This is a genomic window from Micromonospora sp. DT231, from assembly GCF_049847025.1.
In the GTDB taxonomy this organism is placed as follows: domain Bacteria; phylum Actinomycetota; class Actinomycetes; order Mycobacteriales; family Micromonosporaceae; genus Micromonospora.
Map to the genome: position 1 here is coordinate 297 of NZ_JBNCNO010000012.1, position 57018 is coordinate 57314.

Annotated in this window: 51 protein-coding genes and 2 pseudogenes (1 of these 53 cut by a window edge); 17 read left to right on the forward strand and 36 right to left on the reverse strand. The window is 71.8% G+C overall.

Annotated features, from left to right (window positions below; translation table 11 throughout):
* Window positions 1-239, forward strand: a pseudogene (locus ACPXBU_RS25950) (hypothetical protein); the annotation flags it as partial.
* Here the strand turns inward: ACPXBU_RS25950 and ACPXBU_RS25955 are convergent.
* The 10 genes from ACPXBU_RS25955 to ftsY form a co-directional block, all read right to left on the reverse strand.
* Complete coding sequence (locus ACPXBU_RS25955; RefSeq protein WP_425760049.1) at window positions 229-1308, reverse strand: amidohydrolase family protein; 1080 nt, start codon at window positions 1306-1308, stop codon at window positions 229-231. The pseudogene ACPXBU_RS25950 and the gene ACPXBU_RS25955 overlap by 11 nt on opposite strands.
* Before the next feature lie 18 nt (window positions 1309-1326).
* Window positions 1327-1905, reverse strand: a complete 579-nt coding sequence (locus ACPXBU_RS25960; RefSeq protein WP_425760050.1) for a Uma2 family endonuclease — start codon at window positions 1903-1905, stop codon at window positions 1327-1329.
* Window positions 1906-1973: 68 nt separating this feature from the next.
* Window positions 1974-3533: a signal recognition particle protein gene (gene ffh, locus ACPXBU_RS25965; RefSeq protein ID WP_393372927.1), complete on the reverse strand. Its 1560-nt coding sequence runs from the start codon at window positions 3531-3533 to the stop codon at window positions 1974-1976.
* A 114-nt stretch (window positions 3534-3647) separates the two neighbouring features.
* The gene (locus ACPXBU_RS25970; protein WP_393372925.1) at window positions 3648-4304 is read right to left on the reverse strand and encodes a response regulator transcription factor; all 657 of its coding nucleotides are present in this window, start codon (window positions 4302-4304) and stop codon (window positions 3648-3650) included.
* Window positions 4301-5458 carry a sensor histidine kinase gene (locus ACPXBU_RS25975; protein WP_425760053.1) on the reverse strand — a complete coding sequence of 386 codons (1158 nt, stop codon included), beginning with the start codon at window positions 5456-5458 and terminating at the stop codon, window positions 4301-4303. The genes ACPXBU_RS25970 and ACPXBU_RS25975 overlap by 4 nt, the downstream gene beginning before the upstream one ends.
* A gap of 176 nt (window positions 5459-5634) precedes the next feature.
* On the reverse strand, window positions 5635-7911 hold the full coding sequence (locus ACPXBU_RS25980; RefSeq protein ID WP_425760054.1) for a [protein-PII] uridylyltransferase: 2277 nt from the start codon (window positions 7909-7911) through the stop codon (window positions 5635-5637).
* Between the two features lie 19 nt (window positions 7912-7930).
* The gene (locus ACPXBU_RS25985) at window positions 7931-8269 is read right to left on the reverse strand and encodes a P-II family nitrogen regulator (protein WP_172862163.1); all 339 of its coding nucleotides are present in this window, start codon (window positions 8267-8269) and stop codon (window positions 7931-7933) included.
* A gap of 25 nt (window positions 8270-8294) precedes the next feature.
* Window positions 8295-9707: an ammonium transporter gene (locus tag ACPXBU_RS25990; protein ID WP_425760055.1), complete on the reverse strand. Its 1413-nt coding sequence runs from the start codon at window positions 9705-9707 to the stop codon at window positions 8295-8297.
* A 275-nt stretch (window positions 9708-9982) separates the two neighbouring features.
* Window positions 9983-10846 (reverse strand): aminoglycoside phosphotransferase family protein, encoded by an 864-nt coding sequence (locus tag ACPXBU_RS25995; RefSeq protein ID WP_357077819.1) that lies wholly within the window; start codon window positions 10844-10846, stop codon window positions 9983-9985.
* A 6-nt stretch (window positions 10847-10852) separates the two neighbouring features.
* Window positions 10853-12040 carry a signal recognition particle-docking protein FtsY gene (gene ftsY / locus ACPXBU_RS26000; protein ID WP_393372914.1) on the reverse strand — a complete coding sequence of 396 codons (1188 nt, stop codon included), beginning with the start codon at window positions 12038-12040 and terminating at the stop codon, window positions 10853-10855.
* A 216-nt stretch (window positions 12041-12256) separates the two neighbouring features.
* Here ftsY and ACPXBU_RS26005 point away from each other — a divergent pair, with 216 nt between their 5' ends.
* From ACPXBU_RS26005 to ACPXBU_RS26030, 6 genes are all read left to right on the forward strand, one after another.
* Complete coding sequence (locus ACPXBU_RS26005) at window positions 12257-13984, forward strand: alkaline phosphatase D family protein (protein WP_425760056.1); 1728 nt, start codon at window positions 12257-12259, stop codon at window positions 13982-13984.
* 10 nt (window positions 13985-13994) lie between these two features.
* Window positions 13995-14435, forward strand: a complete 441-nt coding sequence (locus ACPXBU_RS26010; RefSeq protein WP_357250448.1) for a MarR family winged helix-turn-helix transcriptional regulator — start codon at window positions 13995-13997, stop codon at window positions 14433-14435.
* Between the two features lie 146 nt (window positions 14436-14581).
* Window positions 14582-16201, forward strand: coding sequence for an MDR family MFS transporter (locus ACPXBU_RS26015; protein ID WP_425760057.1), 1620 nt, complete (start codon window positions 14582-14584; stop codon window positions 16199-16201).
* Between the two features lie 9 nt (window positions 16202-16210).
* Window positions 16211-16705, forward strand: a complete 495-nt coding sequence (locus ACPXBU_RS26020) for a universal stress protein (RefSeq protein ID WP_393372905.1) — start codon at window positions 16211-16213, stop codon at window positions 16703-16705.
* A gap of 42 nt (window positions 16706-16747) precedes the next feature.
* On the forward strand, window positions 16748-17284 hold the full coding sequence (locus ACPXBU_RS26025; protein WP_425760058.1) for a DinB family protein: 537 nt from the start codon (window positions 16748-16750) through the stop codon (window positions 17282-17284).
* A gap of 75 nt (window positions 17285-17359) precedes the next feature.
* The gene (locus tag ACPXBU_RS26030; RefSeq protein ID WP_425760059.1) at window positions 17360-17881 is read left to right on the forward strand and encodes a DinB family protein; all 522 of its coding nucleotides are present in this window, start codon (window positions 17360-17362) and stop codon (window positions 17879-17881) included.
* 7 nt (window positions 17882-17888) lie between these two features.
* Here ACPXBU_RS26030 and ACPXBU_RS26035 read toward each other — a convergent pair whose 3' ends face one another.
* The 3 genes from ACPXBU_RS26035 to ACPXBU_RS26045 form a co-directional block, all read right to left on the reverse strand.
* Entirely contained in the window at window positions 17889-18509 is a 621-nt protein-coding gene (locus ACPXBU_RS26035) for an HAD family hydrolase (protein WP_393372897.1), read from the reverse strand.
* Entirely contained in the window at window positions 18509-22123 is a 3615-nt protein-coding gene (gene smc, locus ACPXBU_RS26040) for a chromosome segregation protein SMC (RefSeq protein WP_425760060.1), read from the reverse strand. The genes ACPXBU_RS26035 and smc overlap by 1 nt, the downstream gene beginning before the upstream one ends.
* A gap of 522 nt (window positions 22124-22645) precedes the next feature.
* Complete coding sequence (locus ACPXBU_RS26045; protein ID WP_030487463.1) at window positions 22646-22840, reverse strand: hypothetical protein; 195 nt, start codon at window positions 22838-22840, stop codon at window positions 22646-22648.
* Window positions 22841-23213: 373 nt separating this feature from the next.
* Here ACPXBU_RS26045 and ACPXBU_RS26050 point away from each other — a divergent pair, with 373 nt between their 5' ends.
* Both ACPXBU_RS26050 and ACPXBU_RS26055 read left to right on the forward strand, forming a co-directional pair.
* Complete coding sequence (locus ACPXBU_RS26050) at window positions 23214-24554, forward strand: CAP domain-containing protein (protein ID WP_425760061.1); 1341 nt, start codon at window positions 23214-23216, stop codon at window positions 24552-24554.
* Window positions 24555-24671: 117 nt separating this feature from the next.
* Window positions 24672-25514: an endo alpha-1,4 polygalactosaminidase gene (locus tag ACPXBU_RS26055; RefSeq protein WP_425760062.1), complete on the forward strand. Its 843-nt coding sequence runs from the start codon at window positions 24672-24674 to the stop codon at window positions 25512-25514.
* Between the two features lie 208 nt (window positions 25515-25722).
* Here ACPXBU_RS26055 and ACPXBU_RS26060 read toward each other — a convergent pair whose 3' ends face one another.
* The 9 genes and pseudogenes from ACPXBU_RS26060 to rsmD form a co-directional block, all read right to left on the reverse strand.
* Entirely contained in the window at window positions 25723-27942 is a 2220-nt protein-coding gene (locus ACPXBU_RS26060) for an MMPL family transporter (RefSeq protein WP_425760063.1), read from the reverse strand.
* A 221-nt stretch (window positions 27943-28163) separates the two neighbouring features.
* The gene (mutM, locus tag ACPXBU_RS26065; RefSeq protein WP_393372884.1) at window positions 28164-29021 is read right to left on the reverse strand and encodes a bifunctional DNA-formamidopyrimidine glycosylase/DNA-(apurinic or apyrimidinic site) lyase; all 858 of its coding nucleotides are present in this window, start codon (window positions 29019-29021) and stop codon (window positions 28164-28166) included.
* Between the two features lie 238 nt (window positions 29022-29259).
* Window positions 29260-30009, reverse strand: a pseudogene (gene rnc / locus ACPXBU_RS26070) (ribonuclease III); the annotation flags it as partial.
* Window positions 30006-30992 (reverse strand): phosphate acyltransferase, encoded by a 987-nt coding sequence (locus ACPXBU_RS26075; protein WP_393372881.1) that lies wholly within the window; start codon window positions 30990-30992, stop codon window positions 30006-30008. The gene ACPXBU_RS26075 and the pseudogene rnc, both read right to left, overlap by 4 nt.
* Window positions 30993-31106: 114 nt before the next feature.
* Window positions 31107-31280, reverse strand: coding sequence for a 50S ribosomal protein L32 (gene rpmF, locus ACPXBU_RS26080; RefSeq protein ID WP_252416735.1), 174 nt, complete (start codon window positions 31278-31280; stop codon window positions 31107-31109).
* Between the two features lie 5 nt (window positions 31281-31285).
* A complete protein-coding gene (locus ACPXBU_RS26085) occupies window positions 31286-31849 on the reverse strand; it encodes a YceD family protein (protein WP_357411722.1) in 564 nt (187 codons plus the stop codon).
* Between the two features lie 110 nt (window positions 31850-31959).
* Window positions 31960-32457, reverse strand: a complete 498-nt coding sequence (locus ACPXBU_RS26090; RefSeq protein ID WP_281899866.1) for a hypothetical protein — start codon at window positions 32455-32457, stop codon at window positions 31960-31962.
* Window positions 32458-32707: 250 nt separating this feature from the next.
* Window positions 32708-33190, reverse strand: a complete 483-nt coding sequence (coaD, locus tag ACPXBU_RS26095; protein WP_393372877.1) for a pantetheine-phosphate adenylyltransferase — start codon at window positions 33188-33190, stop codon at window positions 32708-32710.
* Window positions 33187-33750 (reverse strand): 16S rRNA (guanine(966)-N(2))-methyltransferase RsmD, encoded by a 564-nt coding sequence (gene rsmD, locus ACPXBU_RS26100; protein ID WP_425760064.1) that lies wholly within the window; start codon window positions 33748-33750, stop codon window positions 33187-33189. The genes coaD and rsmD overlap by 4 nt, the downstream gene beginning before the upstream one ends.
* Window positions 33751-34183: 433 nt before the next feature.
* Here rsmD and ACPXBU_RS26105 point away from each other — a divergent pair, with 433 nt between their 5' ends.
* Window positions 34184-35209 carry an LPXTG cell wall anchor domain-containing protein gene (locus ACPXBU_RS26105; RefSeq protein ID WP_425760065.1) on the forward strand — a complete coding sequence of 342 codons (1026 nt, stop codon included), beginning with the start codon at window positions 34184-34186 and terminating at the stop codon, window positions 35207-35209.
* Window positions 35210-35480: 271 nt separating this feature from the next.
* On the opposite strand, the gene recG is transcribed toward ACPXBU_RS26105, so the two are convergent.
* Complete coding sequence (recG, locus tag ACPXBU_RS26110; protein ID WP_425760066.1) at window positions 35481-37679, reverse strand: ATP-dependent DNA helicase RecG; 2199 nt, start codon at window positions 37677-37679, stop codon at window positions 35481-35483.
* Complete coding sequence (locus ACPXBU_RS26115) at window positions 37676-39289, reverse strand: DAK2 domain-containing protein (RefSeq protein WP_425760067.1); 1614 nt, start codon at window positions 39287-39289, stop codon at window positions 37676-37678. Before ACPXBU_RS26115 ends, recG begins: the two co-directional genes overlap by 4 nt.
* A 304-nt stretch (window positions 39290-39593) precedes the next feature.
* Here ACPXBU_RS26115 and rpmB point away from each other — a divergent pair, with 304 nt between their 5' ends.
* Window positions 39594-39785: a 50S ribosomal protein L28 gene (gene rpmB, locus ACPXBU_RS26120; protein ID WP_091671657.1), complete on the forward strand. Its 192-nt coding sequence runs from the start codon at window positions 39594-39596 to the stop codon at window positions 39783-39785.
* A gap of 69 nt (window positions 39786-39854) precedes the next feature.
* Here the strand turns inward: rpmB and ACPXBU_RS26125 are convergent, their stop codons facing one another.
* Genes ACPXBU_RS26125 through ACPXBU_RS26145 form a run of 5 tightly spaced genes read right to left on the reverse strand, consistent with a single transcriptional unit; the run spans window position 39855 to window position 45037 of the window.
* Window positions 39855-41093: an ATP-grasp domain-containing protein gene (locus tag ACPXBU_RS26125; RefSeq protein ID WP_425760068.1), complete on the reverse strand. Its 1239-nt coding sequence runs from the start codon at window positions 41091-41093 to the stop codon at window positions 39855-39857.
* A complete protein-coding gene (locus tag ACPXBU_RS26130; protein WP_425760069.1) occupies window positions 41090-42190 on the reverse strand; it encodes a 50S ribosomal protein L11 methyltransferase in 1101 nt (366 codons plus the stop codon). Before ACPXBU_RS26130 ends, ACPXBU_RS26125 begins: the two co-directional genes overlap by 4 nt.
* Entirely contained in the window at window positions 42187-42516 is a 330-nt protein-coding gene (locus ACPXBU_RS26135; protein WP_358080479.1) for a Rieske 2Fe-2S domain-containing protein, read from the reverse strand. The genes ACPXBU_RS26130 and ACPXBU_RS26135 overlap by 4 nt, the downstream gene beginning before the upstream one ends.
* Window positions 42513-43913, reverse strand: coding sequence for an iron-containing redox enzyme family protein (locus ACPXBU_RS26140; RefSeq protein WP_425760070.1), 1401 nt, complete (start codon window positions 43911-43913; stop codon window positions 42513-42515). The genes ACPXBU_RS26135 and ACPXBU_RS26140 overlap by 4 nt, the downstream gene beginning before the upstream one ends.
* Complete coding sequence (locus tag ACPXBU_RS26145; RefSeq protein ID WP_425760071.1) at window positions 43913-45037, reverse strand: hypothetical protein; 1125 nt, start codon at window positions 45035-45037, stop codon at window positions 43913-43915. Before ACPXBU_RS26145 ends, ACPXBU_RS26140 begins: the two co-directional genes overlap by 1 nt.
* 752 nt (window positions 45038-45789) lie before the next feature.
* On the opposite strand from ACPXBU_RS26145, the gene ACPXBU_RS26150 reads away from it, so the two are divergent.
* Both ACPXBU_RS26150 and ACPXBU_RS26155 read left to right on the forward strand, forming a co-directional pair.
* A complete protein-coding gene (locus ACPXBU_RS26150; protein ID WP_425760072.1) occupies window positions 45790-47025 on the forward strand; it encodes an ATP-grasp domain-containing protein in 1236 nt (411 codons plus the stop codon).
* Window positions 47022-48335: an MFS transporter gene (locus ACPXBU_RS26155; RefSeq protein WP_425760073.1), complete on the forward strand. Its 1314-nt coding sequence runs from the start codon at window positions 47022-47024 to the stop codon at window positions 48333-48335. Before ACPXBU_RS26150 ends, ACPXBU_RS26155 begins: the two co-directional genes overlap by 4 nt.
* A 21-nt stretch (window positions 48336-48356) precedes the next feature.
* Here the strand turns inward: ACPXBU_RS26155 and ACPXBU_RS26160 are convergent, their stop codons facing one another.
* Together ACPXBU_RS26160 and ACPXBU_RS26165 are read right to left on the reverse strand one after the other, a co-directional pair.
* Window positions 48357-48818: a GNAT family N-acetyltransferase gene (locus tag ACPXBU_RS26160; protein WP_425760074.1), complete on the reverse strand. Its 462-nt coding sequence runs from the start codon at window positions 48816-48818 to the stop codon at window positions 48357-48359.
* 29 nt (window positions 48819-48847) lie between these two features.
* Window positions 48848-49780: a thiamine-phosphate kinase gene (locus ACPXBU_RS26165; protein WP_425760219.1), complete on the reverse strand. Its 933-nt coding sequence runs from the start codon at window positions 49778-49780 to the stop codon at window positions 48848-48850.
* A 153-nt stretch (window positions 49781-49933) separates the two neighbouring features.
* Between ACPXBU_RS26165 and ACPXBU_RS26170 the strand changes: the two genes are divergently transcribed.
* The gene (locus ACPXBU_RS26170) at window positions 49934-50167 is read left to right on the forward strand and encodes an Lrp/AsnC ligand binding domain-containing protein (protein ID WP_013284547.1); all 234 of its coding nucleotides are present in this window, start codon (window positions 49934-49936) and stop codon (window positions 50165-50167) included.
* A 9-nt stretch (window positions 50168-50176) separates the two neighbouring features.
* A complete protein-coding gene (locus ACPXBU_RS26175) occupies window positions 50177-50857 on the forward strand; it encodes a DUF3515 family protein (protein ID WP_425760075.1) in 681 nt (226 codons plus the stop codon).
* 45 nt (window positions 50858-50902) lie between these two features.
* Here the strand turns inward: ACPXBU_RS26175 and ACPXBU_RS26180 are convergent, their stop codons facing one another.
* Together ACPXBU_RS26180 and ACPXBU_RS26185 are read right to left on the reverse strand one after the other, a co-directional pair.
* Complete coding sequence (locus ACPXBU_RS26180; RefSeq protein WP_425760076.1) at window positions 50903-52003, reverse strand: D-alanine--D-alanine ligase family protein; 1101 nt, start codon at window positions 52001-52003, stop codon at window positions 50903-50905.
* A 195-nt stretch (window positions 52004-52198) separates the two neighbouring features.
* Window positions 52199-52417, reverse strand: coding sequence for a hypothetical protein (locus ACPXBU_RS26185; protein ID WP_393372851.1), 219 nt, complete (start codon window positions 52415-52417; stop codon window positions 52199-52201).
* 277 nt (window positions 52418-52694) lie between these two features.
* Between ACPXBU_RS26185 and ACPXBU_RS26190 the strand changes: the two genes are divergently transcribed.
* Window positions 52695-53540: a helix-turn-helix domain-containing protein gene (locus ACPXBU_RS26190; RefSeq protein ID WP_393372848.1), complete on the forward strand. Its 846-nt coding sequence runs from the start codon at window positions 52695-52697 to the stop codon at window positions 53538-53540.
* 5 nt (window positions 53541-53545) lie between these two features.
* The gene (locus ACPXBU_RS26195; protein WP_425760077.1) at window positions 53546-53746 is read left to right on the forward strand and encodes a DUF397 domain-containing protein; all 201 of its coding nucleotides are present in this window, start codon (window positions 53546-53548) and stop codon (window positions 53744-53746) included.
* 182 nt (window positions 53747-53928) lie between these two features.
* Here ACPXBU_RS26195 and ACPXBU_RS26200 read toward each other — a convergent pair whose 3' ends face one another.
* The 3 genes from ACPXBU_RS26200 to ACPXBU_RS26210 form a co-directional block, all read right to left on the reverse strand.
* Window positions 53929-54978: an ROK family protein gene (locus tag ACPXBU_RS26200; protein WP_425760078.1), complete on the reverse strand. Its 1050-nt coding sequence runs from the start codon at window positions 54976-54978 to the stop codon at window positions 53929-53931.
* Window positions 54979-55347: 369 nt separating this feature from the next.
* Complete coding sequence (locus ACPXBU_RS26205) at window positions 55348-56127, reverse strand: putative protein N(5)-glutamine methyltransferase (RefSeq protein WP_425760079.1); 780 nt, start codon at window positions 56125-56127, stop codon at window positions 55348-55350.
* Window positions 56124-57018, reverse strand: the 3' portion of a protein-coding gene (locus ACPXBU_RS26210; protein WP_425760080.1) for a cystathionine gamma-lyase. The gene runs 236 nt beyond the window's last position; the window shows 895 of its 1131 coding nt (coding positions 237-1131); its start codon lies beyond the right edge, outside the window; it ends in the stop codon at window positions 56124-56126. Before ACPXBU_RS26210 ends, ACPXBU_RS26205 begins: the two co-directional genes overlap by 4 nt.

Below are 57018 nucleotides of genomic sequence, written 5' to 3' on the forward strand. Positions count from 1 at the left end.
CGACGCGGCGCAGCCCAGCCGACGCGGCGCAGCCCAGCCGACGCGGCGCAGCCCAGCCGACGCGGCGCAGCCCAGCCGACGCGGCGCAGCCCAGCCCGACGCGACGCGGCCCGACGCGACGCGGCCCACCCCACCCCGGCCCGACCCAACCCACCCCGGCCCAGCCCGACCCAGCCCAGCCCACCCCGGCCCGGCCGGCCCACCCCGGCCCGGCGACGCTTGCGGGGGTCAGCGGATGACGCGGCCGCGGAGGATCGTGCGGGACGGGGCGCGGACCACCCGAAGGTCGCGGCGGGGGTCTTCGGGGTAGACGGTCAGGTCGGCGAGGCCGCCCTCGACCAGGCCGGGGAAGCCGAGCCACTGCCGGGCGCCCCAGGAGGCGGCGGCGAGTACGTCGATGGGTGCCAGGCCGGCCTGTTCGTGCAGCAGCAGCATCTCCTCGGCGGCCAGCCCGTGGTCGATGCCGCCGCCGGCGTCGGTGCCCACGTAGATCGGCACTCCGGCCTCGTGCGCGGCACGCACCACCTCGGGGAAGTTGTCGCGCAGCGCGAGCATGTGGTCGGCGTACCCGGGGAACTTGCCCCGCGCCTGCTCAGCGATGCCCCCGAAGGTGGCGATGTTGATCATCGTGGGGACGAGCGCGGTGCCCTGGCGGGCCATCTCGTCGATCAGGTCGAGGCTCAGGCCGGTGCCGTGCTCCACCGAGTCGACCCCGGCCCGCACCATGATCTCGACGGCCGACTCGGAGAAGGTGTGCACTGCGGCGCGTACCCCGGCGTCGTGTGCGGCCCGCACGGCGGCGGTGAGGGTGTCCGCGTCCCAGGCCGGCGCGAGGTCGCCCACACCCCGGTCGATCCAGTCGCCGACCAGCTTGACCCAGCCGTTGCCGGCCCGCGCCTGGGCGGCGACCGCGGCGGCCACCTCGGTGGCGTCGACCTCCACGCCGATGTCGCGCAGGTAGCGCTTCGGCGGGGCGACGTGCCGGCCGGCGCGGGCCAGTCGCGGCAGGCCCGGCTCGTCGTCCAGTTCGGGGTACGGGTACGGCGAGCCGGCGTCGCGGATCGCCAGCACACCGGCGTCGCGGTCGATGTGGGCCAGCTCGCGGGCCTGGTCGAGCGAGGTGATCGGGGCGCCACCTCGGGCGATGCCGATGTGGCAGTGCGCGTCGACGAGGCCGGGTAGGACGAAGCCGCCGTCGACGACCGTCTGCGCGCCGGCCACCGGGGTGAAGGTCACCCGGTCATCGACCAGCCAGAGATCCCGGACCTCGCCGTCGGGGAGCAGCACACCGCGCACATGAAGAGCCATGCGCACAGTCCTACCCGATCACTCCTGGTCGGGGGCGAGCAGGTCGTTCTTCCGGGAGGTCAGCGCCGGCAGGTCCACGGAGACCTTCCACGGCCGCTCGGTGACGAACAGGTCCTCGGTGTGGACGACCTGCTCATACTCGCGGTTAACACCGAGGGTGTACTCGGTGAGCGTGACGCGTTCCTGGAGCGGGTCCACCACCCAGTAGGACCGGATGCCGGCGTGCGCGTAGACCTTGGCCTTGTCGTACATGTCGCGGAAGGTGGAGGTCGGCGAGACGACCTCCACGGCGAGCAGGGCGTCCTCGACCGGTACGGGTGACTGGCCAGCGTGCTTACGCCGGATCACGACCACGTCGGGGCGTGGCTCGTTGCGCCGGTCGACCCGCATCGACAGGTCGAAGCTGACCAGGTATTCCGGCGGGCAGTTGAGACGAAGCGTGAGCAACAGCTCAACGCACAACTCTTGGTGTACGGCAGTGGGGGACGGCACGATCAACCTTCCGTTGATCAGTTCGTACGGAAGATCCTTCGGCAGTTCGCCGAGGTCGTCGACCGTCCACTCGTGCCGTTCGGGCAGGATCGGGGCCGCGGTCATGACATCTCCTTCCAGGGGGCGACATCACCCTAGGCAAGGGTAATGTCGCCCGCCGTCACCGACACGCGTCAGCGCGGGCCCTTGTCGCCGCCCTTGCCGAGCTTGTTGAAGTCGATCTTCGGGAGCTTGAAGCCGGGCGGAAGGCCCTGGCCGCCGGCGAGATCGTTCGGGTCCATTCCCGGCGGGAGCTGCGGCATGCCACCCGGGAAGCCGGCCGGCATCCCGGCGCCCGCGCCGGTACGCGGACGACCGCCGCCCTTGGTGCCCTTGCGCTTGTTCTTCGGACTCTTGGTCGCCTTGCGCCGGCCGCCGCCGGGCAGGCCCATCATGCCGCCCATCTGCTTCATCATCTTCTGCGCGTCGGCGAAGCGGTTGAGCAGCTGGTTGACGTCCATCACGGTGACCCCGGAGCCGTTGGCGATGCGCGCCCGGCGGGAACCGTTGATGATCTTCGGGTTGGTGCGCTCGCCCGGGGTCATCGACCGGATGATCGCGGTGACCCGGTCGAAGTGGCTGTCGTCCAGCTCGGCGAGCTGGTCCTTCATCTGCCCCATGCCCGGCATCATGGCCAGCACGTTGGCGATCGGGCCCATCCGCCGCACCGCGATGAGCTGGTCGAGGAAGTCGTCGAGCGTGAACTGCTCGCCGCCCATCAGCTTGGCGGTCATCTTCTCCTTCTGATCGGAGTCGAAGGCCTGCTCGGCCTGCTCGATCAGAGTGAGGACGTCGCCCATGCCGAGGATCCGGCTGGCCATCCGGTCGGGGTGGAAGACGTCGAAGTCCTCCAACTTCTCACCGGTGGAGGCGAACAGGATCGGCTGCCCGGTCACCTCGCGCACGGAGAGCGCGGCGCCACCACGGGCGTCGCCGTCGAGCTTGGAGAGCACCACACCGGTGATGCCGACGCCGTCGCGGAACGCCTCGGCGGTGCGGACGGCGTCCTGACCGACCATTGCGTCGATGACGAAGATGACCTCGTCCGGCGAGACGGCGTCGCGGATGTCGGCGGCCTGCTGCATCATCTCGGCGTCGATGCCGAGCCGGCCGGCGGTGTCGACGATGACGATGTCGCGGGCGGCGCGCTTCGCGTGCTCGATCGAGGCGCGGGCCACCTGCACCGGGTCGCCGGTGCCGTTGCCGGGCTCCGGGGCGTACACCTCGACGCCGGCCCGGCCACCGAGCACCTGGAGCTGCCCGACGGCGTTGGGGCGCTGGAGGTCGGCGGCGACGAGCAGCGGCTGGTGGCCTTGGGCCTTGAGCCAGCGGGCCAGCTTGCCGGCCAGGGTCGTCTTACCGGAACCCTGGAGGCCGGCCAGCATGATCACGGTCGGCGGCTGCTTGGCGAACTGGAGCCGCCGACCCTCGCCGCCGAGCACGGTGATCAGCTCTTCGTTGACGATCTTGATGATCTGCTGGGCCGGGTTGAGCGCCTGGGAGACCTCGGAGCTGCGGGCCCGCTCCTTGACGGCCGCGATGAAGCCCTTGACGACCGGCAGCGCGACGTCCGCCTCCAGCAGCGCGAGGCGGATCTCGCGCGCGGTGGCGTCGATGTCGGCGTCGGTGAGCCGTCCCTTGCCGCGGAGCTTGGTGAAGATCCCGGACAGGCGGTCACTCAAGGTGTCAAACACGCGAACATCCCGTTTGTCAGTGTTCCGGCGGGCACAACGCGGCCGGCACTGCGGAGTCCGGCCACCGCTAGGGTAGCCGCCCGGCCGCAAGGCCGCTGTCGCCCGGCCCGGGCCTCACCCCGACACCAAACCCGACTGGTACGCGAACACGACGAGCTGGGCCCGGTCCCGGGCTCCCAGCTTGCCCATCGCCCGGCTGACGTGCGTGCGCGCGGTCGCCGGGCTGAGCACCAGCCGGGCGGCGATCTCCTCGTTGTTCAACCCCTCGCCGACCAGGCCGACCACCTGGCGTTCCCGGTCGGTAAGCGTGTCCAGCCGAGGGTGCGGGCGGGGCACCCGGGACGGTCGGGTGGCGAACTCCCGCACCACCCGACGGGTCACCGACGGCGACAGCAACGCCTCCCCCTCGGCGACCAGCCGGATCGCGCGCAGCAGCTCGGTCGGTCGGGTGTCCTTGGTGAGGAACCCGCTCGCGCCGTGCCGCAGCGCGTCGAAGACGTATTCGTCCAGCTCGAAGGTGGTCAGCACCACCACCCGCGTACCTGTCAGTTCGGGGTCCGCGACGATGCGCCGGGTCGCCTCGATGCCGTCGATGCCGGGCATCCGGATGTCCATCAGCACCACGTCGGGCCGCTCCCGGCGCGCCAGCTCGACCGCCCGCAGCCCGTCGGCCGCCTCGCCGGCCAGCGCCAGGTCGTCCTCGCTCTCCACGAGCGCGCACAGACCGAGGCGGACGAGGTCCTGGTCGTCGGCGATCAGCACCCGGATCACGGTGCCGGCTCCGTGGGCAGCCGGGCGTACACCCGGAAGCCGCCACCGGCGTGCGGCCCGGCGCTCAACCATCCGCCCAGCGCCGCGACCCGCTCCCGCATCCCGGCCAGACCGTGCCCGCGCTGCTCGTCGGGCGGGTCGGTTCCGGCGGCCCCGGCACCCCGGTCGGTGACCTCGACCGTCACCTCGTCGGCGCGGTAGTCCACGGTCACCCGCGCGTTCGCCACGCCAGCATGGCGCAGCACGTTCGTCAACGCCTCCTGCGCCACCCGGTACGCGGCCAGGTCCAGCGCGGCCGGCAGCTCCCGGGGGGCGCCGACCACGCGGACGTCGACGGCGAGCCCGGCTCCGGCGAGCCGGTCCCGTAGTGCCGGTAGGCGGGCCAGCCCGGGTATCGGCTCGCGCTCCGCACCCTGGCGCACCGCGCCCAGCGTGACCCGGAGTTCGTCGAGCGCCTCACGGCTGGTCCGGCTGATCGCGGTCAGCGCGGTCTCCGCCTGCTCGGGTCGTTTCGGCAGCAGGTGCAGGGCGATCTCCGCCTGCATGCTGATCGCGGCCAGCCCGTGTCCCACCACGTCGTGCACCTCCTGTGCGATCCGCAACCGCTCCTCGTCAGCCCGCCGCCGGGCCTCCTCGGCGCGACCGCGGGCCTCCTCGGCCCGGCTGCGCGCCGCCACCTCGCGGTTGACCCGCACCACGACCCCCACCGCGAACGGTACGGCCACCCAGGCCGACGCGGGCAGCACTCCGGTCCAGCCCGGCGCGGGCCCCCGGCTGAAGAAGACGTGCGCCAACAACAGGACGAACGCCCCACCGGTGGCGAGCGCCGCCGGGCGCACCGGCAGTCGCACGGTCACGGTGTACACCGCCACCAGGAATGTGAGCAGGATCGGCCCGTACGGATAGCCGAGCACCAGGTACGTCGCGGTTGCCGCGGTGACCAGGGCGAGGGTGGCGACCGGGGCGCGCCGCCGGGCCAGCAGGGCGAGCGCGGCAACCGCGATCAGCACCCGGCAGACCGCGTCCACGGGCCTCGACCCGGGCTGGTTGTCCCCGGCCAGAGCGGTGGCAAGCAGCCCGAACGCGAGCAACGCCAGAGCGAGCACGACATCCGCCGCCTCGCCTCGCCTCGTCCGCTGCCCGTCCCATCGCATGGCCGTCATTCTGCCCGCGCCGACGCCCCCCGACGTGCGCCCAAGAGCGACACCGCCCCTACGCCCCCGAACGTACCCAGCCCACCCCGCCCCGCGATCTTGCACTTTGTGTTGCCGTATCGCGCTTTTCGCGAGGTATGCGGGGACAGAAAGTGCAAGATCGACGGGAGTGGGGGCTAGACCGCGGCGAGGACCGCTTGCTCCAGGCGCGCTCGGGCCTCGTCGTCCGGCCAACCGCCGACCAGGTAGAAGGCGTCCACCACGTCGGCGCCGAGAGTGGAGATGCGCGCCGCGCGGACCAGGGCGCCCGCCTCGTCGAGCGCGCAGGTGACCCGGTAGAGCAGGCCGGCCGCGTCGGCCGCGCGCAGTTCCAGCAGCACGGCGTCGGTGGCCGCCTCGCGGTGCCAGACAACCCGGGGAGCGGCACCGCTGCCACGGGCGGCCAGCGCCCGGCCGCGCAGTCTCTGGGTGACCGACACGTCGCCGCCGACCGCCCGGCGCAGGTCGGCGCGCAGCGGCACCGGGTCCGGCGGCAGGCCGTAGCGGGGTTGCACCCGGCACTCGACGAGTGCCCGCCCGTCGACCACGGAGGCGTCCGCGGAGATCACTTCCAGCCGGTGCAGGGCCAGGCAGCCGGCAACCGTGGCGAGCAGGCCCCGCCGGTCGGCCGCGGCGACCGACACCCGGTCCCCGGTCAGGTGGACGACCGGCAGAGGCCCGGCCAGCAGTGCCGGGTCCGGTGCCGGCGGCTCGGGCAGCACGCCGGTGTCGAGCGCGGTGCGGACCCGGGCGACCAGCTCGGCGACGAGTCGTCCCTTCCAGTCCGACCAGGCCGCCGGCCCGGTCGCCGCCGCGTCGGCCCGGACCAGCGCGTGCAGCAGGTCGAGGGTGCCGGTGTCACCGACCGCCTCGGCCACCGAGGCGATGGTGACCGGGTCGGACAGGTCCCGGCGGGTGGCCACGTCGGGCAGCAGCAGATGTAGGCGGACAAGCGTGCCGATCAGCTCGACCTCGCCGGGGGGCAGACCGATCCGGGCCGCCGCCGCCTGCGCCACCGGCACCCCGACGGTGCTGTGATCACCGGGGAGGCCCTTGCCGATGTCGTGCAGGAGAGCACCGAGGAGCAGCAGGTCGGGGCGTTCCACCTCGCGGGCGTGCCGGCTGGCCTCGTGCGCGGTCTGCACGAGGTGCCGGTCGAGGGTGTAGCGGTGCACCGGGTTGTGCTGGGGCAGGCTGCGCAGTCGGGTCCACTCGGGCAGCCAGCCGTCGACAAGCCCGTACCTGTCGCAGGTCTCCCAGGCGGGCACCAGGCCGGGCCCGGCGCCGAGCAGTGTGGTCAGCGCGGCCCGGGCCTCGGCCGGCCAGGGAGCGGGCAGCGGCGGGCAGTAGGCCGCCAGCCACTCGCAGGTGGCCCGTGCGATCGGCAGGCGGGTCGTGGCCGCCGCGGCGGCCACCCGCAGCGAGAGGCTCGGGTCGGGTCGTGCCCCGATCGCCGTCCGGGCCAGCACCAACTCACCGTCGTGCTCGACCACGTCACGGGCCACCGGGCGACGCGCCGAGCGGCCGTTGCCGCCTCGGGACCGGCCGGAGCGCAGTCGGTCAGCGGCGCGGAAGGCGTCATCCAGGGCGTGGCTGACCGTGCGGGCGTCACCGGCGACCCGGCGCAGGAGGGCGTCACCGTCCTCCAGACCGAGCAGGGCGGCCACCCCGTCGCGTTCCTGGGCGACCAACCTGTCGACCCGGCGGCCGACCTGCTGGTGCAGGGCGTCGCGGGTGTCCAGCAGGCGAAGGTGGGCGGCGCGTACGGCGGGACGCAGCGCGTCGGTGATGCCGGCGGCGGCGATCGCCCGCAGCAGGCCCACGTCGCGCAGGCCCCCGGCGGCCTCCTTGAGGTCGCCCTCCAGCAGGAACGCCAGCTCACCGTGGGCCTGCCAGCGCGCGGTGGTGACCTCCCGCAGGCCGGGCAGGTGTCGTACGGCGGTACGCCGCCAGTGGTCGGCGGCGGTCCGGCTCAGCGCGTCGGCAAGCGTCTGGTCACCCACCACCAGACGGGCGTCGAGCAGCCCGAGGGCGACCTTGACGTCGTCCTGGGCAACCGAGAGCGCCTCGGCGACGGTGCGTACCGAGTGGTCGAGTCGCAGGCCCGCGTCCCAGATCGGGTACCAGATCGAGGAGGCCAACTCGTTCGTGCCGGGCACCCCGGCGTGCAGCAACACCAGGTCGAGGTCGCTGTACGGAGCACACTGCCGCCGACCCAGCCCCCCGACGGCAAGCAGCGCCACTCCGTCCCGCCCCGGCAGCAACCCGCGCAGAAACGTGTCGTAGGAGGCCGCCCGGGCCAGCCGGGCGGCCTCCCCGATCCCCCCCGGAACGCCGACGACCTCGTTGATCAAGAGGTGCGCGTCACCGTCACCGGTGTTGCCTGACGCGTCCTTCTTGATCAACGAGGTCATGTCGGTCGTGGTCTCCAGATCAGAGAGCGTCGAGGCCGCGTTCGCCGGTACGCACCCGGACGACCTCTTCGACACCGGTGACCCAGACCTTGCCGTCACCGATCTTGCCCGTGCGGGCCGCCCCGACGATGGCGTCCACCACCTTGTCCACGTCGATCTCGTCGGTGAGCACCTCTACCCGGATCTTGGGCAGGAACTCGACCGTGTACTCGGCACCCCGGTAGACCTCGGTGTGCCCCTTCTGCCGCCCGTACCCCTGAACCTCGCTGACGGTCAGCCCGGCCACGCCGAGGGCGTGCAGGGCCTCCTTCACCGCGTCCAGCTGGTACGGCTTGATGACCGCGGTCACCAGCTTCATGTCCAACCCCTCCATCCCTGGAACGTTAACCGGCGACCTTTTCGCTTACCGGCTCGGCGGGCTCCGCCTCCGGCTTGGCGCCACTCGTCGTGCCGCCACCGGGGGTGCCGATGCCGGCCATCGCGAACGCGCTGCCCGTGCCGCCACCGGCCGGGGACAGGTCGTAGCTGCTCTCGGCGTGCTCGCCGATGTCGATGCCCTCGACCTCGGCCTCGGCCTTCACCCGGAACCCGATCGTCTTCTCGATGACGAAGGCGAGCACCCAGGCGATGCCGAACGACCAGGCGGTGACGATCAGGCCGGCGAGGGCCTGCCGTCCGAGCTGGGTGACGCCGCCGCCGTAGAAGAGGCCGTCGGAGGCGCCCACCACGTCGGTGATCGCGGCGTTCACCGAGTTGGTGGCGAAGAGACCGAGCCAGAGCGAGCCGATCCAGCCACCGACGAAGTGCACGCCGACCACGTCGAGCGAGTCGTCGTAGCCGAGCTTGTACTTGAGGCTGACGGCGAGAGCGCACACCACGCCGGCGACGATGCCGAGCAGGACGGACGCCCACGGTGCGACGAAACCACAGGCCGGGGTGATGGCGACCAGACCGGCGACGGCGCCGGACGAGGCACCGACCATCGTCGGCTTGCGGTCCTTGACCCACTCGACCGCGATCCAGCCGAGCACCGCAGCCGCCGTGGCGAGCTGGGTGTTGATGAAGGCGAGGCCGGCGACCGAGTCGACGGTCAACTCCGAACCGGCGTTGAACCCGAACCAACCGAACCACAGCAGACCCGCACCGAGCGCGACGAGCGGGATGTTGTGCGGCTTCATGCCCTCGCGCGGCCAACCGAGCCGCTTTCCGAGCACCAGCGCCACGGCCAGGGCCGCCGCACCGGCGTTGATGTGCACCGCGGTGCCACCGGCGAAGTCCAGCGCGTGGATGTCACCGCCGATGATGCCGCCGCCCCACACCCAGTGCGCGACCGGGAAGTAGACCAGCGTGGCCCAACCGAAGGCGAACAGCAGCCAGCCGGCGAACTTGGCCCGGTCGGCGATGGCGCCACTGATCAGCGCGACGGTGATCACCGCGAAGACCATCTGGAAGGCCATGAACACGTAGAGCGGGACCCCGATGCCGCTGGGGTTCTCCGCCGTGGCGCCCCACAGGTCGGCCTCGGCGAGGAAGGTCTTGGTGCCGAGGTACGCGCCCGGGTCGCCCCAGAAGCCGTTCACGTCGGTCCCGAAGGCGACGCTGAAACCGTAGAACCACCACAGAATAGAGATGAGCCCGATGGCGGAGAAGCTCATCATCATCATGTTGAGTACGCCCTTGGCCCGGTTGAGGCCGCCGTAGAACAGCGCCAATCCGGGGGTCATGAGCAGCACGAGCGCGGTCGAAACCAGCAGCCACGTAGTATTGGCGCCGTCGATCGTCGGTGCTTCAGGCACGCTGGCCTCCTAAAGGTGAAGTCCTCCTTCGCGGCTTTCCGGGGCAGCGTCGCCCGTAGGCCGGTTGCGCGGAAGCTTCGCGGCCGGCTGTTTCACCCACGGTCCCGTGCGGGTTTCCGGTTCGTGACCAGTTGTTTCGTACGTGTCACGAAGTCCGCACAGTCAGCGGCATGGACAATGGTGGATCGTTCGGACGGCGCACGTCGATGGCTGACCGGCCAGGCGCATCGACCGGTCCGCTTGACGGGACCGACCGAGCATCGCCCGTCCCGCGCTCAGCGGAGGGCGTTTTCCAGGGCGTGCCGCTCGTAGTCGAGCAGCCGCAGATCCCGCATCGGCCGGCGCAGGTGGCCCTTGTGCACGATCCGGACGAACGCCGGCTCACCGGCGGCGGCCATCCGGCGGATCCCCTCGACGTGGTCCACGATCCGTTTGCGGATGGTCCGGATCAGCCGGTGCCGGTCACGCGGGATCAACCCGTACGCGTCGGCGAAGAGCCGGAGCCGGCGCGGCCGGTCCGGGTGCTTCCAGCCCAGCGTGATCGAGTCCCGGTCCGCGAAGATCGGCACCCAGGTCCAGGCCGCGTACGCCACGTCGTAGATCCGCGCCCCGGGCGAGGCGAGGTCGAAGTCGATCAGCCCGAGGGTGCCGTCCGGCCGCCAGATCACGTTGTGCGGCGCGGCGTCGTGGTGGCAGATCACCTCGGTGTCCGGCGGTGGGGGCCCGAACGAACGCCAGACCGCCTGCGGCGGCGGGGTGAACCCGTACTGCGCGTCGTGGAACATCCGCAGCATGGTGGCGACGGTGACCAGCGCCTCGTCGGTCACCCAGTGCGGGGCGAGCGGGTATTCGCCGCACTCCCCCTCCAGGTATGACAGCACCTCACGGTTGCGCTCGTCCATCCCGAGGGCCCGGGGCGCGCCGGTGAAGCCCACGTACTCCAGGTGGCGCAGCAGGGCGTGCACGGACGGCGTCCACGGCCCGGCGTTGCGGCGGACCGTGTCACCGACGCGGACGACGGTGCTGACGTTGCCGCCGTGCAGCGGGATCTCCTGCGAAGTCACGTACGGTCTCCCGAGGCGCTGCGAGGGGTGGCCGGGCTCGCGCCAGCCCGCGTACGCGCGATCGTCGGTGGTCACCCGAGACTACGCGTCCCGTCCGGTGGCCTCGGTCCCCAGCAACGCGTCCACGAACTGCGCCGGGTCGAACGGGGCCAGATCGTCCTTGCCTTCGCCGAGGCCGACCAGCTTCACGGGGATGCCGAGCTTGCGCTGCACGGCGATCACGATGCCACCCTTGGCGGTGCCGTCGAGCTTGGTCAGCACCACCCCTGTCACGTTCACCACCTCGGTGAAGACCCGGGCCTGTTCCAGGCCGTTCTGACCGGTCGTGGCGTCCAGGATGAGCAGTGTCTCGTCGATCGGGCCCTGCTTCTCCACCACGCGCTTGACCTTGCCCAGCTCGTCCATCAGGCCGACCTTGTTCTGCAGGCGGCCGGCGGTGTCGATGAGCACGGTGTCCACGCCGGTGTCGATGCCGCGCCTGACCGCGTCGAAGGCGACGCTTGCCGGGTCGGCGGCCTCGGGCCCACGGACGGTCTCCGCGCCGACGCGCGAGCCCCAGGTCTCCAGTTGGTCGGCGGCGGCGGCCCGGAAGGTGTCCGCGGCGCCGAGCAGCACGGTCCGGCCGTCGGCCACCAGCACCCGGGCAATCTTGCCGCAGGTGGTGGTCTTGCCCGCGCCGTTGACGCCGACGACCAGGACCACCGCCGGTACGCCGTCCTTCGGGGCGGTCCGCAGCGACCGGTCCAGGCTCGGGTCGAGCGCGTTCACCAGTTCGGCGGCGAGCAGCGCGCGCAGCTCGGAGGCCGAGCGGGTGCCGAGCACCCGGGTGCGCTCGCGGAGCCGGTCGACGATGTCGCGGGTGGAGTCGACGCCGACGTCGGCGGTGATCAGGCTGTCCTCGATCTCCTCCCAGACGTCCTCGTCGAGGTGGTCGCGGGCGAGCAGGCCGAGCAGGCCCTTGCCGAAGACGTTCTGCGAGCGGGACAGCCGCGAGCGGAGCCGGACCAGCCGTCCGGCGGTCGGCTCGGGCACCTCCACCGGGGCGGGCGCCTCGATGACCGGCGGCGGCTCGACAAGGACGCCGGTGGACAGATCGGACTCCGGTGCCTCCACCGGCGGGCCGGCGAGATCCTCCTCGGCTCTGGTGTCGACCTCGGTGCGGGGAAGCGGGGGCTCGGGCCGCCGCCGCAGTCGCGGCACGACCAGCCCGACCGTGCCGGCGATCAGCACACCGAGCAGGACCAGAGCGAGGACGAGATATTCGGCCATGCCGGAATCCTGTCAGATGGCAGCGGCGGCGTCCCAGCCACCGCACCCCGGGCGGTGCCCGGAGTGTCAGCCACCGCACCCGTGAGCGGTGCCCGGAGTGTCAGCCACCGCACCCGTGAGCGTCGCCGGGAGTCGCCGCCACCGCCCCGCGAGCGGTGCCCGGGGTCTCACCACCGCACGCGGCCGGCGCCCGCAACCGGCGGTAGGCTCGGCCGCATGTCCGCCGCACACCTCCTCATCGGTCCCCTCCTGCGGCGAGTCGTCGACACCCGCGCGACCATCTGGGTGGAGACGGCGGGGCCCGCCGTGGTCACCGTCCGCACCGCCAGTGGCGCCACCGGCACCGCGCCCACCTTCTCGGCGTACGAGCACCACTACGCGTTGGTGGTGGTGGAGGGGCTCACCCCGGACAGCGAGACCAGCTACGAGGTGCTCGTCGACGACGAGGTGGTCTGGCCGGTGCCCAGCAGCGGCTTCCCGCCGAGCGTGATCCGCACCCGGGCCGCCGACGACCGGGACCAGCCGGTCAACCTGATCTTCGGCTCGTGCCGGGAGACCACCCAGCACGCCACCACCCGGAAGCTGCCGCCGGACGCGCTGGACGCGTACGCCCGGCGGTTGATGGCCGACCCGGAGTCGCACCCGCTGCCCGACCTGTTGGTGCTGCTCGGTGACCAGGTCTACGCCGATGTCACCTCGCCCACGGTGCGCCGGCTGCTGCGTCGGCGGCGGCGGCGGCCGAAGGGCGCCCCGGCCGACCAGGTGGTGAGCTTCGACGAGTACACCAAGCTCTACCTGGAGTCCTGGCGCGATCCGGAGATCCGTTGGCTGCTCTCCACCGTGCCGAGCGTGATGATCTTCGACGACCACGAGATCATCGACGACTGGAACACCTCGGCGGCCTGGCGTGCCGAGGTGCGCGAGCAGCCGTGGTGGCAGGAGCGGATCGGCAGCGGGCTCGCCTCGTACTGGGTCTACCAGCACCTGGGCAACCTGTCCCCCGACGAGATCGCCGCCGACCCGGTCTTCGCCAAGGTCGCCGCCGCCGAGGACGCCACGGGCGTGCTGCGCGAGTTCGGGCACCGGGTGGACCAGGAGTCGGACGTGGCGCACGACACCGAGCGCTGGCGCGCGGTGCAGTACCAGTGGAGTTACGCGCTGGACCTGGGCCGGACCCGGCTGGTCATGCTCGACAACAGGTGCAGCCGGGTGCTCGACCCGGGCAGTCGGGCCATGCTGCCGCCGGGCGAGTGGTCCTGGTTCCTCGACCAGGCGCACGGCGTCTACGACCACCTGGTGGTCGGCGCGTCGCTGCCCTGGCTGCTCCCGCAGGGCATCCACCACATCGAGGCGTGGAACGAGAAGCTCGCCGACTCGCATCGCCCCTGGGTGGCACGCGGTGCGGAGAAGCTGCGCCGCGCCCTGGACCTGGAGCACTGGGCGGCGTTCCGGCGCTCGTTCGAGGCGCTCGCGGAGACCTTCGCCCGGATCGGCACCGGCACCCCGAGGCAGTCCGGCGCACGGGTCGGCGCCGGTCCGGCGTACGCGCCACCGGCGTCGATAAGCGTGCTCTCCGGGGACGTGCACCACTCGTACGTGGCTCGGGCCCGGTTCTTCGACCCGGCGGTGGTCACGCCCGTGCACCAGCTCACCTGCTCGCCGATCCACAACCAGGTGCCGGCCGGCATCCGTCCGCTGATGCGGTTGGGCTGGTCGTCGGGCCCGGCCGGGGCCACCCGGGCGTTGGCGCGTTCGGCGGGCGTACGGCGGCCGGGTGTGCGCTGGCGCAAGCTGGCCGGTCCCTACTTCGGCAACGCGGTCGCCACGCTCACCCACCAGGGGCGTGGTGCGGACGTGGTCATCGAGGGCACCACGAAGGACGGGCACCTACGCCCCGTGATGCGGCGTCGACTCTCCGGCGGCGGTGAGTCGACCGCGCCGTAGTCTCTACGCCGTGGATGAGCACCTGCCGGAGCCGATCCGGGCGGTCGAGCACGAGTTGACCGCTCTGCTGCGTCGTGGACGGGCGGTTTCCTGGGAGATCGCCCGGGAGGTGCACCCGAATCTGGAACCGAACACCTACGGGCTGCTGCTCTGGTTGCGGCGCAGTGGGTCGATCCGGTTGACCGAGTTGGCGTCGCGGCTCGGTGTGGGAAAGGGCACGCTGAGCCGGCAGATCAACGCGCTGGAGGCCCTGGGGCTGGTCCATCGCGACCCCGATCCGAGCGACCGGCGGGCGGCGCAGATCCGCCTCACCGAGGAGGGTCAGCGCCGGTTCGACGTGGCCCGTGCGGCCCGGTTGGGTGAGTTCCTGCGCGCGCTGGACGGCTGGCCGAGCCGGGACGTCGAGGAGTTCGCCCGGCTGCTGGGCCGGTTCAACGACTCCTGGCAGTAGCGCCCCTGGGTGGGGAATAGGACGCCGGTCCGCCAAGTTGTTGCTTCAGGCAACCAAGGCATACGGTTGCTTCAGGCAACTCTCAGGCGGCCCGTGCGTACCAGCCCGCCGCCGTTCCACCTCGACTCCACTCGGAGGCACCAACGATGAGCCAGGCGACAGCGCCACCCCAGGCGACCGCCGTGACGATGACCCACCGGCAGATCCTGGAGGCGCTCTCCGGCCTGCTGCTGGGCCTGTTCGTCGCGATCCTCTCCTCCACGGTCATCTCGAACGCGCTGCCGCGGATCATCACCGAGCTGCACGGCGGCCAGTCCGCGTACACCTGGGTGGTCACCTCGGCCCTGCTCGCGACCACCGCGACCACCCCGATCTGGGGCAAGCTCGCCGACCTGACCAGCAAGAAGACCCTCGTGCAACTGGCCCTGGGCATCTACGTGCTGGGTTCGGTGCTCGCCGGCCTCGCGCAGGGCACCGGAGAGCTGATCGCCTGCCGGGTGCTCCAGGGCGTCGGCGCCGGCGGCCTCACCGCGCTGGCCCAGGTGATCATGGCCACGATGATCGCGCCCCGCGAGCGGGGCCGCTACAGCGGCTACCTCGGTGCCGTGATGGCCGTCGGCACCATCGGTGGTCCGCTGATCGGTGGCGTGATCGTCGACACCTCCTGGCTCGGCTGGCGCTGGTGCTTCTACGTCGGCGTGCCGTTCGCCATCGTCGCCCTGATCGTGCTCCAGAAGACCCTGCACCTGCCGGTGGTCAAGCGGAAGGCACAGATCGACTGGTGGGGCGCCACCCTGATCACCGCGGCCGTCTCGGTCCTGCTGATCTGGGTCTCGCTCGCCGGCGACCAGTTCGCCTGGGCCTCCTGGCAGACCGCCGTCATGGTCGTCGGCGCGCTGGCTCTCGGCGCCCTCGCCATCCGGGTGGAGACCCGGGCCGCCGAGCCGATGATCCCGCCGCGGCTGTTCCGCAACCGCACCATCACCCTCGCCGTCGTGGCCAGCATCGCGGTCGGTGTCGGCATGTTCGGCGCGTCGATCTTCCTCGGCCAGTACTTCCAGATCAGTCGTGGGCAGAGCCCCACCATGTCCGGCCTGATGACCCTGCCGATGATCCTCGGCCTGCTCGTCGCCTCCACAGTCATCGGGCGGGTCATCACCAAGACCGGCCGCTGGAAGCGGTACCTGGTGATCGGCTCGGCGCTGCTCACCATCGGCTTCGCGCTGATGGGCACGCTCCGCGCGGACACCAACTTCACGCTGCTCAGCGTCTACATGCTGCTGATCGGCGTCGGCCTGGGCATGACCATGCAGAACCTGGTCCTCGCCGTGCAGAACACCGTCGGACCGCACGAGCTCGGCGCGGCCAGCTCGGTGGTGGCGTTCTTCCGCAGCCTCGGTGGCGCGATCGGCGTCTCCGCCCTCGGCGCGGTGCTCGCCCACAAGGTCAAGGACTACACCGCCGACGGGCTGGCCCAACTCGGCATCCCCGCGTCCAGCTCCGGCAGCGGTGGCACCCTGCCCGACGTGCACACCCTGCCCGGTCCGCTGCGCGCGGTCGTGGAGGGCGCGTACGGCCACGGCGCCGGTGACATCTTCCTGGCCGCCGCACCCTTCGCGCTCGTCGCGCTGATCGCGGTGATCTTCATCAAGGAGGTGCCGCTGCGCCAGCACAACGGCAACCCGGTTTCCGGCGAGGTCGAGCGGGAATCGTCAGTCGCAGCCGGCGCGGGCGCGGCCGTGGTCCGCACCGGCGAGCAGAGGTGAGGTAGAGCGATGAGCGTGGGAGCACCGGACCGCGAGGAGTACGGCCCCCGGACCCGACCACTGCCGTTCGAGCGCGGCACGGACGGCCCCCGGGTGGTCATGGTGGGCGTCGACGGCACCCGCACCTCCGAGCGGGCCGGTGCCTACGCCGCCGGCCTGGCCCGCCGGCAGGGCGCCGCCCTGGTGGTGGTCTTCGTCAGCTCGGCGAGCGGGCTGACCGCGCTGGTGCCCGGCATGGACGCCGGCGCGGTCCAGCGCTCCCACGATGAGCTGGCCGACGAGCTGCGCCGGGAGTGCCGGCGGGCGGCCGAGCAGTGGGGGATCCCGGTGACCTTCCTGTTCCGGCGCGGCGACGCGTACGGCGAGTTGTGCGCGGCGGCCGACGAGTTCCAGGCCGACATGGTGGTGGTGGGCACCTCCGAGCAGGCCGGACACCGGCTCGTCGGCTCGGTCGCCACCCGTCTGGTCCGCACCGGCCGCTGGCCCGTCGTCGTGGTGCCCTGAAAACCTGTCGCGACTGTCGTACCCGAGCCCCAGGATGGCCCGATGACGACATGGACGGCACCGGAGATCGACCGCACCCACGAGCCCCTCGTCGCTGACGAGCGCACCATGCTGGAGGGCTGGCTCGACTACCACCGCGACACCCTGCTGCACAAGTGCGCCGGCCTGACCGCCGACCAGCTACGCACGGCGAGTGTCGAACCGTCCGGCCTGAGCCTGCTCGGGTTGGTCCTGCACATGACCGACGTCGAGCGGTCCTGGTTCCGCCAGCGTTTCGCCGGCCAGGACCTGCCCGACCTCTACGACTTCGACACCGACAACGACGCCGACTTCCACGCCGCGGCCGACGCCGACCCGGAGGCCGCCTTCGCCGCCTTCCGCGCCGAGGTCGACGCGGCCCGGGCCGCGACCGCCGGCCGGTCACTGGACGAGACGTTCACCCCGACCCGCAGCGACGGCACCCGCACCCGCACCTTCAGCCTGCGCTGGGCGTACGTGCACATGATCGAGGAGTACGCCCGGCACAACGGCCACGCCGACCTGATCCGGGAACGCATCGACGGCGTCACCGGCGACTGACCCGCTGATACCGACCGTCCGGCCAACCCGATAATCCTTCGCAATCTGTCCGGGGTGCCGGGCAGGATGCGCGGCATGACCTGGATCGCGCCGGAGATCACCCGGACCCCCGAACCGCACGTCGGCGACGAGCGCACCATGCTCGACGGCTGGCTCGACTACCACCGGCAGACGCTGCTGCTCAAGTGCGCCGGTCTGACCGAGGAGCAGTTGCGCACGCCGAGCGTGCAGCCGTCCGGGCTGACGCTGCTCGGTCTGGTCCGGCACCTGGCCGAGGTCGAGGCCTGGTGGTTCCGGGAGAACTTCGCCGGCGAGCCTGTCGACTACCCGTACTTCACCCCGGAGAACCCGGACGCCGACCACGACGTCAGCGACGCCGACGCCGAGGCCGACTTCGCCGTCTTCCACCGCGAGGTGGCGCTGGCCCGCGAGGCCGCCGCCGGCCACTCGCTCGACGAGACGTTCGTCGAGGTCGGCGCGAAGAAGCGCACCTTCAACCTGCGCTGGGTGTACGTGCACATGATCGAGGAGTACGCCCGGCACAACGGTCACGCCGACCTGATCCGGGAACGCATCGACGGCGTCACCGGCGAGTGACCGACGCTCAGTGGGCCAGGGCCGCCCGCAGGTAACGCAGGTCGGCGTGGCCGCCCCAGCGGTGCGCCGACAGCCCGGCGGAGCGGGCGCCCCGGACGGCCCAGTCCTCGTCGTCGACGAAGAGCACCCGGGCCGGCGGGGTGGCCAGCGCCTGGCAGGCGGCCTGGAAATACTCCGGGGCCGGCTTGTGCACGCCGATCGTGGAGGAGTTGACCACCACGTCCAGCTCGCCCACCAGGCCGAGCGCGGCCAGGTCGGCGTCGAGCAGGTCGGTGGCGTTGGTGCCCAGCCCGACCCGGACGCCCGCCGCCCGGACCTCCCGGACGAACGCCAGCACCTCCTGGTCGACCTCGCCCCGGTAGCCCTGCCACTGCTCGACGGCGGCGCGGGCCCGTTCCGGGCTGCCCACCGATTCGGTCAGGGCGTCCGCCACGCTGCTCATCCACTCGGCGTGGCTGACCTGGCCGGTGAGCACCGGCTGGAGCCGCCCCCACTGCATGGCGATCTCACCGAGCACCCCCTCGGAGAGGCCGTACTCCCGCTCGACGACGGCGGCCACCGCCGGGTCCCACCGGCGCAGTACGCCGTCGAAGTCCAGCAGGAGCGCCGTCGCGCGTTCCCGAGCCACTACCCGTTCTCCTCGCCGCGGCGGTGCCGCTTGTCGTCCTCGTCGGCCCGGTTGAGCCGTTGGCTGATCACCTGGGTGACCCCGCTGCGCATGGTCACGCCGTAGAGCGCGTCGGCGATCTCCATCGTCCGCTTCTGGTGCGTGATGACGATCAGCTGACTCTTCTCCCGCAACTGTGCCAGCAACGTGATCAACCGGCCGAGGTTCACGTCGTCCAGGGCCGCCTCCACCTCGTCCATGATGTAGAACGGGCTGGGTCGGGCGCGGAAGATCGCCACCAGCATGGCGACCGCGGTCAACGACCGCTCGCCGCCGGAGAGCAGCGACAGTCGCTTGATCTTCTTGCCCGGCGGGCGGGCCTCCACCTCGACGCCAGTGGTGAGCAGGTCGTCGGGGTCGGTGAGGATCAGTCGGCCCTCACCACCGGGGAAGAGCACTGTGAACACCTGCTCGAACTCCCGGGCGGTGTCGGCGAAGGCGCCGGCGAAGACCTCCAGGATTCGCTCGTCCACGTCCTTGACCACGGTGAGCAGGTCCCGGCGGGTGGCCTTGAGGTCCTCCAACTGCTCGGAGAGGAACTTGAAGCGCTCCTCCAGCGCGGCGAACTCCTCGAGCGCGAGCGGGTTGACCTTGCCGAGCAGGGCCAGCTCGCGTTCCGCCTTGGCGGCCCGCTTCTCCTGCACCGGCCGCTCGTAGCGCACCGGCTCGGGCACCGGCAGGCCGTCGCGTTCGGCCGCCGCGACGTCGACAGCCGTCGGCGGGACGGGCTGCGCCGGGCCGTACTCGGCGACAAGCGTCTCCACGTCCAACCCGAAGTCCTCGGCGGCCTTCGCCTCCAACTGCTCGATGCGCAGCCGCTGCTCCGCGCGGGCCACCTCGTCGCGGTGCACCTGGCTGGTCAGCCGTTCCAGCTCCGCGCCGAGCCGCTTGGCCGCCCCGCGTACCTCCTGCAGCTCGGCCTCCCGGGCGGCGCGTTCCCGGGCGACCGCGTCGCGGTGCTCCTCGGCCGTCGCGATCGAGGTGGTGAGCCGGGTGAGCGCCTCCCGGGCGCCGCCGGCGACGGCACGGGCGATGCCCGCGCCCCGGGTGCGCGCGGCTCGCCGGGCCGCGGCGCGTTCCCGCGCGGCCCGTTCCGCGGTGGCCTGCCGGGTCAGCGAGTCGGCCCGGCCGGCGATCGAGGAGACCCGCTCCTCGGCGGTACGCACCGCGAGCCGGACCTCCATCTCGTTCTGCCGGGCCTGCGGCACCATGGCGGCGAGCTGGTCGCGGTCCTCGCTCGACGGCTCGGCGTCGACAGGGGTCTCCTCGGCCAGCCGCAGCCGCTCCTCCAGCTCGGCGAGCGCGGTGAGGTCCCGCTGCCGGGCCGCCTCGGCACGGGAGCGGGAGTCGCCGAGGCGGTCGGTCTCCGCCTTCGCGGACCGGGCCGCCGCGCCCAGCTCGGCCAACCGGCGGGCGGCGGCGTTGCGGTGGCTCTCCGCCTCGCGCTTCTCGGCGGCGGCGTGCTGCACGGCCTCCTTGGCGGCGGCCACCTCGGCGCGCGCCTCGACGAGCTGGTCACGCAGTTCCGCGCCGGCGCGCTCGGCGGTGAGCCGGTTGCCGCGGGCCTCCTCGACGGCCGCCTGCACCTCGATGTAGCTGGGGGCCTTGGCCGACCCACCGGCCGCCGCGTACGCCCCGACCACGTCACCGTCCGGGGTGACCGCCCGCAGTTCGGGGTTGCTGGCGACCAGCTCGGCCGCGGCGGCGAGATCGTCCACGAGCGCCACGTCCCGCAGTGCACGGTGCACCGCCGGGCGCAGCTCGGGGCCGCACTCCACCAGGTCGGGGGCCCACCTGGCCGCATCGGGCAGCTTCGGGCGCAGCGCGTCGGCGGAGCCGGTCATGCCGGGCCCCGCCGGGCTGCCCACGAGCAGGCCGGCCCGGCCGGCGTCGGAGATCTTCAGCAGCCGCATCGCCTCGACGGCCTCGTCCACCCCGCTCACGGCGACCGCGTCGGCGAGACCGCCGAGGGCGGCGGCCAGCGCGGCCTCGTGACCGGGCGCGACGGTGAGCAGCCCGGCGAGGCTGCCGAGCAGGCCGGGTACGTCGCCGGCGCGGGCGAGCAGCGCCCCGGCGCCGTCCTTGCGCCGCAGCCCCAGGGCGAGCGCCTCCTCCCGGGCCTTCCAGGTGGCGGCGTCCTTCTCCGCCGTCCGCTCGGCGTCGGAGAGCGACCGCACGGTGGCCTGCGCCCGCTCCTGCACGGCGACCGCTTCGGCGTGCCGGGCGTCCAGGTCCGCGTTGTCCCGGTCGGCCTCGGTGGACTGGGCCGCCACCGCGTCCAGGTCGGCCTGCGCCTGCTCGGCGCGGCCCAGCGCGTCGGCGTGCGCGACGGCGAGCCGGTCGATCTCCTCACCGGCGCTCGTCGTCCGGGCTCGGGCCGAGTTGACCTGACCGGTGAGCCGGGCCATTCCCTCGCGCCGGTCGGCGATGGCCTTGGCCGCGGCGACCAGCTCCCGCTCGGCGGCGGCGAGCTGCCGTTCCAGCTCCTGGCGGTGCTCGACCGCCTCGGCCAGCCGGATCTGGTCGTCGGTAAGCGCCGCGCGCAGCTCCTCCTCCTGCTCGCGGACGCGTTCCGCCTCGGCCTCCAACTGGTCCGGGTCGCGGCCGGGTCGTTCGTCGTCGCCGCCGGCGCTGAGGTGCCGCAGCCGCTCCCGGGCCAACTGCTCGATCGAGCGGAAGCGTTCCTGGAGGGCGGACAGCTTGTACCAGGTGTCCTGGGCGGCGGCGAGCAGCGGAGCGTCCTCCGCCAGGGCCGCCTCCAACTCGCCGAGCCGGCCCTGCACCTCGACGTGCTCGCCCTCGATCTGCTCACGCCGCTCCCGCAACGCCGTCTCGTCGGCGATCTCCCGGTCCAGGGTGGTCCGCAGGGTGGCCAGGTCGTCAGCGAGCAGGCGCAGCCGGGCGTCGCGCAGGTTGGCCTGGATGGCCGCCGCCCGGCGGGCAACCTCGGCCTGCCGGCCCAGCGGCTTGAGCTGGCGACGCAGCTCGGCGGTGAGGTCGGTGAGCCGGTTGAGGTTCGTCTGCATCGCGTCGAGCTTGCGCAGCGCCTTTTCCTTGCGCTTGCGGTGCTTGAGGACGCCTGCCGCCTCCTCGATGAACGACCGACGGTCCTCCGGCTTGGCGTGCAGCATGCCGTCGAGTCGGCCCTGCCCGACGATGATGTGCATCTCCCGGCCGATGCCGGAGTCGGACAGCAGCTCCTGGATGTCGAGCAGCCGGCAGGTGTTGCCGTTGATCTCGTACTCACTCTCGCCGGAGCGGAACATCCGGCGGGTGATGGAGACCTCGGTGTACTCGATGGGCAGCGCGCCGTCGGTGTTGTCGATGGTGAGGGTGACCTCGGCACGGCCCAGCGGCGCGCGACCGGCGGTGCCGGCGAAGATGACGTCCTCCATCTTGCCGCCGCGCAGCGCCTTGGCGCCCTGCTCGCCGAGCACCCAGGCGATGGCGTCGACGACGTTGGACTTGCCGGAGCCGTTCGGGCCCACCACGCAGGTGATCCCGGGCTCCAGCTTCAACGTCGTGGCGGAGGCGAAGGATTTGAAGCCCTTCACCGTCAGGCTCTTGAGATACACCTTCTCGATCCTCGTCCGGTGGCCGCCGTACCGTCGCCGGCTGTGGGGACCTGGGTGAACTCGCAGACTAGGGTCTGTGTCAAAGCCCTCGGTCGGGCCGAGGCGGAGTCCAGACGGCGATCCGGCAAGGCGGAGATTCGTCCGGATACAACACCGGTACCCGGACGAATCTCCAACGCGGCCGGTCGTCGTCTGGGCCCGCCGCAGGCCGGCCAGGGGCTTTGACACAGACCCTAACCCGGTGGTGGAAGCGGGCGGGCACGCGACCCGCCCCGGGCCGCGTGCGGCGCGGGCGCGAGCCGCGAGCGCGCTGTTGTTCTGGCGATCACGACAGGGACGAGAGCCGTTCATGATCGGCTTATCGCTCGGCGTGCTATTCGGATACCGAGGACGCGGTAAGGGCGGGACCGACCACAAGATCATAAATCGTCGGCGCCGAAAGGGGCCGGACAGTGTTGCGCGCCGGCACACAGGTGTCGGCGCGCATTTTGCGAAGTGCGATTCAGTTTTGCGACACAGAGATCAGGTCAGTGCCGGCTCGGCCAGACGGAGCAGATCGTCTGCCTCCGCGGCGGCCGCCGCGAGCCGATCATTGTCGGCACGCAACCGGGTGATCTCGAACTCCAGTGCCTGAACCCTGGAACGCAGTCGGGTGACCTCGTCGAGCAGACGCCGGTCGGGCGCTGCACCTACGTGGCCGTAGAGGGCCTTCGCCATGCTGACTCCTTGATATGCGCTGCCGGAAAGGCCGGACCAACGCGCGCCCATTTGTACGCGGCTGTCATTCCAGGCTGTATCTGGGCATGACCGGGCGCGACTGGCGACACCTATATATTGAGCCGCAAACCCCTCCTTCGTCAAGTTCTCGCAGGCCGTAGATCATCTCTACGTCGACCTGTCCACTTGTCGGGGGGCTGCCGCAATGGCACGGACACGCTCTGTCCGGACGCCTTTACTGTACGCCCGGATCCGGGGAATTCCGCACCCGGGCGTCCGAGTTCCCCTTAACTCTTCCTTAGCCACGTTGCCGCAGGTCGCAGGCGCGCCGTAGCGTCACCCCGGCCCGCAACCGACCCGTGGAGGCATAGGCGTGTACGGCTGGACCGACCCGATGGACCCGAACGGCGCCTCCCGGCGCGCCGAGCGGCCGACCGACGAGCCGACCTGGCTGCACGACCGTCCGGAGCCCCGCTCGGCCTACCTGTTCGGTGACGACGACCCGAACCAGCCCGGCGACGAGTGGCAGCGGGAGCAGCCCCCGACCGGCTGGCAGCCGGACCCGGCGGCCCCCGGCGGGCCGGTCGACGCGCGGACCGCCGCCTGGCCGGACCAGCGCCCGGAGCACGAGCCGACCGAGGGCTGGCACGACGGCCGCCCGGCCGGACCGCCCACCGGCGCGTGGCACGGCAGCAGCCCGGCCAAGCCGACCACGGACGGGTGGCACGGCAGTGGCCCGGGCGAGCCGGCCACCGGCGCCTGGCACGGCAGCAGCCCGGCCGAGCCGACCACCGACCGGTGGCACGGCAGTGGCTCCGCCGGGCCGGCCACCGGCGGCTGGCACACCGAACCCAGGCCGGAGACGACAGGTGGTTGGCGGCCCGACCCCGGCCCGGAGACGACAGCTGACTTTCCCGCCGACGCCGACCGGGCCGGCGAGGGGCGTCACCGCTCCCGCCCCCGTTGGCGACGTCCGCTGATGATCGGTGGGGCCGCCGCGGCGGCCACCCTCGTGGTGAGCCTCGGCGTCGGCGCGCTCGGGCTACCCGGCGGTGACGACGGGGCCGGCCAGCCGACGGCCGTCGACGACACCTTCGCGGCGTCGGCGGCGCCGACCGAGGAACCGACCCTCGACACCCTCGCCGCGCCGTCCCCGACCAGCACGCCCAGCCCGACCCCGCCGAGCCCGACACCGAGCAGAGCCGTCAAGCCCACCCCGGAGGCGTCGCGTACCACCGCCGCGTCACGGCGCGGCACGCCGCGCACAAGCGCCCCGGCCACGAGCAGCGGCTCGAACGGTTCCAGCGGTTCCAGCGGTTCCAGCGGCACCGTCAGCGCCCAGGCCCGCGAGGTGGTGGACCTGGTCAACGCCGAGCGGGCCAAGGCCGGCTGCGGGGCGCTGAGCATCGACGACAAGCTGATGACCGCCGCCCAGAAGCACAGCCAGGACCAGGCCGACCACAAGAACATGTCGCACACCGGCAGCGACGGCAGCAACGCCGGCGTCCGGTTGGACCGGGTCGGCTACGCCTGGCGCACGTACGGCGAGAACGTGGCCTGGAACCAGCAGACCCCGGCCGCGGTGATGGACGCCTGGATGAACAGCTCCGGCCACCGGGCCAACATCCTGAACTGCGCGTTCACCGAGATCGGCGTCGGGATCGCCACCAGCAACGGGCCGTACTGGACCCAGGTCTTCGCGGCGCCGCGCTGACCGCGCGTCGTTCGCGCCCCCGCGCTCGTTTGACCCGGTGAGGTACGCCGGGCCGGAGCGTGGGGGCGGCGTACCGGCAAGGGCGGCGACGGGCCGTCCGGGACCCGGGAGCTGCCGATGCGGATCCGGCCGCGGCGACGCGTCGCCGTACGCCCACTGCGCCGCGTCCTGTCGGCCGGCGTCGCGCTCGCCCTGGTGGTGCCGGCGTACGGATGCCGACCCGAGTTGACCCCGCCCGGCGCGCCCACCCAGTGGCCGGCCGCGCAGGCCCGCCAGTGGCAGTGGCAGTGGCAACTCAGCGGCCCGCTCGACCCGGCGGTGGAAGCCGACGTCTTCCTTCTCGACCCGGTGGACACCACCGCCGCGCAGACCGCCGAGCTGCGTTCCCGGGACCGCCGGCTGATCTGCCAGGTGCACGTCGGCTCGGTCCGCTCCGCCGACCCGGACGCCAGCCGGCTCCCGGACGCCGTACGGGGCGCGGCCGCCCGCCGACCGGACAGCCGTTGGCTGGACGTCCGCAGTTGGGACGCGCTGGAGCCGGTGCTGGCCGACAGGTTCCGGCTGTGCCGGGGCAAGGGCTTCGGAGCGGTGGCGTTCGCCGACGCCGACGGGTACGCGTCCCGCACCGGCTTCCCCCTCGACTTCGACGACCAACTGCTGTTCAACCGCCGACTCGCCCAGCTGGCCCGCACTCTGAGCCTCTCCCCCGGGCTGGTCAACGACGTGCCGCAGCTCGCCGCGCTGGCCCCGGACTTCGACTTCGCGGTCAACGAGGAGTGCGTCCGGCTGGGCCAGTGCGCCAAGCTGTTGCCGTTCGCCGACGCGGGCAAGCCGGTCTTCCACGTGGAGTACGCCGCCGAGGCAGAGGACTTCTGTGTCACCACGGTCGGCTACGGCTTCGCCTCGATCCGCAAGGACCGCAACCTGGACGCGTGGCGCGAACCCTGCCCCCTGCCCTAACCCCCACCCGCCCCGCCGCCCGGCCCGGCCCGCGCCCCGCCCTCGCCCCGCCCCGCCCCCGCCCTCGCCCCGCCCGCGATCTTGCACTTTCGGTTGTGGATTCGCGGTGTTTGTTCGGGTTCGTCGCGACAGAAAGTGCAAGATCGGCGCAGCGGGAGCGGGCGGGAGCGAGGGCGGGGCGGGGCGGGGCGGGGCGGGAGCGGGGTGGTTAGGGGACGGGCACCAGCTCCGGGGTCGGGGCCGGCGGGTCGGCCGGGGCGACCTCGGGGCGCGGGCGCAGGAAGCGTGGGGCCCACCAGTTGGCATCGCCGAGCATGGTCATCAGCGCGGGCAGCACCACTCCCCGGATGATCGTGGCGTCCAGCAGGATCGCCGCCGCCAGGCCGATGCCGAGTTGTTTCATGTCGATCGTGCTCAACGTGGCGAAGATCGAGAACACGCCGACCATCACGATCGCCGCGCTCGTCACCACGCCGGCCGACGAGGTGATCCCGTACGACACGGCGTCCCGGTTGGGCATGCCGGCCCGGACTCCCTCACGGATCCGACTGACCACGAAGACGTGGTAGTCCATCGAGAGGCCGAAGAGCACCACGAAGAGGAACAGCGGCAGCCAGGACACGATCGCGCCCATCGAGGTGAAGCCGAGCAGCCCCTCCGCCCACTCCCCCTGGAAGATCAGCACCAGCAGCCCGTACGCGGCGCCGGCGGAGAGCAGGTTCAGCGCGATCGAGCTGGCCGCGACCACCACCGACCGGAAGGTGAACGTCATCACCAGGAAGGTGAGCACGAGCACGAAGCCCATCACCAGGGGCAGCTTGTCCCGGACGTGGGCGGCGTAGTCCACGTTCTCGGCCACGCCGCCGCCGACCGCGTACTCGACGCCGGGGATGCCCCGCAGCTCGGCCGGGACCAGGTCCCCGCGCAGCTTCTCCAGCGACCGCACCGACCGGTCGTCCCGACTGGTGTACGGGGTGGCGACGTCGAGCACCGACACCCGGCGGTCGGCCGACACCTCGATCTTCGGGCCGTCCGCCTCGGCCGGGACGAACAGCGGGTCACCGGCGGCCCTGCCGGCGAGGTCGGTGAGCGCGGCCCGGACCCGGTCGGCCTGCTCGGCCGGCGCCCGGACGGCCACCACGTGATTGATACCGGTGCTCGGGTACGCGGCGGTGAGCCGGTCGTACGCCTGCATGGCCGGCGTGGTGCGCGGCAGGTCCTCCGAGCCGGGGAACTTCAGCTTCATGCCGAGCGCCGGCGCGGCCAACGCGAGCAGCAGGCCGACCGAGATGACAAGCGTCGCCACCGGAGTGCGCAACGCCGGCCGGAGCAACGCGGGCCAGAGCCGGGGTTTGCGGGGCTCGCCGTGCCGGCCGGTGCGCGGGGCGGTCAGCCGCCAGAGCAGCGGCACCCGGGGCCGGTCGACCCAGCGGCCGAGCCTGGCCAGCAGGGCGGGCAGCACGGTCAGCGAGCCGGTCACGGCGACGGCGACCACCAGGATCGAGCCGACGGCCAGGGACGAGAAGACCACGTCACCGGCGAGCAGCAGCCCGGCCATCGCGATGATCACGGCAATGCCGGAGACCACCACGGCGTGCCCGGAGGTCTCCGCGGCGATCTCCACAGCGTCCAGGCCGGAGCGGCCCTTGGCCCGTTCCTCCCGCTCCCGGCGGATGTAGAACAGTGAGTAGTCGACCCCCACCGCCATGCCGATCAGCAGGATCACCGGCGCCGTGGTGTCGGTGGCCGGCACCAGGTGCGAGGCGAGCGTGGACAGGCCCATCGCGGCGGCGACCGAGGAGAGCGCCAGCAGCACCGGGACGCTGGCCGCGATCAACGCGCCGAACGCGATGATCAGGATGGCCAGGGTGACCGGCAGGCTGAGCAGCTCGGCACGCTTGAAGTCCTTGCCCAGCGTGTCGTCGAGCGCCTGCTCGATCGACGGCCCGCCGACCTGCTCCACACGCAACTGCGGGTGCGCGGTCTGCACGGCGGCGGTGGCGTCGCGCAGCGGCTGCACCCGCTCCGAGGCGGTCTCCGGGTCACCGGACATGGTGATCGGCAACAGCAGCGCCGAGCCGTCCCGGGCGGTGACCGGCTGGCCCACCTCGGCGACCCCGGTGACCGTGCGCAGCCGGGCCGCGGCGTCGTCGGCCGCCGCCTTCGCCGCCGCGGGGTCCAGCGCGCCGCTGCGCGCGGTGATGAGCACGTTGTCCACGGCCGGATCGTCGAAGTTGCCGGCGTCCACGATCAGGCCGGCTCGCCCCACCTCGCCGATCTGCTCGTCGGCGCTTGTGGCCTCGTTGAGGCCGGCGGCGCTGCCACCGACGAAGCACACCGCCACGAATACGACCCACAGTGCGATCGCCCGCCACGGGTGCTCGGCGCTCCACCGCGCCAGCCGCACCGTCACCGGTCTTCTGCCCATCTCGGGTCCCCCTGTCACGTCAACCCCCTGTCAACGGTGCTGACGTTAGGTGCGTGACGAGGCGGTCACATCGGGGAACGGCCCTAGCCCGCCCCGGAACCGGTACACCGGGGGCGGCGGGCCGCCGGATGGACATCAACCCGCGATTCGGGCGTACGCCGGGGTGCGACCCGGAGCGTCCGGCCGCGACCCGCCGGTGCCGACCCGGAGCCGACTCGGGGTCATCCCCGAAGGGACACCCGCGGTCGTGGCTGGCAGCGCGGGCAACTGTACGAGGAGCGGTTCATGAACGCCTCGCGGCGGATCGGCGCGCCACACCGCCGGCACGGCTCGCCCTCGCGCCCGTAGGCGTTGAGCGCCCGGTCGAAGTAGCCGCTCTCGCCGTTGACGTTGACGTAGAGGGCGTCGAAGCTGGTGCCGCCCACGCTTATCGCCTCGGCGAGCACGTCACGGACGTGGCCGAGCAGGCGCTGCGCGGCCGGCCCGGTGAGCGCGTCGGTGGGCCGGCCGCCGTGCAGCCCGGCACGCCAGAGCGCCTCGTCGGCGTAGATGTTGCCCACCCCGGAGATCAGGGTCTGGTCGAGCAGCGCCCGCTTCACCTCGGTGTGCCGGCGGCGCAGCGCGGCGACGAACGCCGCGTCGGAGAACTCCGGATCCATCGGGTCGCGGGCGATGTGCGCGATCTCGTCGGGCAACTCGGCGCCACCCTCGCTCACCGACAGCCCGCCGAACGTGCGCTGGTCGACGAAGCGCAGCTCCGGCCCGTCGTCGGCGAACCGGAACCGGACCCGCAGGTGGGCCTCGTCCGCGGTGCCGGGTGGCTGGAGCAGCAGCTGACCGGACATCCCGAGGTGCCCGATGATCGCGTCGCCGCTGTCCAGTGGCAGCCACAGGTACTTGCCGCGACGGCGGACGTCCAGCACGGTCCGGCCGGCGAGCACGTCGGCGAAGTGCACGCCGCCCGGGACGTGCCGGCGCACGGCGCGCGGGTGACGGACCTCGACCGAGGTGATCCGGCGGCCGATGACCCACTGGGACAGCCCCTGCCGGACGGTCTCGACCTCGGGTAGCTCAGGCACGCCGCAGCCCCGTCTCGTGTCCGTCGGCACCCCCGGCCGGCAGGGCCTGCGCCAGATGGTCGGCCTGCTCGGCCTGGGCCGCCCGTCCGGCGCGTTCCAGCGGCCCGAACGGCTCGTCCCGGTCGGCCGAGCCGTCCGGGTCGATCAGCTGGCCCCGGCCGTCGCCGCCGGTCTGGCCGTCGTCGCCGACCCGACCGTCCCGGCCACTCTCGCCGGCCCTGCCGTCCCGGCCACCCTCGCCGGCCCTGCCGTCCTGGCCGTCGTCGCCCGCCTGGCCGTTCTGCTCGGCGAGCGTTCGCCACGCGGCCTCGGCGGCCCGCTGCTCGGCCTCCTTCTTGCTGCGCCCCTCGGCGCCGCCGTACCGGTTGCCGGCCACCACCACCCAGGCGGTGAACGTCTTGAGGTGATCCGGGCCGGTGCCCTCGATCCGGTACTCCGGGACGCCGAGCCCGAGCGCCGCCGTCAGCTCCTGGAGGCTCGTCTTCCAGTCCAGTGCGGCGCCCCGACCGGCCGACTCGGCCATCAGCGGGTCGAAGAGCCGGTGGATGACGATCCCGGTGGTGTCCAACCCGTACTGCAGGTAGATCGCCCCGAGCAGCGCTTCGAGCGTGTCGGCGAGGATGCTCGCCTTGTCCCGGCCGCCGGTGGTCTCCTCGCCCTTGCCGAGCAGCAGGTACGCGCCGAGGCCGTCCGGGCCCAGGCCACGGGCCACGTCGGCGAGCGCCCGCATGTTGACAACGCTGGCCCGCAGCTTGGCCAACTGCCCCTCGGGCAGGTCCGGGTGGTTGTGGAACAGCGCGGTGGTGATCACCACGCCGAGCACCGAGTCGCCGAGGAACTCCAGCCGCTCGTTCGTGGGCAGCCCGCCGTTCTCGTACGCGTACGAGCGGTGGGTCAGGGCGCGCTGTAGCAGCTCGGGTTCCAGGCTCACGCCGAACGCGGCTTCCAGGTGACCGACGGACGCCCGCCGCCGCTTGTCGTTGCTCATGATGTGCGTACCTCGGTGTCGGTGGAGCGGTCGGTGCGGTCCATCGCGGCGTCGCCGTCGAGCAACGCCGAGACCAGATCGGTGGCGCGCCGCCGCCACAGGTGAGCGGCGAGGGCGATGCCGGAGGCGACATCGTCGGCGCGAGCGGAGCCGTGGCAGACGACAACGGTCCCCGCGACGCCCAGCAGGGCGGCCGCGCGGGGCGCGCCGCCTTCGGCGGGTGGGCCACCGGCCATCGCGTACGCGCCTTCGATGGCCTTGAGCAGCACGTTACCGGTGAAGCCGTCGGTGACGACCACATCGACGCGCGCGCCGAGGGTCACGTCGTACCCCTCGACCAGGCCGACGTAGCGCGCCCCGCCGGGCAGCGGCTCGACGGCGAGCAACGGGTCGGTGGCCCGACGGACCCGGTCGCCCTTGCCGGCCTCGGTGCCGACCGACAGCAGCCCGACCCGCGGCGCGGCGATCGAGTGCGCCACCGCGGCGTACGCGGCGCCGAGCACGGCGTGGCGGGCGAGGGTGGCCGGGCGGGGTTCCAGCGAGCCGCCGACGTCGAGGAGTACGACAGGACCGGCCACGGTGGGCAGGGTGGCGGCAAGCGCGGGTTGGCGGATCTCCGGCCAGCGGCCGAGGCCGAGCACGGCGGCGGTGACTGTGGCGCCTGTGGCGCCGGCGGAGACCAGGGCGTCGGCGGTCCCGTCGCGAACGGCGGTGACCGCGGCGCGGACCGTGCTCTCGGCACGGGCGGCGCTGGGATGGTCGGCCATGCCGACGACATCACGGACGGGCCGCACCGTGATCCGCGTACGTTGCGGCGGATCGAGGGCAGCAATCAGCTCGTCGGCGACCTCGGCCGGGCCGACGAGGAGCAGGTGCAGGTCAGGGTCAGCGCGCACGGCCCGCAGAGCGCCGTCAACCACGACGGCGGGAGCGTCGTCCCCGCCGAGGAGGTCAACGGCGATCCGCGCGGTGCCCGGCTCCATCGGAACGCCGGCCGGAGTGTGCCGGCCGGCATCGGAGGAAGCCGGGGCACCGGGCGAATGCCAGGGTGCGCGCGCCGCCCGACCTGGGGTCGGGGGCGTCACTCGGCGTCCAGGTCAGACCTCGAGAACCTGGCGGCCGTTGTAGGTGCCGCAGACGGAGCAGGCGGCGTGCGGCAGCTTCGGGGACTTGCACTGCGGGCACGCGATGGTCGCGACCACCGTCGCCTTCCAGTTCGCCCGGCGGGACCGGGTGTTGCTGCGCGACATCTTGCGCTTCGGGACGGCCACGGTTCTTACTCCTCTGTAACGGTCAGTTGCGACAGGCCCGCCCAACGCGGGTCGATCTGCTGGTGACTGTGGTCGGCCGGCAGATCGTCCCAGTGTGTCCCGCATTCGGGGCACAACCCTGGGCAGTCCTCCCGGCAGAGCGGGTTGGTCGGCAGCGTGAGCACCAACGCGTCCCGCAGCGCCGGCTCCAGGTCGATCAGATCGCCCTGCATCCGGCCCACCTCGTCCTCGTCGGTCGTGGCGTCCGTGGTGCTGTCCTCGTACGCGTACAGCTCCTGGATCGTCACGCCCATCGAGTCGTTGATCTCGCGCAGGCAACGGCCGCACTCGCCCCGGACGGGACCGGTGATGGTCCCGGAGACGAGCACGCCCTCGGACACCGACTGCAACCTCAGATCGAGGTCGAGGTCTGCGCCCTCCGGCACGCCGATCAACTCCACACCGAGGTCCGCCGGTGCCGGCACGACCCGCTGGACCTCACGCAACGCGCCAGGGCGGCGCGGCAGGTCCCTCGTGTCGAGGACCAGCGGCGACCTGGGGTTGAGTGTCGATGGCGAGTGCTTGGGCATAGTCAGACTCCGGCCGGTGAGAGGCCGACAAAAAAGGTTACCTGGGTGACCACCGGACCGTCGAACCGGGGGCGACACCCGGGTGAGAATGTCGGCTGGTGAGGTGCCGCTCAGAAGGGTAGCGGGCGTTCCGCCTCATCCCCACCGAAGGTGCCGATCTCCCGTAGTGCGTGCATCTTGTCCCGGCCACGCTCTATCGAGGCCAGCGCCCGGGTGAGGAACTGCTCGAAGTTGGCCAGCGCGGTGTCGACGTAGTCGTCGACCTCCTCACGCAGGCGCTGGGCCTCGGCGCGGGCCTCGGCGATGATCCGGGCGCCCTCGTGCTCTGCCGACACGGTGATCTCGTTCACCGAGACCAGGCGGGCGTGTTCTGCCTCACCCTCGCTGATGATCCGGTCCGCCTCGCGCTTGCCGGCTTCCATGATCTTGTCGCGCTCCTCCAGGAGCGCGGCGGCGCGACGCAGGTCGGCGGGGAGGTCGGCGCGCATCTCGTCGAGGGCGGCGATCATCTCACCCCGGTCGACCATGCAGTTGTTGCGCGACATCGGGACGGAGCGGGCCTGCTCCACCATGGCGATCAGTTCGTCGATGCGATCGAGCGGGTCCACCGGTACCTCACTCCTGTCGTTCCTCGGCCGACCTCCATGATGCGGGCTACGGCCGTTCCCCGCGTCACCAATCATGTCGTGCTCGCCCCACACGAGCCCCATCCGCCCCAATCCGGCGCGTCGCGACATCGCCGCCCAGGCCCTCACCCCGCCGATCTTGCACTTTCGGTTGCCCCAAACAGCCATGAAAGGGGTGATTCGGGCACCGCAAGTGCAAGATCGCGGGACGGGGGTGGGGTTGAAGGGTTGGTCAGGGGTTTGGGCGCAGGCGGGTTTGTAGGGCCTCGCGGACCGGGTCGGGCACGTGGGCGGAGATGTCGCCGCCCCACTTCGCCACGTCCTTCACCAGACTTGAGGAGAGGAACGAGTAGAGCGGGTTGGTCGGCATGAAGAGCGTCTCGACACCGGCCAGCCCGATGTTCATCTGCGCCATCTGCAACTCGTAGTCGAAGTCGCTGACCGCCCGCAGACCCTTGATCAGCACACTCGCCTGCTGCGCCCGGCAGAAGTCCACCAGAAGCCCGCGGAACGACTCGACCCGCACGTTGCCGTACGACGAGGTCACCTCGCGGAGCATCTCGATCCGCTCCTCGACGGTGAACAGACCGCTCTTGGACTGGTTCATCAGGACGCCAACGATCACCTCGTCGAAGAGCCGACTGGCTCGCCCGATGATGTCGAGGTGTCCGTTGGTGACCGGATCGAACGAACCGGGGCACACCGCACGTCTCATGATCGGCGACCGTACCAAAGGGTGGTCTCGCCGTACCGGCGACTGCGCTCGGGGGTGATCCCCTCCACCCAGTCGAACTGCCTGGTCCGGCTGGACCGCTCCACGACCACCAGAGCCTCGGGCACCAGCCAGCCACCATCGACGAGCGTCGTCAACAGAGCGCTGATCTCCGCGTCCGGCACCGCGTACGGCGGATCGGCGAAGACCACGTCGTACGGCCCGCCGTCCGGGCCGGCGGCCAGCACGGTCGCCACCTTGCCGGCGACCAGGCGGACGGCCGGACCGGCGCGCAGGGTCGCCACGTTCTCCCGGATCACCCGGGCCGCCCGGGGGTCGGACTCCACGAGCAGCACGTGCCGGGCACCCCGGGACAGCGCCTCCAGCCCGACCGCGCCGGAGCCCGCGTACAGGTCGGCGAAGCGGGTGCCGTCGAGGTCGACGTCGGCCTCGACGGCACTGAACAGCGCCTCCCGGACCCGGTCGGACGTGGGTCGGGTGCCGGCGCCGGGAGGTGCGGCGATCCGCCGCCCGCCGAGCGTTCCGGCCACGATCCGGGTCACCGTCTCCTCCTGCTCATGCCCGCGACGCTACGCGAGTCGACGCCGACCACGACCGACACCGCCGGGTATCGCCGGGTCGGGCGGCGTCCGCGTGGGGTCTTGACGTCGCCCACCGCGCCGGGAACGCCCGTGACCTCCCCCGCTGTCGATCGGTCCACTGCGGAGCCCTCCACCGACGGGTCGACACCGCTCGTCCTCAGTGATCACTCGGCCACCTTCCGTACATCAAAGATCACGAATCAACTACATTGCCCAATGGCAATGATGAGAACTCCCCTCATTCATGACTCGTCAGTACAGTCACCCTCTGTCCCCGCTTAGCGCGGGGAGCACCCCCGCGTCGCGCGACGTCCCGGTGAGCAGACGACCCACCGGTCGCCCCGTCTCCCGACCTCCCGCGCGCGATCCGTACCCCCCTCACCAGGAGCAGGCGTTGAACCTCCCCAAGTCTCCGATGCGGCGCGTCGCGGCCATCGCCGCAGGCGCGCTGATCGGCCTCACCGGCGCAGCGACCTTCGCCGGCCCGGCGTCCGCGCACCACACCACCATCAGCGGCACCGCCTGCAAGACCACTGACGGCGCGCACCGCGTCGAGTGGAAGGTGGAAAACAGCGAGCGTGACCTCGACGCCACCATCACGAAGGTGTGGACCCCGTCCGGCACCACCATCGACGGCATCGCCGTGGGCACCAAGGTGCTGGCCGGCGGCAAGGTGAACGGCATGCAGCTCACCAAGAAGCGCGCCGCGCTTGAGCTGAAGGTCACCGCCGAGTGGACGCGCAACGGCAAGCTGATCACCAACACCGCCTCGGGCACCGCGGTGCTGAGCAGGAACTGCACCACGCCGCCGACGCCGACGCCGACGCCGACGAAGCCCACGCCCACGCCGACCGTGACGCCGAGCGCTACGCCGTCCGCGACGCCGAGCGCGACCCCGTCGGTGACGCCGTCCGCGACGCCGTCCACCACGCCGACCACTGCGGTCCCGACCAGCCCGGTGCCGACCACGCAGCCGAGCGAGCCGACCGGTCCGCTGGTGCCGGAGGAGCCCAACGCTCCGGTGTTCGAGATCGTCTTCGACTGTGACGAGCTTGTCATCACCGCCGACAACCCGGCCGACGGCATCACCGAGGCCGTCGTGCTGACCTCGGAGAAGAACGTCGTCAAGAAGCTCGAGCTGGTCCCCGGCAAGAAGACCGAGGTCACCTTCGAGGCGTACGAGGGTCTGACCGTCACCCCCAGCGTCGATGGTGAGCAGGCCGACCCGGCCGACGCCGTCAAGTGGGTCAAGCCGGCCAACTGCACCCCGGGCCAGGGTGGCGGCGACAAGGACGAGCCGGCGCTGCCGCTGACCGGTGCCGCGACCGGCGGCATCATCGCCGGCGCCGCGGTGCTGCTCGCCGTTGGTGCTGGTCTGTTCGTGATGGCGCGTCGTCGTCGGGTGCGCTTCACCGCCTGAGACAACCCGCTCTGACCAACAACTGAGGGCGCGTCGACCATCCGGTCGACGCGCCCTCAGCCATTTTTGGCGGTACCCGAGTAGAGCCAGCGCCTTGCGCGAGCCGAGTAGGGAGTTCGGGACCCCCGTCGGTGGACGGCGGGGTGGGCGCCACTCGCCGCCCCGCGTCACCCTCAGCCCGTGCCGGTCGACCGAGGTGGCGCTATCCGAGGCGTGCGAGCCCTGAGCCTGGACGGTGCTGGCTGCGCTAGGAGAAAACCCGTCGGACGCCTCAGCCCTTTTCCAGGTATTCGGCGCGCTCCTCGTTGACCAACGCGGCGACCGAGGCGGCCAGCGCCGGGTTGCTGCTCAGGTCCGGGTCCTCCTCGATCAGGGTGATCGCCTCGGCGCGGGCGTCGCGGATCAGGTCCGCGTCGCGGCGCAGCGACAGCAGTCGCAGGTGGGAGCGGTGCCCGGACTGGGTCGCACCCAGCACGTCGCCCTCGCGGCGCTGCTCCAGATCCAACTCGGCGAGCTTGAAGCCGTCGCTCGTGGACGCCACCGCGTCCAGCCGTTCGCGTGCCGACGAGCCCTCGGCGGCCTCGCTGACCAGCAGGCAGAGCCCGGCGGCGGCACCCCGGCCGACCCGGCCCCGCAGCTGGTGCAGTTGGGAGACACCGAACCGGTCGGCGTCCAGCACGATCATCACGGTGGCGTTCGGCACGTCCACGCCGACCTCGATCACCGTGGTCGCCACCAGCACGTCCAGGTCACCGGCGGCGAAGGACCGCATCACGGCGTCCTTCTCGTCGGACGGCAGGCGACCGTGCAGCACCCCGATCCGCAGCCCGTGCAGCGGGCCCTCGGCCAGCAGCGGAGCCACCTCGGTCACCGCCAGCGGCGGACGCCGACCGTTGTCGTCCTCGGGTGGCGGCTCCTCCTCCGACGTGGGACCGTCACCGATCCGCGGGCACACCACGTACGCCTGGTGGCCGGCGGCCACCTCCTCGCGCAGCCGACGCCAGGCCCGGTCCAGATAGGCCGGTTTCTCCGCGGCCGGCACCACGTGCGAGGCGATCGGCGACCGCCCCCGGGGCAACTGGGAGAGGGTGGAGACCTCCAGGTCGCCGTAGACGGTCATCGCCACCGTGCGCGGGATCGGGGTCGCCGTCATCACCAGCACGTGCGGCGGCTGGTCGGCCTTGGCCCGCAGCGCGTCGCGTTGTTCCACGCCGAAGCGGTGCTGCTCGTCGACGACGACCAGGCCGAGGTCGGCGAAGTCGACGCCCTCGTAGAGCAGGGCGTGGGTGCCGAGCACGATGCCGGCGGCGCCACTTGCCACCTCGCCGAGCGCCCGCCGCCGGGCCGCCGCGCCCAGGGAGCCGGTGACCAGCTCGACCCGGGTGGCGTGCTCGGCGGACCCCAGCTCGCCGGCCCCCCCGAGCGGCCCGAGCAGGTCGAGCATGCCGCGGTGGTGCTGGGCGGCCAGCACCTCGGTGGGTGCCAGCAGCGCGGCCTGCCCGCCCGCGTCGACCACCTGGAGCATCGCCCGCAACGCCACCACCGTCTTGCCCGAGCCCACCTCACCCTGTAACAACCTGTGCATCGGGTGCGGCGTGGCGAGATCTCCCGCGATCTCCACGCCGACGTCACGCTGACCGGCCGTCAGCTCGTACGGGAGTCGGGCGTCGAAGGCGTCCAGCAGCCCGCCGGGGCGCGCCGGGCGGGGTCGGGCCGGCCAGTCGGCCGCCCGGTGCTTGCGCTGCACAAGCGTCAACTGGACGGCGAACGCCTCGTCCCACTTGAGCCGCCGCCGCGCCCGGTACAGCGCCTCCTTGCTGGTCGGCCGGTGGATCTCGGTCAGCGCGGCGCCCAGCCCGACCAGCTTGCGGCCGGCGCGCACCTCGTCCGGCAGTGGATCGTCGGGTGGGGTGAACGTGTCGAGCACGACCCGCACGCACCGCGCGATCACCCAGGTCGGCACGGCCGCGGCGGCCGGGTAGACGGGGATCAGCGCACCTGCGAACTCCTCGATCTCGTCGCTGGCCGCCGCCTCGCCGTCACCGCCCTCACCGAGCAGGACGTACTCCGGGCCGTTGAGCTGCCGCTTGCTCCGGAACTCGGTGACCTTGCCGGCGAACAGCCCCCACCGGCCGGGGCGTAGCTCGCGCTCACGCCACGCCTGGTTGCCGAAGAAGGTCAATGTCAGCAGCCCACCGGAGCCGTCACCGACGGTCACCTCCAGCAGGTTGCCCCGTCGCTGCCGCATCGGGCGTACGGCGGTGCGCTGCACCTGGGCCAGCACGGTGACCTGCTCGCCGACGTCCAGCGAGCGGATGTCGGTGTGCTCGCCCCGCTCGTCGTAGCGACGCGGGAAGTGGTAGACCAGGTCACCCGCCGTGTGCAGGTCGAGGTGCGCGGCCAGCGCTTTGGCTGTCTTGTCCCCGACCAGCTTCTTCAGCGGAGTGTCGACGGTGGCTGGTTCGCTCATTCGATCCCTACCAGGAGCGGATAAAACGGTTGGCCGCCCGGGTACGCGTGCACCTCGACGAACGGCCACCGTCGCGCGACGTGCGCGCGCACTGCATCGATGAGCCCGGCCGGGGCGTCCACGCCGGACAGCAGGGTGACCATCTCGCCCCCGCCGCCCAGCATCCGGTCGACCACGGCGGCGCAGGTGTCGGTGAGGTCGGTGCCGATCAGGTGCACCTCCCCCTCGACGAGCGCCAGCACGTCGCCCGGACGGCACGGGCCGGCCATGGTCAGCGCCTCGCGGCTGGCGTGGCAGACCTCGGCGTAACGGCAGGCACCGGCGGCCTCGGCCATCGCGATCACGTCGTCCTCGAAGCGGCGGTCGGCGTCGCGGACCGCGAGGGCGGCAAGCGCCTGCACCGGCGAGCGGGTCGGCACCACGCTCACCCTGATGCCGTGCTGACGGGCCGCACGGGCGGCGGCGCTCGCCACCGCCTCCGTGTTGGGGTCGTTGGGCAGCACCACCACCCGGGCCGCGCCGGTGCCGCGGACCGCGTCCAGCAGCTCACCCGTGGACGGGTTGCCCGCCACGACCGTGGCGCCCTCCGCGGCGAACAGCTCGGCGATGCCGCCGCCGGTGGCCACCACCACCGCGGCCCGGCCGTCCGACACCTGGCCCCGGGGCGGCTCCGGCTGGTCGGCGAACCGGGTCACCGAGATCCGGTACGGGCGGCCGGCCACGACGCCCGCCTCGACCGCCGCGCCCACGTCGTTGACGTGCACGTGCACGTTCCAGGTGCCCTCCGGCTCACGCCCGTCGCCGACGACGACGAGCGAATCCCCGAGCGCGTCCAGCGCCCGTCGCATCCCGGCCACCGCCTCGGCGTGGGCGTCGAGCAGGAACTGCACCTCGTACGCGTACTCGTCGGAGCCGGTCTCCCGCGCGACGGTGGCCGCCGGACGGGCGGAGCGGGTCGTCGGCGTCGGCTGGTCGACGCTCTCCCCCGTCAGCACCTCGACCAGGGCGTCGAGCAGCACGCAGAGCCCCCGGCCACCCGCGTCGACCACGCCCGCGCGGGCCAGCGCCGGCAGCTGCTCCGGGGTCCGGGCGAGCGCCTCGGCCGCCGCCCGCGCCGCGAGGCGGGCCACCGCCGGCAGGTCGGCACTGTCCGCGCGTTCGGCCGCGGCGGCGGCCGCCGCGACCACGGTGAGCAGGGTGCCCTCGACCGGTCGGGCGACGGCGGTGTACGCGGCGGTGGTGCCGGACCGCAGGGCGGCGGCGAACTCCCGGCCACGCACCGTCGGCGCCACGGCGACCTGGTCGGCGAAACCCCGCAGGATCTGCGAGAGGATCACCCCGGAGTTGCCCCGCGCGCCGAGCAGCGCGCCCTGGGCCATCAACCGCAACGCGTGCCCGTGCGCGGTCGGCCCGCTGTCGGGGAGGGTGTCCAGGTCCATCGCGAGGGCCTGCTGGGCGGAGGTGAGGGTGAGCACCAGATTGGTGCCGGTGTCGCCGTCCGGCACCGGGTAGACGTTGAGCTGGTCGATCTCGCCCTGGTGACGCTTCAGCGCGGCCAGTCCACCCGCGCACCAACGGCGCACCGCGGCGGCGTCGAGGGTGTCCAGCACGGCCAGAAGCCTACTGGCGCGCACCGACACGCGCCGGGCTCGTCCGGCGTGTCCGGTTGCCCCGCACGCGGCACGTCCGTTCCCCCTGGCCCGCACGGACGGGATCCGCCCTCCAGGTACAGTTGCCGCCGGAACCACCCCCCGTCACCCGGGCGGGCCGACCACCGCGCACCGGCGGAGGGGCGGCTGATCACCGGGCCAGGGCGGTTGGTCACCTCGGCGGGACATCGGGTAGGCTGACGCGGTTGCCCGTGCAGCACCTCTGCCGGCAACCTCATGAACGTTTCAATCCCAGGAGTATCCCGTGGCTAGCGTGTGCGACGTCTGTGGCAAGGGGCCGGGCTTCGGCCACAACGTGCCCTGGTCCAAGAAGAAGACCAACCGCCGCTGGAACCCGAACATCCAGTCGGTGCGTACCCCGGCCGGTGGCGGCAACACCAAGAAGCTGCAGGTCTGCACCTCGTGCATCAAGGCCGGCAAGGTCACCCGCGCCTGACGCGCCGCGTCGTCTGCCTACAGCGGAGCAGTCACCCGGGATCCCGGGTGACTGCTCCGCTGTAGGCATCTATTCCGCGAACGCCACCTTGATCGAGTCGGCGAACCGGTTCGCCGTCGACATCGCCTCGTCGAACGAGGCGCCGCTGACGTAGAGATAGCCGAGCATGTCGTTGCCCTCTGGCGGCCGGCGGACAACGTCACCCGGCTGGGACGGAATGTGCAGGTGGAACACCTGCTCGGACGTCGTGACCTCCTCGGCCACCAGGACCTCGTTGATCACCCCGGGCGGGGTGAGCAGGCAGATTCCCACGGTGTGCACGTCGGTGGGCTGGTAGGGCCGGAGCACCGGCCTACGGCCCACCGCGATGTCCATAGCCGCCGCGATCGGGCTGTGCCCCCCACTGAGACGGGCCATCCCGTCCATGCTGCCACCACCGAGGCGCGCGGCGACCTCGAGGATGTGCGGCACGCCCCGATGGAAGCGCACTTCCGCGTGTACCGCGCAGTGCGTCAGGCCCTGCGCCCGGACCGCGGCGGCGACCACCTCGTGGATCTTTGTCAACTGTTCCGGCGCGAGCCCGGACGGTGCGTGGTGGACATCGTCGTCGAACGTGCTGCCCTCGACGGTGATCCGGTCAACCATCACTCCGGTGGAGAACTCGCCGTCCCAGACGGTCCCCTCGATCAAGTGCTCACTGCCGTCCAGGAACTCCTCCACAAGTAGTGTGTTCGGGCCGAGGTCGATCCCGCTCGCCTCCAGTGCGAAGGCCATCATGCTGCCGATGCCGGCATTGGCGTAGGGGAACCGCTCTGTCAACTCCTCCGCAGAGTCAACCCGGAAGACGAAGGCACTGGACGCCCCAAGGGTCGGCTTGAGGATCACCGGGTATCCGATGTCGGCAGCGACGGACAGCGCCTCCGCCACGGTCGCTACCGGCGCGAAGGCTGGCCGGGGCACGTCGTGCAGCGCGTGCGTTTGGCGCATGAGGAACTTGTTGCGGCTGGTCCGGGCGGCGTCTACGCCGATCCCGGGAAGCCCGAGCCGCTCCGCCACGGCGGCCGTCGCGATGACGGACATCTCAGCGAATGTGAGCACGCCGTCGAACTGCTCCTCGGCGTGCCACTCCTCGGCCATCCGGAGCAGACCATCGATGTCCAGCGAGCCGACGATCCGTTGACTCGGCCAGGCACCGGGCTCGCTCTCCCCACAGAGCAGGTGCACGTCCCCGCCGAGCGCCACCATCTGCCGGTAGCGGTCAGCGTAGTACGACCGCCACTGGCTGGTCTCGATCACCAGTATCTTCATGCTCTCCTCCGACACATGCCGTCGCCGCTTGATGATCGATCAACAGCGACAAGTACGCGCTCACCGTCGTGGGTCGCGGTCAGGTCGATTCTGTCGCCGGCCGCGTACTCCACCGGCGACGGGAGGGTCTGGACAGCCTGCCGCCAGTGGCTGCCCGGCTGGTCCGGGCCGTTGGAGAGGCTGATCCCGGGGCATAAGTACAGTTCGAACCACATGATGACGGCATGTCCGATTCCGCCTCGACTGATCGGCGTCGAGACCTGATACGAGTCGGTGACCACCTCGTCGCCGAAGTCGAAGTCGGCGATCGGGAACGGCTCGGTCAACCGTCGGTGGCGGTAGCCGTCCAGGTAGGTGGAGAAGTACTCCAATGAGCGGAACTGTTCGAAGGCGCTCAGGTCGAAGTCACAGACCTCACCCACGTGGTTGCGGCCGTACAACTCCCGGCTCTCCACGAGCATGCCCCAGAGTCGGGCGCCGTACGGCAGGATGGTCCCGCCCGGTGCGAGCATCTCGCGCCGGGCGTGTTCCATGGTCGGCAGCACGCCCTCGCCCAGCAGCGCGCAGTCGAAGATTTCGGTCACCAGGACATCCGCACGAGCCGGTAGGTCGGTGCCGACGACCAGGTCGGTGGAGGGCTTGGCCAACACCGCGATGCGCTCCTCGTACCCGTTCTCCGCCACGATCTGGCGGGCAACGGCTGCCACGACCGGCTCCGCCTCGCAACTGACCACGTAGTCGGCCCCGGCGCGGGCGGAGAGCAGCGCCAACAGCCCCGAGCCGGTGCCGATGTCCAGCACCAGCTTGCCCGGGCCCACCACCGAGGCGATGGCGTCCGCGTAGGCAGCGTTGCGGGCGGCGTCGTTCATCATCGAGAAGTGCCAGCGAGGCACGATCTGCCGCAGCGCCCGGTTCAACTGTCGGCTGGGCGCCGCGTTCCATTCCCCGGACAGTGCCTGGGCAAGGGCGAACAGGTCGACTGCCTGGTGGTAGTCGCGCCGGACCATCGCGGCTCTGCCACGGATGACCAGGTCCTCCATCGGGTCCACGGCCGTGGTGCCGGGCGCCCGGTCGGCTCCACTTCCGGCGTTGCTCATCGGCTCATCCCTTTCGCGAACACGAGGGCGTGGGTCAGTTCGACGGAGGCGGCCGACGGCAGGTAGGCGGTGATCCGTCCGCCTCGCTGCACGGTGGGCACGCCCCGGTCGCACATCCGATCGAGACGGAAGCTGTTGCCGTGCCAGGGGCAGCGGACCCGGTCGTCTACAACTTCGCCGAGGTGCAGCGGGCCTCCCCGGTGCGGGCAGCGTGACGAGATGAGGTGGACGGCCCCGGCCCTCTCGATCGCGAAGTACTGCTCGGCATCGGCCACGACCATGTTCTGGGCTGGCCACTGGAGCTCAACTCGCGTCAGGTCTCTCATCGCGTCCCGCTTAGGGTGTAGGTGGCCTCACTCTCACAACGCAGGCCGTACAGCCTCCCGGCCGGAATCCGGACCCCGCACCCCGCCTCGATTCGTAGTGGCTCACCGGTGGGCCTCCAGTGGAGCTGAAGGTGACCGCTGCGGACCGCGCAGACCGTCGTTGCGTCGGCGACCCGCGTGTCGAACGGATCGCCCGCGGCCAGGTGCTGTATCGGGCCCATCGGCTCGCAGTTCTGGTCGAGCTGCGGCTCCCAATCGAGCTGGGCGAGCAGGTCCGCGTCGCCCAGGGCACCCAGCAGGCGAATCTCTTCCACGCCGCGGATCACTTCACGGGCGGCGACCGTCCCGTGCTTGGCGACCAGAGGCAACACCAGGTCGTGCACTGCCATGCGTCCGTGGTGCTGGTCGATGTGCGCGTGTTCGTCGCAGTACCGCGTGTCCACGGCCTCCCCGTAGATGCCTCGGAGTGCGCTGGACAGCTGCCGGAACCAGGTCGCGAAGGTCGCCTCCAGGTATGCCATCGCGCCGACGTACCGGAAGAAACCGGTCCGGTTCCGGGTGACCAGGTAGAAGTAGTTGTTCACCGCGATCGAGCTGGGTAGATAGAAGAACCAGTAGTGGTGGGAGTCGGTGGCCATGCCGACACTGCGGCACATCTCGACAAAGAGGGTGCTATGTTTCGCGCCGAACACGCCATACCCGAACTCGTCAATGAAGATCTTGAAAAGCTCACTTTGTTCGGGGCCGAAGGCGCCACCGATGTTCTGTGACATCGCGGTCGCTTCGGTGAGACCGTCGAGAGCCATCTGGGCGATCAGCAACTCGGCGGCCCGCCGTGGTTCCGGCGCCGTCTGCAGGCGAGCGACGACCAGCGAGGCGGCCTGGTTCGCCTCGTCGATCGCGGTGGTGAGGTGGGCCTCGACGCTGCTCACGTCCCACTGGCCGGTGGTGCGCACCTCGTCGGCGAGAAAGCCGAGCGCGTGGTCCTCGACGAGTGGGCGGGCGATTTCGCCGAGTAGGCGGCTGCGGCGACTGTAGAAGCTTTCGTAGTCGGCAGCGATCGGGGCGGTCATACCCGCCTCGGGCAGAAACAGCGCGTCGCTCTCGTAGACATTCATCAGGAAGCGGTGGGCCATCAGGCTTTCGTCGGAGACGAAGCGACTCTCCGTGACCGCGCGGGTCCAGTCGATCGACGCCAGCCTGGTTCGGTCCAACGGGCGGCGGTAGGGGTTGCCGGGAATGAAGGGCTCGGCGGTCGGACGGTATGGACGCTGCTCGGCGAACTCGCCGGGGGCATCGCGCTGCGACGGCACGGCGCTGAAGGCCATCGGCTCCCGCACGGTCGCCTCCCCGAAAGGCGCCTCGATCTGCGGTGTATTCAGAGAATCGATGGACATCAGGTCAGCCTCTCTTTCGTGATGAGCATTGTTGTCAAACGTCCTCGGGTTGTTTCTAATGCCCGCCGAACGTCATCGTCCGACCCGGACGTCACGATTGTCTCGTGCGCCGATTCCGAGAAGAAATCTGACATAAGAACCGCGGTGATCTCACCACCGGCGAGTGCCATCGCGCGCAACGCCAGGTCCACGTCACCCCGGAACATCTCCACCAGCACACAACTGACCCCGGCGGCCAGATAACAGGTCAGTTCCCCCAGGAACTGTTCCGGTGGAGTGCGGTGACGGCTGTGCAGGCCGGAGAAGTACGCGAAGGAGTCCTGTAGTGGATCCCGGGCGAAGTAGTGCCCGACCGAATTGACAGCGAGTAGACCGATAGGGACGCCGGGCGTGACCGTCACGAGTCTGCCTTGCAGGGAGAGGCCGTCGAGAACGTCGTAGGTGTCCGGGTTCCCCTCAATTAGCAGCGTCGCCCGGGTTACTCCTTTTTCCTGTAGATCACGCAGGATGGCGTCGACTGACGCTATGTTCGCGTCGAAGTCGTCGAACTGATAGGGCACGACGTGCGGCGTGACCTCGCCGGCTCCGGAAATCCGGGCGAATGTATTGACATAGGTCCAGTCAGTCATCACCACGTCGGCCGCCGGCAGCAGGTCCTTGGCCCGCTCGTCAACCCACGGCCCGACCCCCACCGCGTGGACCTGCTGGATCGGCCCGATCGAGAACGGCCGGCACCGGGCGACCCTGGTGGCGATCGCACGGGTCCGCCTGCGGCGAAACAGTGGCGGCAGGACGAAGGTGGCGGCAGACCCTGGGCTGGCCGATGGATCGGCCCCGACGCCCTGTTCAGAGCCGTCCAGGTGCTCCGACTCGGTCGCGGCGGCAGCGAAGTGGCCGACCTGGTGGGTGTCACGTACGAGGGCCACCGGTCGACCCCACCCCAGCGCGCCGAGGACCACCGGCAGGTCCCGGTCGAAGCTGCGCGGTGTTATCGCGAGGAACCCCTCGGAAACCGGGGACAGCGGGTACGACGCCCCAGATATCCGCACCGGGTACCGGTCGCGTACGGCTGCTGCTGCGGCAAACAGTTCCATTCCCTGCACATCGGTCCCGATCACGGTCATACATCCATCCGTCCGCTGGGAAGTGTGGTTGGCAATGCATGAAAAATCGACAGGCTGGCGCCACGCCGGTTGAGAAAGAGGCCGGAGAGCACCAATGACAGGTAGCGCCTATCGCAGCCGACACGGCTCCGGCACTTCGGACCGACAGCTCAGCGAAGGCGTGGCAGAAGGCGTGGCAGAAGGCGTGGCAGAAACCGGCCGCGCCAGACGCACAATTGGCGCAACGAGAGCGGCAGTCCCTTTTCGGGAGCGCCGGCACACGCCTGACTGTGGCAGCCCGGTCGCACCGGGCACCATGGAAGTAAATGGTCGGCTACCGCCTGATCGCGGCTTTGAAGCGCGTGCTCAGATTGCGGCCAAGCCGCAGTATGTAATAAGCGTCCATGTTTTTCCGAATCCCCGTTGGCGGGCCGGATCGGATGCCCGGCGCCGTTGAACGATGACTATGGGGTGATCCATCGATGCTGTCAAGGCCCAAAGGCGCTCCCGAGGGGTCATTAAAAGCGGGTAGCGGCAAGCGCCCACCCCGGGGTACCGTCTGGGCGGCATTGGTGCGTGACGGGGACGCACAGACCAATTCGGGCCGAAATGGCCCTCTCACGCTTCCTTGGGCAGTTGTCGCCCTCGGCGCTGTCGTTCCCGTCTGCCCTGGTGCACGCGGTGGCGGATCACCTGCGGTTCCGATCCGGGGCCGCAGACCGCCCCACGCTGGTCTGACCGCTCACCGCAGTCACCCGAACAGGACGGAAGAGATGACGACCGCCACCCAGCTGCCCCGACTTCTCCTTGTCAACGCGGGGATGCGTGTCTACCGCGAGTACCTGCTCCGGTCGCTGGCCACCAGGTACCGGGTGCACCTCTTCAGCAGTTACCCGGTGAGCTGGGAGCTGAGTTACATCGCCGGGCACACCTCGGTACGCAGCACCACGGATGCCGACGACATGCTGACCAGCGCACTTGAACTGCACTCGGCCGACGCGTTCGCGGGGATGCTGTGCTGGGACGAGGCGTCGATCCTGGCGGCGGCCCGCGTTACGCAGGCGCTCGGACTTCCCGGTGGGGACCCGGCGGTGGTCGAGCGCTGTCGGGACAAGCGGCTCACGCGACTCACGCTCGACGAGGCCGGCGTCGCCCAGCCGCGCTCGGTCGCCGTGAGTACGGTCGACGAAGCAGTCACGGCCGCCACCGAGTTGGGTGGGCCGGTCGTGCTCAAGCCACGGGCGCTGGGCGGCAGCCTCGGAGTGGTGGTGGCGGACGACCCGGAACAGGTGCGCGAGCGCTTTCCGTTCACCCTCGGCACCGAGGTCGCCGGCGTGCCCCGGGCCGACGCCCCGGTCCTCGTCGAGCAGTACGTCTCCGGGCCGGAGATCAGTGTTGACGCGGTCGTCCACCAGGGACGCGTTGAGGTGATGTTCATCGCCCACAAGGACCTCGGCTTCGCGCCGTACTGCGAGGAGGTCGGTCACCGGATGGACGGCGCTGATCCCCTGCTGAAGGACCCGGAATTATTGGACCAGCTCCAGCACATCCACACCGCCCTGGGCATCCGCGACGGCGCCACCCACACCGAGTTCAAGCTCACCGGGAGCGGTCCGGTGCTCATCGAGGTGAACGGTCGACTGGGTGGGGATCTCATTCCGCAGCTCGGTCAGCTGGTGACCGGGATCGACCCGGCCCTCGCCGCCGCGTCCGTCGCCTGTGGCCGGTCCCCCGAGCTGCGGCCCGACCGTACGCTCGTTGGCTCGGTCCGCTTCTACTACCCGGACCGGGAGGGGACGATCGGCGCGGTGCGGGTAGAGGAGAGTGGGCTTCCGGGAACGGTCGCACTCGTCATGCCGGTGGCCGAGCCGGGTTTCCGGGTGGCGCCACCACCCGAGGGAATCATGGAGGGACGGCTGGCGGTCGCCGTCGCGGTCGGTGACGACCCGGCCGGGTGTCGGGCGACTCTCGACGCCGTCGCAACGCGGATCCGGACGGTCTGGGCATGACCGCCACGACGGATCAGGAGCAGGACGGCTCCGCACGCGCCGCCGACGGAATCTGGGTCACCTTCCGCGAGTCCCCGCCGGCCGTCTGGGTGATGCTGGCCGGCGTTGTGATCAACAGTATCGCCAGTTTCCTTCAGCTCTTCCTCGTACTGTTCATGACGGAACGGGGCTACAGCGCGGCCCAGGCCGGTTTCGCCCTCGGGTCGTACGGCGGCGGTGCGGTGCTGGGCATGTTGGTCGGCGGCGTCCTCGCGGACCGGCTGGGGCCACGCAACTCGATCGTCATCAGCATGACCGGATCGGCAGCTCTGATCGGGGCGCTGCTGTACGCGCCGAACTACCCGATGCTGCTGGTGACCGTGCTACTGGTGAGCGCCGTCGCCCAGTTCTACCGCCCAGCCGCGCAGACGCTCATCGCCGAGCTGACCCCACCGCACCGACTGGTCATGGTCACCGCGATGTACCGGCTGGCGCTGAACATCGGGATCACCCTCGCACCGTTGCTGGGCGCGGCCCTGGCGACCATCTCGTACGACTGGCTCTTCCGGGCCGAGGCACTCGCGGCGCTCGGGTACGCAGTGCTGGCCTTCGTGGCGCTGCCGCGCCGCCCACGCTCACCGGGCACGAGTACGGAGGCCGCCGCCGTGCCGGTGCCGCCGAAGAGCAGCTACGCGGCCGTGCTGCGGGACCGGCGCTACATGTTCTACCTGGTGGCGATGTTCCTTAACTCGGTTGTCTACGTCCAGTACGTGGTGACCCTGCCGCTCGACATCGCCAAAGAGGGGTTGAGTGTCTGGTGGTTCAGCGTGGCCGTGTCCCTCAACGGCCTGCTGGTGATCACCTGCGAGCTCGTGGCGACGAGGGTGGTCCAGCGCTGGCCGCTGCGCATCGTCGCAGGGCTGGGGTTGGGCTTGGTCGGCGTGGGCTACGCGATCTATGGAATCGCTCCGCTCGCCGCCGTCATCATCGTCGGGACGCTCATCTGGACCCTGGGCGAGATCATCGGCGGCCCGACCCTGTTCGCGCACTCCGGTCTCGTGGCGCCTCCGCACCTGCGCGGGCGGTACGCCGGTGCCATGCACGCCGCCTTCGGCCTCGGCACCGCGGTGGGTCCGGTGCTCGGAGCGTTCCTCTGGTTCCACGCGGGCCGAGCCGTGTGGCTCTGGTTCGCGCTGATCTCGGGCCTCGCCGTGGTGTTCGGCCTCATCGGCTTCGGCCCACGCACCAGTGATGGCGCGACGTCCGGCCCGTCGAACCCCACAGCGGAATCCGATCCGACGCCGGCTCGGCGCGGGGACGAAAGCAGCTGAGTCTCGCTGCGCTGGCGCTGGTCAGAGCGTGCGGCCGAACGAGACGCAGCCCTCCTCGTCCTTGTAGAAGCCGAAGTTCGGGATCCGCTCGTAACCGGCGGAGGCGTACATGGCGATCGCCTCGGGCTGCTTGTCGCCGCACTCCAGGACCACCCGCTTGCGGCCCTGCTCGCGGGCCGAACGCTCGACGGCCGTCAGGACGGCGCGGGCCACGCCCCGCCCACGCGCCGTCGGGGCGGTGTACATCCGCTTCACCTCCGCGCAGTCCGTGCCGTGGCTGCGCCAGCCGCCGCAGCCGACCGGCTCACCGGCCAGATAGGCGACGAGGAACGCCCCATCGGGCGGCTCGAACTCGGTCGCGTCGACGGGGGTGTCATCACCGTTGCCGCCGTAGCGGACAGCGAGGTCGGTCAGCGCGGCATGGATCAACTGCTGCGCCACAGGTGCGTCGAAACGCACGGCCCGGATCTCAATCTCACTCACAGTGCCCAGAATACGACCGCTGGCGGGCCTCACCGGAAGTGGTCCCAGCCGGCCGGGCCGTCGTGCGGCGCGCCGTCGACAGTCACCCCGGCACCGTCCGTGACCACCCCGATCGGCAGCCAGTCCGGCGGCAACACCACCCCCGGCGGGAAGGTCGCGGCCAGCGCGTGGTCGTCGCCACCGGCGAGGATCCAGGTGTACGGGTCGACGCCGAGCGCCCGCGCCGCGTCGGCCATCTGCCGGGGCACCTCGAACGCGTCGCGGCGCACGTCGATAGCGACCCCGCTGGCCGCCGACACGTGCCCGAGGTCGGCGAGCAGCCCGTCCGAGACGTCGATCATCGAGGTGGCGCCGAGCCGGGCGGCCTGCGGGCCGGCCGGATAGGGCACCTGCGGCCGCCGGTACGCCTCGACCAGCAGCCGGGGTGTGCGGAAGCCCCGGGTGAGCACGGTCAGCCCGGCTGCCGCGTGCCCGGTGCGCCCGGCCAGGGCGAGCACGTCCCCGGGGCGGGCGCCGGAGCGCAGCACGGGCGGGCGGCCCGCCAGGTCGCCCAGCGCGGTGACCGCGACGGTCAGGGTGGGGCTGGACGACATGTCGCCGCCGACGACGCTCGCGCCGACGGTGGCCGCCTCGGCGGAGAGTCCGTCGGCCAACTCCTCCGCCCAGCCGGTGTCCAGGTCCGCCGGCATGCAGAGGGCGACGAGCAGGGCGGTCGGCGTGGCCCCCATGGCCACGATGTCGGCGAGGTTGGCCGCCGCCGCCCGGTGCCCGACGTCGCGCGCGGAGGACCAGTCCCGCCGGAAGTGCCGCCCGTCGACGAGGACGTCGGTGGAGGCCGCCACCCGTCCGTCCGGCGCGGCCACCACCGCCGCGTCGTCACCCGGGCCGAGCAGGGTCGTCGGTCCGTACGTCAGCCGGGCGGTGATCTTTCCGATCAGCCCGAACTCCCCGATTCCGGACACGCTGGCACCGCCGCCGGTGTTCCGCCCGTACTGCCCGGCTCCGCCGTCCTCGCTCACCGCTGCTCCTTGACCACCGATAGGGATCAGACCTGGTCCGTAAGGTAGTTTCACCCTTCGGGCCGCTCCCGGGCGGCGACGGACGGAGGTCTAGTCGTGGTACAGGCGTACATCCTCATCCAGACCGAGGTGGGCCGGGCACGTGACGTGGCGGGTCTCATCGCGGACCTCGCCGGCGTGGTGCGCGTCGACGCCGTCACCGGGCCGTACGACGTGGTCGTCCTCACCGAGGCGAACACCGTCGACGAACTCGGCAAACTCATTGTCAGCAAGGTGCAGATGGTGCCTGGCATCACCCGCACCCTCACGTGTTCGGTGGTGCGGCTGTAAGTGGACGAGATGACGAACTCCTCCGCTGCTCTGGACGACGGCGCGCGCGACGCGTCCGACGGGACACCCGAGCCGGCTGACGGTATCGGTGCGGCGGCCGACCCGGCCGCCGCCGCGCCGGCCGGGCGGGACCGGACCATTCGTGGCGCCGCTCTGCTGGCCACGTTGATCGCGTTGCCGATCACGCTGCTGGTGGCCGTGTTCGCCTTCACCAAGCTCACCCCGGACGCACCGGCCGCCGCGCCGTCCCCGTCCGCGACAAGCCCCCGGGCGCAGTCCACCGCACCGGTGGAGATGGCCGCACCGGCCCTGGCCGCCCGCCCGGCCACGGTCTGCCGGGCCCTGCTCTCCCAGTTGCCGACGAGCATCCGCGACCTGGCCCAGCGGCCGGTCACCGCCGGCCCGGAGCAGAACGCGGCGTACGGCGACCCCGCGCTCACCGTGGCCTGCGGCGGCGCCGAGCCGACCTTCCCCGCCACCGACGAGGTCTGGACCGTCAACCGAGTCTGCTGGCACCTGGCCGAGCAGGGCGAGCAGACCGTGCTCACCACCGTCGACCGGGAGACGTCGATCGAGGTGCGCGTCCCGCGTACGTACGAGCAGCCGTTGCAGTGGGTGCCGTCGATTTCCAGCACGATCGTGGCGAGCGTGCCCTCCGGCGGCGCCATCCCGTCCGGCTGCCAGCGCTGAGCTGGCCCCCCGCGCCGACCGAGCCGCGCGGGGGGACCGGGTTGCTCAGTGCAGACCGACGCCGCGCCGTTGGGCGGTACGGATCAGCCGGTTGACAAGCTTCGGGTACTCCAGGCCGGAGGCCGCCCACATCCGCGGGAACATCGACGTCGGGGTGAACCCGGGCATCGTGTTGATCTCGTTGAGATAGACGTCCAGCTCGGGGGTGACGAAGAAGTCGGCCCGGGCCAGACCGGCGCAGTCCAGCGCGGTGAACGCGCGGACCGCGTACTCCTGCACCTGGCGGGTCACCCGCTCCGGCAGGTCGGCCGGGATGTCGTACTCGCAGGAGTCGTCGAGGTACTTCGCCTCGAAGTCGTAGAAGTCGTGGTCCGCGACGACCCGCACCTCGGCCAGGACGGACGCCTCGGGTGTGCCCCCGGCCTCGCCCTCCAGCACGCCACACTCGATCTCGCGGCCGACGATCGCGGCCTCGATGATGACCTTCGGGTCGAACTGCCGGGCGGCGGCGACCGCGGTGTCCAGGTCCGCCCAGTCGGTGACCTTGCTGACTCCGAAGGACGATCCGGCCCGGGACGGCTTGACGAAGACCGGCAGGCCGAGCCGCTCCTTGTCCTGCTCGCTGAGTGTCATCCCGTTGCGCAGCACGGCGTACGTGCCGACCGGGATGCCCTCGACGGCGCAGAGCTTCTTGGTGAACTCCTTGTCCATGGCGGCCGCGGAGGCGAAGACGTTCGCCCCGACGTAGGGGATGCCGGCCATCTCCAGCATGCCCTGGATGGTGCCGTCCTCGCCGTACGCGCCGTGCAGCACCGGGAAGACCACGTCGACGTCGGCGAGCACCCGGGGGCCTTCGGTCGGGTCGAGCACCATCAGGCCGTTGCCGGTCGGGTCGGCGCGCAGCACGATGTCGTCCCCGGAATCGGCGGTGATCTCCGGCAACCGACGGGCTTCGATGGCGAGCTGGGCGGGGTCTCCGTTGGTCAGCACCCACTGGCCGGCTCGGGTGATGCCGACGGGCACCACCTCGAACTCGTCCGGGTCGAGCGCGCCGAACACGCTGCCGGCGCTGACGCAGGAGATGCCGTGCTCCGGGCTGCGGCCGCCGAAGACGATCGCCACGCGGGTTTTGCCTGGGGTGGTCACTCCGGTCACCTCTTCGTACGCGACTGCGGCTGGTCGTGCTCGCCGGTGGCGCTCACTCGGTTGACCTTACTGTGCGTGGCGATGGGACGAGGCGATACCCGGCGAGCCACGGCGCGACACGTCGATCGGTCATCACGGGATATACGGTGCGTGATGGGACGATTGCCATCCGGTGGAGGTTCGGCCGGGGCCTGGTCAGTCGTGGGCGTGCCGGCGGCCGACCGCGATGACCTTCACCCGCTGCCGGCCGGCGCGCACCATGCCCAGCGCCATGAACGCTCCGGCGATCCGGTCGGCGGCCTCCCGACTGCTGGCGCCGACCACTTGCCGTCGCCGCTCGGGCACGGTCCGCTCGTCGCGGTCGACGCCGTCGACCGGACGCACGTCGGTGAGCACCACCAGGAAGCGGGTCATCGGGGGCCGACCTGGCGTAAGTGGTAGGACTCCGGAACGGTACGCACGTCGTCGTCTCCTTCCGGCGGGCCGGGATGGCGCGGCACGCGACGATCGGGCACGGGGGAGAAACCCGATCGCCGCGCGCCCCATCCCTCCGGTCGCTCACCACCACCGTCGCCACGACAACCGGCGGTGAGGACGCGCTAACAGATTGACACGTTCACCGCCGTGAATGCAACTCTCATCGAGACGCTCCCATGCAGACGTTCCCAAGGATGTGTGCGACCATCGATGCATGGCTCCGAAGACAGCCCGTGCCCGCCGGCTCGGCATCGCCCTGCGCCACCACCGGGAAGCCGCCGGCCTGACGCTGGAAACCGCCGCGGATGAGATCAACAGCACCCGCAGCACCCTCTCCCGGTACGAGAACGCCCAGTCCCTGATCACCCCGGCCACCGTGCGCGCGCTGCTCACGTCGTACGGGGTGGGTGCCGAGGAGGTGGCCGCGGCGGTGCAGCTCGCCAAGGACGCCCGCAAGCCAGGCTGGTGGGTCTCGTACTCCTACCTGCTGGATCCGCGCACCATCGACTTCATCGCGCTGGAGGCCGAGGCGACCGCGATCGCCAACTTCGAGCCCTCCGTGGTGCCCGGCCTGCTCCAGACGGCCGACTACATCCGTGGCGTGATGCGCGGTGGTCCGCACACCCTCACCGACGACCTGGTGGAGCAGCGGGTCAAGGTCCGACTCGACCGGCAGCAACGGCTCACCGGCGACGATCCGCCCATCCTCGACGCGATCATCGACGAGGGCGCACTGCTGCGCCCGGTCGGCGACCAGTCGGGGATGGACGGCCAACTGCGGCACCTGGTCAAGATGGCCGAGTTGCCGAACATCACCGTGCAGGTGATCCCGCTCTCCGCCGGCTACCACCGGGGCACCCGAGGCTCCCTGCACATCCTCGAGTTCGCCGATCCGGAGGATCCGATCATCGCCTCGGTGGAGACCGTCGCCGGTCAGATGATCCTCGACCGAGCCGGCGAGACGCGGACCTGCACCAAGATCATGGAGCACCTCCGAAGCGTGGCGCTCAGCCCGGCCGACAGCCGCGGAATGCTCCTGACAGCCCTGAAGGGACGGTAAGACCAATGACACCGACGATCACAGCGGCCATGGCCGCGGCGGCGTGGCGCAAGAGCAGCCGCAGCGGCGACGAGGGCGCCTGCGTGGAGGTGGCCGCGATCCCGCGGCTGGTGGCCGTCCGCGACTCCAAGGACCCGTCCGGGCCCGCGCTGCTGTTCCCGCCGACCGCCTGGGCCGCCTTCGCCCAGGCACCTCCCCTGCAGTGACCGGGAGGCCGAGGCACTGATTCGACAAACCGCACCACCACCCGCCGCCCCGGCCGCCGCACCGCCGACCACTCGGCGCGGCGACCGGGGCGGACCGGACTGAGGCGACACACGGCCGGCGAGGCCGGACTCAGGCGACGAGCGGCCGGTCGGGACCGGCGTCAGCCGACGAAACGCCGGACTCAGGCGACCAACGGCCGGGGCTCCGGGACGGCACGCAGCGCCTCCAACGCGGCGATCGCCACGCCCCGGGCACCGGCCATGTCCCGGTCCGGCACCAGCGCGAAGGTGGCCACCGCCGCCTGCTCCTCGCGAAGCACGGTGTGCTCACGGACCGTCGCCAGGAACCAGTCGCGGAACTCGGGCGCCGCCTCCACCACCCCACCACCGACGAAGTACGCGTGCGGATCGGTGAAGTTCGCCGCGACGGTGAACAGCCGGCCCAGCGCCATCGCCTGCTGGGTGAAGAGGTCCCGCGCGAGGGCATCCCCCCGCTCGCCGTACCCCCGGACCAACTTCGCCGCCCGGGCCACCGGCTCGGCGGTGAGCGGGTGGTCGGGATAGCGGGTCAACCAGTACGGCAGGAGGTTACGTTCGATGCCGGTCAGCGAGGCGATGCTCTCCACGTCCCCGGTGAAGCCGCAGGCGCAGGTAGGCTCCGACTGCCCCGGGCCGAGCAACCCGCCCAGCGGAATGTGCACGTGCCCAAGCTCCCCGGCCATCCCGGCGGCGCCGGCGATCACCCGGCCGCTCTCGACCACACCGCCGCCGAGGCCGGTGCCGACGATCGCAGAGACCGACGAGCGGTTCATCGCGTCCTCGCCGAAATGCACGTGGTGGGCGTAGAGGGCGGCCGCGTTGCCGTCGTTGTGGTAGATCACCGGCAGGCCGAGCCGTCGCTCCAGCGCGCCCCGCACGTCGAAGCCCCGCCACGCCGGCTGCGAGAAGTTCGTGGAACCCCGCGACGAGATGACGCCGTCGGCGCTGGCCGGGCCGGGAGTGTCGAGCCCCACCGCCCGGACCAGCTCACGGGGCACGCCGGTCTGTGCCAGGGCGCCGTCCAGCGCCCTGGCCAGGGCCTCGATCGCCGCCTCCGGCCCGGACCGCACCTCGCTGGGGATCTCCAACAGCCCGTCCACCAGGAAGCGGCCGTCCACCGTCAGCACGGTGGCGTTGTTGCTGGTGCCGCCGTTGTCCAGCCCGACGACCACCGGCACCCCTGCGCTGCCCACCGAAAACCGCCTCCCGCCCGTAAGAGTGTGAGCCGAGGCTAGTGCCAACCCCTCTCCCCCCGCCACGCCGGCCACCCGTGTGCTGGCAGAGGTGCCGACAGGCGTCACCGCACATCCCTTTTGACCAGAAGATCCGGTCTCGCGGTCGGCGCGGTCAGCTCGACGGTGCCGTGGCGTCGCCGCCGGGCGTCGCCCCCTGCCCTCCTCTTCCCCCCTTTGCTCTGCACCCGCCCATGCGCCAGTTACGGACCGTCAGTGGTGCGTGGGCGGGTGCAGAGCAAAGGGCGCGCAAGGGGGTCCGGCCAGGTTCTGCCCGCCACCGGGCCGACGCGGTGTCAACCGCGATGCGGCGTCATCCGGGGTGCGGGCTCAGTCGGGGCGTCGGGCGGTCACCGCGGTGCCGTCCAGATCCTCGTCCTGCCGCACGCCGGGCACCAGGCCGGCTGCCTCGAACGCCGCGCAGAGCGCGTCCACCTGCGTGACGCCGGCCTCGACGACCAGGTGCCCGCCCGGCGTCAACCAGTCGGCCGCCCCGACACCCACCCGGCGCAGCACGGAGAGCCCGTCCGGCCCGCCGTCGAGCGCCACCGGGGCCTCGTGCAGCCGCGCCTCCGGCGGCATCAGCGCCACCGCGTCGGTCGGCACGTACGGGGCGTTTGCCACCACCAGGTCCAGCCGGCCCCGCCATCGCGCGGGCAGGGGCGCGAACAGGTCACCCTCGTACACCTCGGCGCTCAGGCCGGAGAGGTTGCGGCGCGCGCACGCCACGGCCGCCGGGTCGATGTCGGCGGCGGCCAGCCAACGCGGCGCGAGCCGATGCGCCAGCGCGACGGTGGTGGCACCGGAGCCGCAGCACAGGTCGACCACCGCCGGAGCCGGGCCGGTCAACCCGGCCGCCACCTCGACCAGCAGGGCCGTCCGACCACGGGGCACGAAGACACCCGCGTCGACGGCGATTCGCAGGCCGCAGAACTCTGCCCAGCCGAGCAGGTACTCCAGCGGCTCGCCGGCCACCCGACGGTCGGTCAGGTCGGCCAACGTCGCCGGCGAGTCGGCGGCGGCCAGCAGCAGATCGGCCTCGTCCTCGGCGTAGACGCAACCGGCGGCACGCAGCCGGCGTATCAGGGCGGGCCGATCGGTGGGTGTCACAGGCCTCCGGAGCGTGGTCCGGCCGCGTCCAGGGCGGCGGCGATGTCGGCCACCAGGTCGGGGGTGTCCTCCACACCGCAGGACAGCCGGACGAAGCCGGGCGCGGTGTCGTCACCCCACTGCGCCCGCCGGTCCGCGGTGGTGTGCAGCCCGCCGAAGGAGGTCGCCGCCGCCACCAACCGGGCGGCCGCGACGAATCGGCCCACCCGGTCGGCGGTGCCCAGGTCGAAGGAGAGCACCCCGGGCATCCGGCGCATCTGCGCCGAGGCCACCGGGTACGCCGGGTCGTCCGGCCGCCCCGGCCAGCGCAGCCCGGTCACGTCCGGCCGGCCGGCGAGCAGGTCGCTGACGGCGGCGGCGTTCGCGCTCTGCCGGGCCAGCCGCAGGTCGAGGGTGGCCAGCGACCGGTGCGCCAACCAGGCGTCGAACGCGCCCGGGACCGAGCCGGTGCCGGTACGCCACCGCGTGACCGCGTCGATCAGCTCGGCGGACCGGCTGGCCAGGTAGCCCAGCAGCAGGTCGGAGTGGCCGGTGAGCGCCTTGGTGCCGGAGGCGACCACCAGGTCGGCGCCGAGGTCCAGCGGGCGCTGACCGAGTGGGGTGGCGGTGGTGTTGTCCACCGCGAGCAGCGCACCGGCGGCGTGGGCCCGCTCGGCCAGGGCTACGACGTCGACCACGTCCAGACCCGGATTGGCCGGGGTCTCCACGAGCACCAGCCGGACGCCCTCGAAGGACGGGTACGGCCCCACGGTCGGCACGAAGAGCACCCGCACGCCGATCGTCTCCAGCACGGTGGTGGCGAACGCCCGGACCGGGAAGTAGCCGTCGGAGGGCAGCACCACTGTGTCGCCCGGTCGCAGCAGGGTGAGCAGCGTCCCGGTGATGGCCGCC

Excerpts from the sequence above, each read along its gene's own strand:
- ACPXBU_RS26020 (WP_393372905.1), top strand. The coding sequence starts at position 16,211 with ATGAGCGTGGGAGCACCGGACCGCGAGGAGTACGGCCCCCGGACCCGA.
- ACPXBU_RS26045 (WP_030487463.1), bottom strand. The coding sequence starts at position 22,840 with ATGGCGAAGGCCCTCTACGGCCACGTAGGTGCAGCGCCCGACCGGCGT.
- ACPXBU_RS26155 (WP_425760073.1), top strand. The coding sequence starts at position 47,022 with ATGACCGCCACGACGGATCAGGAGCAGGACGGCTCCGCACGCGCCGCC.
- coaD (WP_393372877.1), bottom strand. The coding sequence starts at position 33,190 with ATGAGACGTGCGGTGTGCCCCGGTTCGTTCGATCCGGTCACCAACGGA.
- ACPXBU_RS26030 (WP_425760059.1), top strand. The coding sequence starts at position 17,360 with ATGACCTGGATCGCGCCGGAGATCACCCGGACCCCCGAACCGCACGTC.
- ACPXBU_RS26135 (WP_358080479.1), bottom strand. The coding sequence starts at position 42,516 with ATGAGAGACCTGACGCGAGTTGAGCTCCAGTGGCCAGCCCAGAACATG.
- ACPXBU_RS26005 (WP_425760056.1), top strand. The coding sequence starts at position 12,257 with ATGTCCGCCGCACACCTCCTCATCGGTCCCCTCCTGCGGCGAGTCGTC.
- ftsY (WP_393372914.1), bottom strand. The coding sequence starts at position 12,040 with ATGGCCGAATATCTCGTCCTCGCTCTGGTCCTGCTCGGTGTGCTGATC.
- ACPXBU_RS26195 (WP_425760077.1), top strand. The coding sequence starts at position 53,546 with ATGACACCGACGATCACAGCGGCCATGGCCGCGGCGGCGTGGCGCAAG.
- ACPXBU_RS26185 (WP_393372851.1), bottom strand. The coding sequence starts at position 52,417 with ATGACCCGCTTCCTGGTGGTGCTCACCGACGTGCGTCCGGTCGACGGC.
- ACPXBU_RS25960 (WP_425760050.1), bottom strand. The coding sequence starts at position 1,905 with ATGACCGCGGCCCCGATCCTGCCCGAACGGCACGAGTGGACGGTCGAC.
- ACPXBU_RS25985 (WP_172862163.1), bottom strand. The coding sequence starts at position 8,269 with ATGAAGCTGGTGACCGCGGTCATCAAGCCGTACCAGCTGGACGCGGTG.
- ACPXBU_RS26015 (WP_425760057.1), top strand. The coding sequence starts at position 14,582 with ATGAGCCAGGCGACAGCGCCACCCCAGGCGACCGCCGTGACGATGACC.
- ACPXBU_RS26055 (WP_425760062.1), top strand. The coding sequence starts at position 24,672 with ATGCGGATCCGGCCGCGGCGACGCGTCGCCGTACGCCCACTGCGCCGC.
- ACPXBU_RS26125 (WP_425760068.1), bottom strand. The coding sequence starts at position 41,093 with ATGAAGATACTGGTGATCGAGACCAGCCAGTGGCGGTCGTACTACGCT.
- ACPXBU_RS25980 (WP_425760054.1), bottom strand. The coding sequence starts at position 7,911 with ATGACCTCGTTGATCAAGAAGGACGCGTCAGGCAACACCGGTGACGGT.
- ACPXBU_RS25975 (WP_425760053.1), bottom strand. The coding sequence starts at position 5,458 with ATGCGATGGGACGGGCAGCGGACGAGGCGAGGCGAGGCGGCGGATGTC.
- ACPXBU_RS26130 (WP_425760069.1), bottom strand. The coding sequence starts at position 42,190 with ATGAGCAACGCCGGAAGTGGAGCCGACCGGGCGCCCGGCACCACGGCC.
- ACPXBU_RS25955 (WP_425760049.1), bottom strand. The coding sequence starts at position 1,308 with ATGGCTCTTCATGTGCGCGGTGTGCTGCTCCCCGACGGCGAGGTCCGG.
- ACPXBU_RS26150 (WP_425760072.1), top strand. The coding sequence starts at position 45,790 with ATGACGACCGCCACCCAGCTGCCCCGACTTCTCCTTGTCAACGCGGGG.
- recG (WP_425760066.1), bottom strand. The coding sequence starts at position 37,679 with ATGAGCGAACCAGCCACCGTCGACACTCCGCTGAAGAAGCTGGTCGGG.
- ACPXBU_RS26075 (WP_393372881.1), bottom strand. The coding sequence starts at position 30,992 with ATGGAGCCGGGCACCGCGCGGATCGCCGTTGACCTCCTCGGCGGGGAC.
- ACPXBU_RS26190 (WP_393372848.1), top strand. The coding sequence starts at position 52,695 with ATGGCTCCGAAGACAGCCCGTGCCCGCCGGCTCGGCATCGCCCTGCGC.
- ACPXBU_RS26025 (WP_425760058.1), top strand. The coding sequence starts at position 16,748 with ATGACGACATGGACGGCACCGGAGATCGACCGCACCCACGAGCCCCTC.
- ACPXBU_RS26140 (WP_425760070.1), bottom strand. The coding sequence starts at position 43,913 with ATGTCCATCGATTCTCTGAATACACCGCAGATCGAGGCGCCTTTCGGG.
- ACPXBU_RS26085 (WP_357411722.1), bottom strand. The coding sequence starts at position 31,849 with ATGCCCAAGCACTCGCCATCGACACTCAACCCCAGGTCGCCGCTGGTC.
- ACPXBU_RS26145 (WP_425760071.1), bottom strand. The coding sequence starts at position 45,037 with ATGACCGTGATCGGGACCGATGTGCAGGGAATGGAACTGTTTGCCGCA.
- ACPXBU_RS26060 (WP_425760063.1), bottom strand. The coding sequence starts at position 27,942 with ATGGGCAGAAGACCGGTGACGGTGCGGCTGGCGCGGTGGAGCGCCGAG.
- ACPXBU_RS26175 (WP_425760075.1), top strand. The coding sequence starts at position 50,177 with ATGACGAACTCCTCCGCTGCTCTGGACGACGGCGCGCGCGACGCGTCC.